Source organism: Corynebacterium sp. ES2715-CONJ3, assembly GCF_024814365.1.
Classification (GTDB): domain Bacteria; phylum Actinomycetota; class Actinomycetes; order Mycobacteriales; family Mycobacteriaceae; genus Corynebacterium.
The window spans coordinates 1-57,671 of record NZ_JANUXS010000008.1; the positions used below are offsets into that span (position 1 = coordinate 1).

Genomic DNA, 57,671 nt, shown 5'->3' on the forward strand with positions numbered 1-57,671 from the left:
GTTCGTCGCTGAACGCTCGGGTGGAAAAGTTTATAGTGCCGTTAGTCGTACTCGTTGCGGCAGTGCACCTGATGTAGAAGCCTGCTTTACCATTGGTTAAGTTTGAGTAGAAGTAGATGCGGGGGTGGCGCCCCTCGAAATCGAAGTCTAAAAGAGTTCCCAAACTGCGCTGCGTCTCGTATGACAGGAGGCCCGTCATGACTTGGTATTCGACGCCTGGGTATTCAGGGATGGGATCGAAGTGACAGACCGATTCTTTGAATTGAGCGTCTCTTTCGGTTTCTGAGCTGTCGTGGGCGCTTAGCCCGATGCCAGCGAGTTCTTCGAGGGTGAAGCGGTCGCAGAAATCATGAACAACAAGCTCACGATCTGAGCGGTCGTATGCTTCTTGGTAACCCTCGAATCTGGGGTCATCAGGGTCCACATCGACCGGCTGCACGGTGGGGGCAGTAGTCTCGGGGGTTTGGGGTGCTTGGGGTGCTTGGGGTGCGGTGTTAGCTGCAGTGCGAGACACCGTTGCCGTTTCAGTTTCCTTTGGTTCGTTTGGCCCAGAAGAATCTGGTGTGCACGCGCTAGCACTAAGGAGTGCTGTGGTGCTGAGGAAGGTGAAGAGTTTGTTCATCAGGGTCGGCGTTTCTGTGATCGTGAGTGCGATTGGATTTAGCTTGCTGTGGCGGTGGGGTTGAAGGTGATCATGGCCATGGGACTCCGCTGAGGTTGATCAGCTCGATGAGTTTGTCGTGTGAGTGTTGGCAGGTGCTAGCGGCATCGTTGAAGCGCGCATCAGGGATAAGTTCGTCGCTGAACGCTTCGGTGGAAAAGTTTATAGTGCCGTTAGTGGTGCTCGTTGCTGCAGTGCAACTGATGTAGAAGCCTGCTTTAGCATTGGTTAAGTTTGAGTAGAAGTAGATGCGGGGGTGACGCCCTTCGAAATCGAAGTTCAAGAGTTGGCCCAGATTGCGCTGCGTCTCGTATGACAGGAGGCCCGTCATGACTTGGTATTCGACGCTTCGGTATTCAGGGATGGGATCGAAGGAACAGACCGATTCTTTGAATTGAGCGTCTCTTTCGGTTTCTGAGCTGTCGTGGGCGCGTAGCCCGATGCCAGCGAGTTCTTCGAAAGTGAAGCGGTCGCAGAAATCATGGACAACAAGGTCACGATCTGAGCGGTCGTATGCTTCTTGGTAGCCTTCGAATTTGGGGTCGTCGGGATCCACATCGACCGGCTGCATGGTGGGGGCCGTGGTGGGGGCAGTAGTCTCGGGGGTTTGGGGTGCGGTGGTGCGAGACACTGTTACTGTTTCGGTCCTATCAGGACCTGGTGGATTTGGTGTGCACGCGCTAGCACTAAGGAGTGCTGTGGTGCTGAGGAGGATGGGTAGTTTGTTCATCAATGCTCGGCGTTTCTGTGATCGTGAGTGCGATTGGGTATGACTGGGCGTGGTGGAGAGGCTATGGCCATGGGACTCCGCTGAGGTTGATCAGCTCGATGAGTTTGTCGTGTGAGTGTTGGCAGGTGCTAGCGGCATCGTTGAAGCGCGCGTCAGGTATAAATTCGTCATTGAATGCTTCGGTGGTGAGGTTTATGGTGCCGTTAGTGGTGCTCGTTGCAGCGATACACTGGAAGAAGACGCTAGACTCACCGTTGGGAAAGTCGGAGTAGAAGTAGATGCGGGGGTAACGCCCCTCGAAATCGAAGTGCAGAACTCTGCCAGCTAAGCGGCGTATTTCGTATGGTACGCGGCCCGTTAACACTTGGTATTCGACGCTTCGGTCTTCAGGGATGGGATCGAAGTAACAGACCGAACTTTTAAGATCTACGTTTCTTTCGGTTTCTGAGCTGTCGTGGGCGCGCAGCCCGATGCCAGCGAGTTCTTCGGAGTTAAAGTGATCGCAGAAATCATGGACAATAAGCTCACGATCTGATGAGTCATATAACTCTCGGTAGCCTTCGAATTTGGGGTCGTCGGGGTCCACATCGACTGGCTGCAAGTCGGGTTTTGTAGTGGGAGCAGTGGTGATAGTGGGGAATAAAGTAGCCGTGGATAGCCCGGTCGAGACAGGCGAGGTTGAAGAGCCGACGTCGATCTGCTGGGTTTGGCCTGTGCACGCAGCTAGGTGGACACAACAGATGCTTAGTATTCCGATAGGGAACAATCTCATATTTTGCGTCCTTTGGTCGATGAATCTTTCGAGAGTTACCGTATGTAGACCGTTAGACTGCGAATAGGCGCTAAAGGTTCCTTGAACTTTGAGGTGGTGCCAGCCGTGCAAGGGAGAGAAGTTTTTTTAAAAACTCTTGATGCGCGGCTTCTCGCACCATTTCTTCCTATACTCATCCCAGTAGTGCCGACAGGTAAAGCTGAAGTAGTGAAAATGTTTAAGAGTTTGAACCATGGGTGCAGTTGGGATAGGTACAGCGTAAAGGCTAAATACGAAACAGATTTCAATTAGACCCAGATAGACCGCCGGAACAAACGTTCAGTGAGCCACTTCAGAACAGCGCAGCAAGGTTAATTTATTTTATGTCGAATCTGTTAGCCACCAAGCCTAAAATTTAGGAATACTAGGTGAGGAAAGCTCGAGAGCCAGGATGCCGCCTCGAGCTAGTGGGAGCACCGCTTTATACGAATAGTCGAGAAAATGATCGGGCAGCTCCGCGAAGTTTAATACAGCTCACTAACTGAGGACCTTTTCAGCAACCTTGGCTTCGCGAATACTTGAGAATAACGGTGTACCAGGAGTTTTCCACAGAACTCTGATAGTCATCGCGTCGTCGGCTGATTTTCGCCTTAAGATAGGTCGGTAGGGAAGCGGAGCCAGTTGGTTACCGATCACTTCACCTGTGTTGTTTTAGTTATTATCTTGATGCAGTTGGACGCGTACCTTATCAGCGAGGTTTAGCTCGACTATGTCGTGAGAGCTTTAAGGTACAACTCCTCGATTCTAATTTTAGGCATAAACGAAAATTTGCCTTCCGAGGTGTTCCGGAGCCCCGTAGGCACGATTGAAATATGAGGCAGCATCCTCGTCTAAAGGCTCTAAGCAGGCTCTAAGCCGCATTGTCTTTTCGCAGTTCACGTTATTGGCTCTCATATCGAGTCCATACCCCAACCGCGGGTGAAGGAGGGGCCTATGGTGAGCGGCAAGACAAAGCTATCTAGGATCCGAAAGCTAAAGGGATAGCTTTACCTCGGCGTTATCGAGTATTACTGGGGCTCCATAATCTTGCCCATCACTGGTGTTATAAACCCGGAATAGGTGTGCATAGAGGTCTTTCAAGCTCCTGACTTTCAATAGCTGATAGGGACTTTCGAAGGCTACTTTCTCAACAAAGAGGTAGCCATTATCAACGGCTACAGCTACTCCCACATGGCCGATGAAAAGCGCCGCAGGTTCGGTGAGAACATCGTGTAGAAAAACGCTGACTATATGAACGTGGGGGTTGGTGAAACTGATCTGGTGCTGGTCAAAGTAGCTACCAATATCCGCGACGTGCTGGTGAGAGTCTTTTGCCGACGTAGTGGGAATTCGCCCAAAGAGAGTGTTATAGACTGCCATTTCATCAGACGTGAATAAGGGTGGCTGGAAAGCATCAATCGATTCCTGATCAAAAAAGAGAAGGCTGGAATCAACCTCAGATGAGCTACGGGCATTAATGAGATCTTTGCTTAAAAGGAAAGTATTAATGCGGCAGTTGGTGAGGGTTGTATTCGTACTAGAGATTGCCGGAAGGTGGTAGGCGTCAGTCAACGGAACAAATCCGTGGTCAACTAAGGAATTGTGCGGAACGTCCACATTGACGCGTTGAACTTCTGACATAAAATCCTGGACGCGCTCTTTTTCAATCCCTGCTGCTAACAGTGCGGTAGATAATTGATCCTGACTAGCTTGATCCACAAGATTAGATACCTCGATGGGGGCACTTATCTTTGCTTGGGAAGCACGAACAGGAGGTTGTGAGTGCTCAGGGGCACAGCTCATGAGCATTGCACCGCTCACTCCAAGGATGAGTGTGCACGTATAGGTACTAAGCGAAGCCTTTTTCATATATCGGATTGTAGTACTCACTTTGATTATGTCTATGACATGGGAATTTGCTGGCTGGGGTGCTTTGGTATAGTGTAATCCCTCGTACCAGCAAGGTCATTCTTGCCCCGTTCGTCTAGGGGCCTAGGACGCCGGCCTCTCACGCCGGTAACACGGGTTCAAATCCCGTACGGGGTACTTTTAAAGCGAGGTAGTCTAGCTACCTCGCTTTTGCTATTCTTCCCTCTTTTGAGCCACGATCCCGATGGCTGCGAGATTGTCTTCATAATCTTTGAAGGTGCTGCGCATGTGCAGGATGCGGGCTCTAAGATCTCTATCCTTAACTATATTCCCCACAATTTTTAAGGTACCGAGTAGCCCTTCGTCGGCAAGTAAGCGAGAGGGAGATAAAAGGGCCATGGGTGCGTGCCCGCACCATATCACTTTAAAGCCCTGCGCTTCGAGGATTTTGGTCCACTCTGGCTGCGTCAGAGGTCGTGCATTGACTCTAATAGCTTGAGCAAGATCACGCTGCAGACTTTGGGCGCGATCAGGGCCGATATCGTCTGGGGTGAGCGATAACTCGTGGATGAGGTAGTGCCCGCCAGGGCGCAGGAGGCGGTGGGCCTCATGGATGATTTCTTGTTTCGCATTGTTCCCTTGCATGGTCAACATGGCTTCACCGATGACAATATCGGCACTCAGATCGGCCAAGCCGGAGGTATCTGCGGAGGCATTGAGAACTTTTTGGGTGTCACTGCCTATGTGCTGGCGAAGTTGGGCGGCTGCGAAGGAATCTTGCTCGACCCCGGTATAAGAGGCTACGGCATAGGCTAAAATAAGCCGAGCAGTGTGCCCCAATCCAGGTGCAAACTCCACGACGTCGCGTCCGTCGAAATCTACTTGTTTCAAGATTCGAGTTGTGAGTTCACGACCCCCTGGGCGCAGAACTTTCTTACCAGCGCGAGCAAGAATCCAGTGACCTGCGGCGGTGGCAGTTGGGCGACGTGAGGGGGAGTTATCAGAGCTCATAGTATGTGAGCTTAGCATGTCCTAACTAACACCACGATGAAAGCCTGAAATTGGAGTCGAATGAAACTTCATCATACAGAGCGTGAGAAGCTTAACCGCGCCATTAGTTTGGCCTGCTACGCCCACGATGGGCAAGTGCGAAAAGGGTCTTCGCTACCGTATATATCGCACCCCGTAGCTGTTATGGCTAGTCTTGCGGGATCACACACCGATATTCTTTGTGCGGCCGTACTCCACGATGCGATCGAGGATGCGCCTGACCGCATAAGTCTTGAGGAAATTAGAGAGCAGCTGGGAGAAACCGTTGCTACCTGGGTTCATGCTCTCACCAAGTCTCGAGCGATTGATGATTGGTATGAGTGCGGTAAAAGCTATCTTTCTCAAATTTCACTAGCTGGTGAAGAAGTCATTGTGATTGCGGTTGCAGATAAATTGCACAATGTGCAATGTACTTTAGATGATTATGCGCTGGTCGGCGACGAGATATGGAAGCGTTTTCGAACTGGCAAAGAGGGGCAAATCTGGTGGCACCGGAAAGTACTGGAACTAGCCTCGTCTCGGTGTGCTGGTCATCCTCTGGTTGAGGAGTATCAAGTACTGGTCGGGCTTTTAGAAACTCTCTAGAGGGCTAGCCCTATCTGTGTGGCGACGATCTTAAGGTCTTGAGCCCATATGGCGGGTGAAGGTTGAAATCTATCTGTAGGTCCGGAGATTGACAGGGCTGCGACAAATATTCCTTCGCGGTTGAATATAGGAGCAGTAATGGAAGCGAGTCCAACTTCGCGCTCGGATATCGATTGCGCCCAACCACGCTCTCGCGCAGCATTGATATCCTCCAAGGTGAAGGTTGAGGGCTGTTCCATAATGCTGTCGCGAAGGGCGGGTGCAGAGTGGGCTAAGAAAATTTTAGCGGCGGAACCAGCGTTCAGCGGGAGCCTAGCCCCCACAGGAACTGAATTATGGAGGCCAACATGGGGTTCCTCGGAGGCAATGCACACTCTCGACGCCCCTGCTAGCTGATAGAGCTGGATCGATTCGCCGGTTTTCTCCATGAGCTTGTGCATGAGAGGGGCGGCAATATCGGTGAGATTTGTGGCATTATTAGTGCCGAAAGTGGAAAGGATGTCACCTATGGTCCAGCGGCCGTCGACGGTGCGGCTAAGAAGGTGGTGCACTTCTAGAGCCGTGGCGAGGCGATGAGTGGTCGCGCGGGGGAGTCCAGTCGCTTCGCAGAGCTGATGGAGGGTACAGGGATGCTCGGCCACGGTGAGCATGATGAGTACCGCTCGGTCGAGGACTTTGATGCCGCTTGTCGTGGCCGCAGCGACGGTGAAATTTCCCATAGGGTGATACTATCATCCCAAAAAATGGGATTATAAACTCCCTGACGATAAAAATGTGGGAGATATTGGGCTCGCACGGGCGCCTATCTTAGGAGGTCACTGGAGCGACAGGGGGTGACTAACGCACCTGGGCTATTGCTGCTGTTAAGCCAGCCTCGACTACTTATCATATGGCTGGCCCGCGGGCAATGGGTGTATGGGGACGATATATTCCTAAATATAAAAGTAGCCCGTGGGCTCAGATTGACCTAGGTGCGGGCTGAGTAAACTGCTTCACCAGCTGAATATCACTGGAGCCCCTGGGTATTCACGAAGGGATTATCGCAGCGAGAGCAGTGTCGGGAAGGCGCTCTCTCCCTACCTAATCACAGCTAGGTTCGCGGCCATTGCTCCGCCATATTTGCTTCTTTGCATTGGTGGGGATGTTGGGAATCTAAAGAGGTATCAAGACTCTAATTGAAAATATATAGGCCGCATATTGGTGCACAGAATTACTTCAAAACAGCAGGCACACTCTCGTGGGACCGTAATCGAAAGGTCGGTTTGGTGAGGGGGTGAGCCGTGGTCCTTGTTCATAATTGATAAAATCAAGTCTCCCATCTTGATTCTTGGTTCGAAGACACAAAGATTCGCAGCATCAGGATAAAAGTTTTGCCAAATGTCCCCCATTGCTTGGGTGGGGATGTTGCCGATTTCACAGGTTAATATATGAGACATATTTGATCCCCTCACGAAGTGGAAGAAGACCCTCCGGGAATAGCGTGGTTTATATTTATTGGGATGTGTGCAGGGAGAAATCCATCTCCTGAAATGTATTCCTAGCCCTCACCATGGGTGATCAACGACCATTCAACACGGTGAATCTGTCCGAACGTGTCTCGGCGGATACTGTATATATAGGGGCACGCTCGGTGTCGGGAGTTCGAGCGGTGTGATTCTTGGCCGGGCTATTATATGCAGGCCAAAAATAAGCCGAGCACTTTATGCGCGGAGACTGTGGTTCGAGCATCGAAGGGAGGCAGTCTCCAAAGGTAGTCACTCGATAGCGAGCCATACTGAAACCGTCAAAGAATGGGGACAATAAGGGGGTATTCTTGGTGGTTAGCGTGTGCAATATGAGGTGACCGAAGACCCGCTCATGGATTTGAGTGAAAAGGGGCTGGCGTGGTGGGAGTCTACTGGTACTCTGCTGCAATCTGCGGAGTGGAAGACACCGGGTTTCAAACTGGCTGCGCTTAGGCGCGCACGAGGCCTCCGAATCGATGGATATCTAGCCTGTGGGCTTGATTGACGAGCTAGGTCGGGAGGGGACTCTAAGAAAATTTGAGAAATGTAGAATGTGACAGGTGTGTTTGGTGTGACTAATGACTACTTGTGTTATTGTGTGTCGCATGACTTCTTTGCAGCGGATTTTTCGCGCAGTAACCGCACTGGCCACCACAGCTGTGCTGGCTCTAAGCGCACAACCTGCCCTAGCCCAACCCTTCGATAGCGTCAGCTCCCTATCCGGGGTCGATGTTGCAAGCCACCAACACCCAGGGGGCGCGCCCATCGCGTGGGATCACGTAAAATCTGATGGTCACTCCTTTGCTTTCGTCAAAGCGAGTGAAGGTGCAGGTTGGACGAATGATTTCTTTGTTGATGATGCCAATGCCGCTCACGCAGCCGGCCTATCTGTGGGCTCGTACCACTACGCTCGCCCCAGCGGTGATCCTATAGCCCAGGCTCGCCACTACGCTGATCAGATCACCCGAATCGCAGCGCATCCGTTGCCCCCGGTCCTCGACCTCGAGGTCGCAGAGGGTAAAAACCCACAAGAGCTTGCCGCCTGGACTCGCGACTTCCTCAACGAGTTCAAGGCACAATCCGGGCGTCAGCCCATGATTTACACCTACCGCTATTTCTGGATGCATGAAATGGCTAATACCTCCGAATTCTCGGAGTATCCGCTGTGGCTGGCCGCCTACCAAAGTAAAGCCCCGGATCCTGTAGGCGGCTGGGACGTCCTCGACTTTTGGCAACGAACGGGCAAGGGGCGTGTCAGCGGAATCGGAACAGATGTTGATTTGAACCTCTATAATGGTCATCAAGGGCAGTTTGAAGCATTCATTAGCGGTAACTACCAAGCATCCGGTGGCGTATTTGGTGATCTCGGTGAGATCCCAGCTCTCGAATCTCTTCCTGATCTTGGAGCTGATGCATCGCAGTTGGCTAACTCGATCATCAATCTTTTGACTGGTGAGTCCGCTCCGGCTGAGGTCCGACACCAGGTAGCTGAGCTAGGCCTGAGCGCTGAAGCCATCGAAGGCGTTATAGGCTTAGTGCTCCAGCTCATCGCAGAGGGCGAGCTCCCAGTGGAACAAATTCGAGGTATCGCGGAAGGTGACTATAGCGTTGGTGATCTGGTGATCTTGCTGGACAACGCTCAGCACCTTGTCAGTGTCGACCCTGAGCGGGGCAACCTCTTAGGATCATCGGATCTCGAAGCTATCCTCGCTAACCTGTAGGTTCCTGTACCTAATTTCCTCGCTAACCTGTAGGTTCCTGTACCTAATTTCGTTGAAAAGTAGTCCAGAAGGCTCTCCCCGGGATGGGGAGAGCCTCTTTCTGTTAGGTGATAGCTAGCGGAGATACGAAATAATCTGCACTAGTTACCAGACCCTTGTGGAAGGAGAACACCCACATTCCAGCCTTTTTTACACGCGCTCGTGGGGGGTGGAAGTGTGGGGAATACTCTAGTTTCTTCATGGTGCCGATGAGTGCCTTTTTATCGAGACAGGATGCAATAGTCTTGTCGCGTTCGGGTAGCTCATGTGGGGATCCGGCGGTCAGTGGCAGGCTTAAAGCCTTGCTTGCAGGCTCGAGCGTCGCTTGACACCGTTTATTTTCAACACTGATCAGACGGTCAGGGTGATAAGCCGCAATCAGGGGGGCTAGCATGGTAGCTTGTTTGAAGCCTGCGGGGCTGAGGGGTCGCGAGATGCTTCCGCCGTACCACGAAGAGGATGAGACGGTGTCGGCGTGCCTGATCAGAATGAGGCGCGAATCCGTTGGTTGTGATAGGTAGGTCAAGGCGGCATCGAGCACCTGATGATCTGCGGAATAACTAAGCAGTTTGCGAGCCGCAGAGTCGGAGACCCAGCGCAGTTCATCGACCTCGTTATTGGCGACGAATGTGCCACCGATTACCTCGGCTAGCCAATAGTAGACAACCTTCGTGCGTTTTTTTAGAGGATAACTAATTCGCCCCAAAAGTTCTCCGAGCTTGATCTCGTAGCCTGTTTCTTCCGCGATTTCACGCACTGCGGTCATCGCGAGGGACTCGCCGGGATCCACTTTTCCTTTAGCGAGAGACCAGTCGTTAAGGTGAGGGCGGTGAATACACGCAAATTCCACACGGCCCTTGCGATCGTGGCGCCATAAAACGGCGCCAGCAGCGAGAACAGGGGAATCGAATTCAGCAGCAGGAGTAGCTGGAATCTTTTGGAACCGTCGCTCCAGGCGGTGCGGATTCGGGTTATGGGCAGGGTTATGTCGCTGTTGCGACGGAAGTTTTGACATAGTTCGTAGACAATCGGTAGATCGGGATTTTTTCACGAAGGCTCGCCTTTAAGCCAAACGCCCAATTCAGCTTAGCTACTTCTACAACAAAGACAGGCATTGACTCAGGCTTTTATCTACTAGACTGACAATGTTGGGGCGCATGGCGCACCGAAGTGGTAGCAGCTGTGGAAAGGACGACATGCTCAAGATAGCCGTAATGGGCGCCGGAAGTTGGGGTACAACCATGGCCAAAATCGCAGCCGACGCTGGAAATGAGGTGGTGCTGTGGGCACGTCGAGAAGAGGTGGCAGAGTATATCAATACTCATCACCACAACCCTGACTATCTCAGCGATATCTACCTGCGCACTATTGTGGCTACTTCAGATGCTCGTGCAGCGATATCCGAGGCTGATATCGTAGTCTTCGCGGTTCCTAGTCAAACGCTGAGAGGCCATGTATTGACGTGGGCCGAGTTTATACCTTCGCATGCGCTGGTGGTTTCTCTGTCCAAGGGCGTGGAAAAGCAGACATTTATGCGCATGTCAGAAGTCATAGCTCAGGTTAGCGGTATTGATTCGCGCCGCATAGCGGTTCTCACCGGCCCTAATCTAGCTCGAGAAATAGCCCTTGAACAGCCCGCTGCTACCGTTATTGCGTGCCCAGATGAGCACCACGCCCAAGTGATCCAAGAGGCTCTAGCTGCGCCTTATTTTCGCCCCTATACCAATACTGACGTCGTTGGATGCGAAATTTCAGGGGCATGTAAGAATGTCATTGCTCTAGCTTGCGGTATGGCGGCGGGGCGGGACCTAGGAGAAAATACACTCGCTACCTTGATTACTCGGGGCCTGGCGGAAATCTCCAGGCTGGGCATCGCCCTCGGAGCTAATCCGCTCACCTTCGCTGGGCTTGCCGGCATGGGGGACCTAGTGGCCACCTGTTCCTCGCCCTTGTCGCGCAATCGCACCTTCGGTGATCGCTTAGGGCGCGGCGCCAGTTTGGAGCAAGCGCGTGCAGCCACGCACGGTCAAGTAGCTGAAGGGGTCACGTCCTCAGCCTCGGTCTATGAATTAGCTCAATCAATGGGGGTTGAGATGCCGATTAGTCAAGCGGTATACGCCGTGTGCCACAAGGGGATGACAGTGGAAGAGATGGTGGGGCAACTCATGGGTCGCTCAAAGAAAAGTGAGCACGAGAATTCGGGGTATAGTAATCAGCTGTGATTGCAACCGATTCCCGAATTAAGATCGCCGTGATTTACGGTGGGCGTAGCTCCGAGCATTCCATCTCCTGTGTTTCCGCTGGAGCGATTATGCAGCATCTCGATCCCAGTCGCTTCGAGATTATTCCCCTGGGGATTACTCAAGACGGCACATGGACCGTGGGGGAGAGTGATCCTCGTAACTTGCTCATTCAAGGTAGAACGCTTCCTAAAGTGAAGCTCAAGGAGGAGATCAGGCTTGCTCATACTCCCGCTAACAAAGGCGAGATTCGCTACCTAGATGGCCGCCTGTATGCGCGTGTAGATGTCATTTTTCCAGTTCTGCACGGTCCCTACGGAGAGGACGGCACAATTCAGGGTTTCTTTGACTTATCGGGAATTCCCTATGTCGGCTGCGGGGTCTTGGCTTCGGCGTGCAGCATGGATAAGGAATACACCAAGCGCATCCTCGGCGCGGCAGGGCTGCCGGTAGGCCGTGAGAAGGTTCTCGGCCCGGGAGAGATCTTGAGCGCCACAGACAGGGACAGTCTTGGCCTGCCTGCTTTCGTTAAACCCGCACGCGGAGGTTCATCGATCGGTATCTCTCGGATTGAGTCATGGGAAGAACTCGATCAAGCCCTCATCGAGGCTCGCCAATACGATGCGAAGGTCGTCATAGAATCGGAGATCATCGGCAGTGAAATCGAATGCGGAGTCCTCGAAAACGCGGAGGGCACCCTGCGCGCCTCTGTGCCTGCTCAGCTTGTGGACACCGATGCCAGCGAGGGCGGATTTTATGATTTTGACACCAAGTATCTCGACAGTGTCGTCAGCGCAGTCATTCCCGCCGCGATCCCACACAACCACACCGCGGAGATCCAACGCCTGGCAATCGAGGCATTTAAAGCGCTTGACTGCACTGGACTTGCTCGAGTCGACTTCTTCCTAACCGATCATGGTCCAGTTATTAATGAAATCAACACCATGCCAGGTTTCACCCCTATTTCCATGTATCCCCAAGTGCTTGCGGCATCGGGTGTCGACTATCCAGAACTCCTCGAAATTCTCATTGACCACGCTCTGAACTGTAATAGACGCTGAACTCCTCACGCCCTCTAAAACCCCATGAATCCACCTCCAAAAACTAGACCAAGAGGTGGCTTCTCCTAGAGGTGTTGCGATACAGCTTGCGATATCGCAACTAGCGCCGCATTCCCGCGCGCTTGAGGGATATGGGCGGCAACTACCTGGCTCTTATTGATCGCATACCAGGTGCTCGCAGTGGTACCGTTGCCCACAATGACGTCTTCAAACCACACGATATCGTTAACCTGCTGCAAGGCAGCGCCCGCCGTATAATTCTGGGGATATTCCACCCCACATCGCACCACGATTGCCTCTTCACCGGGTGCGGACCACGCCACCATTTCTGTCCCCAGATCGGTGGTACTGCGCCTATAACCGCTATCTAAATCATTCGGCAAAGCGGCGAGCACCTCCTGGCATGCCGCTTTTTGTTGCGGCCCTACAGCACTAGAGAGTCCACTCAGGGGGATAGGATTGGGTGGAAATTCTTGGTGGGGAATTATCGCAACAGCGGCTGCAATATCCTCCAGGGGATGAGGGTGATCACCGAGGGATAGATCGTCGGCAGTGATAGCGATTATTTTTGCACGATTGACGCTGTACCACGTTTTAAGGGTTGACGCTGGCGTGGCATCTGATACTTCAAGCCATCGAGTACCGCCGACCTCAACTATATTGCTCAGTGACGTGTATTGACGTGGTAAATTCACCCCACACCGGGCTGTGATCCGCTCGAGGGAAGACGAGCTCCAGGCTGCTGCCCCAGGTGGGATCGGGGCCACTATATCAGCGCGAGGATGTCCTAATACCGAGGTTGGTAGCGCTGCAAGAAATTCTTCACACTCGATCGAGCTAGATTCTGGAGTGTCCAAGGTGGACATGGCCACCGGCTGATGAGCACTGTGGTTATAGACCATCTTGGCTCCCACTAGAACAGCTACCATAAACGACATAGCCAAGATCAAGGCGATGACAATGGGTAGGGGTCGCACTGGCATGGGGGATGATTGCATAGTGAAAAATCATAGTCGGCTCGTACCGGAAAACCTCAAGGTACTTCTCGACATAGCGGGATATAGGCCACACTTCTGCATCAGATGGTGGCGCTTGTCATTGTTATCATCAATAATATTAAAAGATTATTTTAGGTAGATGAACAACAGTACCTTCGGGGTTAACCTCTATAGAGCACCCGATAACAGACTACTAGCCTTTTCAACCAAGAGAGAACAATGGAAGACGGAAAAGACCCTAAAAACCCCACCCTCTCGGAAGTCGGCGAGAAAGCCGTCATCGACACCATTCTGCGCACTGCTCCCAGCACCCGTAATGGGGACGACGCCGCAGTACTTGATTACGGCGCCCCCAACTCGAGGATGGTGGTCACCACCGATATGTTGGTTGAGGAACGGCACTTCACCAAAGAATGGTCCAATCCAGCTGAAATCGGACGCAAGGCTATAACCCAGAATTTTGCCGACGTCGAGGCCATGGGTGCTCGCCCCGTAGCAGCTCTTCTGTCGCTGTCAGCACCCGGGTTTACCCGACTGCAATTCGTTTCCGAATTAGCCCGCGGCATCAACGAACGTATCAGTGATTACGGCGCTGAACTCATCGGCGGAGATATGACCGACGGTGAGTATATCGTGATCTCAGTAACCGCTATCGGTCAACTCGGAGGACCACTCGAACCGCTCCATCTCCGCAACGCCCGCCCTGGACAAATCGTGGTCGCTTCTGGAGGAATCGGTGAATCCGCCACCGGTCATGCCCTGCTTGCTCGTCTCGGACGCGAAGCAGCTCTGCCAGAATTCGAATCCCTGCTCCGTGCCCATTGCTCCACCATCATGCCCCCAGGACGCGGCTACGTTGCTCGCTCGGCGGGGGTGAGCGCCATGACAGATAACTCCGACGGACTCGTGCGCGATATCCACGCCATCGCGGCGAAATCGAAGGTTGCAATCAATCTGGACTCCCAGGCTATTGCCCCCACTGATGATATTATGCGCGCCTGCGAGATTCTCGAGGAAGACCCGTGGAAATTTGTCCTCAGCGGCGGCGAAGACCACACCCTCATTGGCACCACCTTCGGTCCCGCTCCTACTGGCTTCCGCGCCATTGGTACCGTGCTGAGCCATCACCCCCAGGGCCTCGTCACGGTTGATTCAGCACCTCCGCGCTACCAGGAAGGATGGGGAAGCTTTTAACACAAGGGGGAAACGTGACCTATTTTGAAGAAATAAACATCCACCCCAGCTGGCGTGAGCCGCTACGCGAAATAGCTCCGCTCATCAATGCCATGGGGGAGTTCCTGCAGCGCGAAGAGGAAGCAGGAATTCCCATCGCGCCGCCAGCGCATCTACGCTGGCGGGCACTACAAACTCCACTCGCTAGCACCAATGTCCTCATTATTGGTCAAGACCCCTATCCCACTCCAGGGCACGCACAAGGGCTGGCTTTCAGCATAGCCCCAGAGATCTGGCCACCAGCTCGAAGTCTCAGCAATATCTTTCGCGAACTCAGCGACGATCTCTCCATCCCCCAACCAACAACCGGAGACCTCAGTGCCTGGCAGCAGCAGGGCGTTATGCTGCTGAACACGGTGTTGACAGTGCGGGCCGAGGCCAACGGAGCCGGATCCCATCGCAATAAAGGCTGGGAACACATCACTGCGCATATCGTGGATACTCTCATCAACCGCCAGCAGCCACTTGTGGCCATCCTCTGGGGCCGCGAAGCCCAGAAACTTAGCCCCCACTTTGCTGGGCATCCGGATAGTATGGTTATCTCTTCACCACATCCCTCACCGCTATCGGCGCGCCGGGGATTTTTTGGCTCTCGGCCGTTTTCTCGGGCAAATGAATATTTGCGCGACCACAAACTGCCCCCCGTTGAGTGGCAGTTGTAGAATGAAAACTCTATGTCACAATTATTGAGCCTTGATGCCATGGCCCTCACGGGCTGGGTGCGGCGCGCCGCGAGTGAATTGGAAATCCGTCGCGAGGAGATCAACGCACTCAATGTCTTCCCCGTCCCCGATGCAGACACCGGCTCTAATATGGCTCACACCATGCTAGCCGCACTCACCGAGGTGGACCGCCTCGACGGCGAGGACCAACACGATATCGCACTTGTTAGCGCAGCCCTAGCTCGAGGCGCAACACTTGGAGCACGGGGCAACTCGGGCTTGGTCCTCAGTCAAGTTCTCCGTGGAATCGCCCAATACGCTCGAGACGAAGGCGTGTCGGGCCCCCACATAAAAAAGGCACTTGAAGCTGGATATACCTTTGCGATGGGAGCAATCGCTCAACCGGTAGAGGGCACAGTGATTACGGTGTTGCGCGCTGCGTCGGTAGCTGCAAATCAAACCGATGACCACGATCTTATGGCTATTGTCACAGCAGCCACACAAGCTGCGCGCCGCGCTCTTGAACGGACGCCATCGCAACTGCAAGCGCTTCGCGACGCAGGTGTCGTTGATGCAGGGGGGCAGGGATTAATCGTGATCCTCGAGTCGCTATGTTGGATAGTTGCCAGCTCTCGTAAGCCGCGACACAAAGAGACTGAGATTTCCGAATATCAGGTGGGAGTGGACACCCTCGCTCAACTTGCTGGCGCACAGCGCGTGGAGGAAGCGCCCGCGAGAAAACCGGTGCCTCGAGGGAATTTTGGGCAGCCCGAGGGGCTGGCGGAAATTCTTAACCCGCAGCGCATGCCTTCGCACGACCTACCAGCTTCCAGCCCGCACGAAGACATGACTAGTAGTTATTTGGAAGTTATGTTTATGCTTCGGGGCTGTCACCCTCAGGTTATCCGTGACAACCTGGAACCGCTTGGTGATAGCGTGGTCATTGCCAGTCTCGATAACGCAGGGGATGCTCACCGTGTGCACATACATTCGCATCATGCAGGTAAGGTCATCGAGCTCGCTTTTGCGCTGGGCGGGGTCTCGCAGCTGCGTCTGGAGGCCCTGCCGGATATCTCTACCCCTGCGCTAAGCTCGCGCGTCATTCTCGCGATTACTCCGCCAGGTGAATTAGCGAAGCTATACGAGCGTTCGGGGGTACAGGTCGTCGCGGTCGACTCAAGTGCCGATATCGTCTACACCGTAGTGTCAGCTGCACGAGCTACGCAGGCTGATGAGATTATTCTACTGCCCAACGGATTCTTGGAAAAAGCCCAGTTGAGCGCCGTTGAGCGCGCAGGCTACGCTTTCGAGCAAACCCTGCTGATTGTGCCTACCGGCGCCGTGGTGCGAGGGCTTGCGGCAGTTGCCGTCCATGATCCCGCTCAGCCACTCGCGGTCGATGGATACGCCATGGCAGAAGCGATCAACGCCATGGAGTATATGCGGGTCAGACAGGCCGATAAGGCGCGTCTGACATCTGTGGGTGCGTGCGCAAAAGGTGACTATTTAGGCGTAGCTTCCCGCGATATCCGGAGCATCTCCGATACATTCCTTGACGCGATCATATCCTGCTGCCGCATACTCATCCGCGATAACACTGAACAATTGACGGTGCTGATCGATGCCTCCATGGCCGCGCATATAGATCACGAGAGTATTCTCGCCGCCTTACCGAAACGCCCGAAGGCCACCTTGCCCCTGGAATTGACTCTTTATATTGGGAGCGACTTCGGGTCACTCGCCGAAATTGGCGCTGAATAGGACAGTTGCGATGCCCATTAGTTGGACTGACACCCGCCCCTTGAATTCGCTCTTACCCGCGAAAGAGGCTCGCGCCATCAAAAAGCATTTGGGTTATTCCACTGCCAACGAACTCCTCGGACACTTGCCACGCAGCTTTGCAACTCGCCATTCGCCGATGAGTATGGATAGTCTTACCGAGGGCGATATCGTGACCTGTATCGGGGTGATCCAGTCGGTTTCCGTTAATGATACAGGGCGCACCTTTGTCCTTACTGCCACTATTTACGATGGGCAACGACAGATCACGGCCGTGTTTTTTAGGGTGCGATGGTTACAAAAAGTCCTGCACGAAGGCGTGGTAGCACTTTTTACAGGGAAACTGAAATATTTTCGCGGCGAAGCCCAGTTGCAGCACCCCGACTATGTCATCTTGGATAAAGCCGCATTAACCAGCGATCCAGACTCCGATACGGTTTATGATGACGAGGGTGACTGTAGTCGCTATATAGCGCATCTTGAGACCATCCCGATCTATCCAGCAACGAAAAATCTTCCCACGTGGCGCATTGCTGCCGCAATTGCTGAAGTCCTCAGGCGCACTCCACACATATCAGATCCCCTAGCTGCCTATATCCCTCCCGGATTCCCCAGCCTCGACGCAGCTATTAGGGGATTGCACCAGGATCCACAAACGAAACCTAGCTATTATCGTGATCGTCTTGCCTTCGATGAGGCTCTAGCCCTGGCTACCGTCATGGCCACCCGACGCCAAGAATCTCGCGCTCGGCTAGCTCCTCGCCTCGAGCACATTCCCAATGCCTCCGCTGCGCAACTCATCGTTAGCCTTCCGTATGCTCTTACTGACGGACAACGATCAGTCATAGCCGACATAGCCGCTGATCTCACCCTCGAGCACCCGATGCAACGTCTGCTCCAAGGTGAAGTGGGCTCAGGTAAAACCGTGGTGAGCCTGGTTGCCATGCTGCAGGCAATCGACAACGGCAAGCAGTGTGCGCTTTTGGCGCCAACGGAAGTTTTAGCTCACCAACACGCACGCAGCCTTAAGGATCTTCTAGATCTTGCGGGGCTGGATGATATTGCGGTCACCGTATTGAGCTCGGGTATGCCAATCGCACAGCGTCGGCAAGCGTTGCTTGACTGCGTCTCGGGGCAAGCAGATATCGTTGTGGGAACCCACGCCCTCATTCAAGAATCCGTCGAATTCTTTGACCTTGGGTTTTGCGTCGTTGACGAGCAGCACCGGTTCGGTGTGGAACAGCGTGACGCCCTGCGTAGCAAGGGAAAAAACGGCCTAACGCCCCATCTGCTTGTTATGACAGCGACACCCATCCCACGGACCGTGGCGATGACGCACTTCGGCGATCTCAGTAGTTCGGTACTAAGAGAACTACCCCAGGGGAGAAAACCAATCAAGAGCTTTTGCGTACCAACGTGGCTAGAGGCCTGGACCAAGAGGATGTGGGAGGTGGTTCGCGAACAAATAGCATCGGGGCATCAGGTTTATGTGGTGTGTCCCCGAGTGCACAAGGAGGGTGGGGTGCTAGAAACCCACGCCCAACTCAGCTCTCATCAACTGAGCGATTTCACAGTGGAATGTCTCTACGGCTCTCTCGCACCACGCGATAAAGATGACATTATGAAGCGCTTCGCGCAAGGCGATATAGATGCTCTGGTGTCCACAACGGTCATTGAGGTAGGTATCGATGTTGCTAATGCTACCGTTATGATCGTGTTGGAGGCAGACCACTTCGGCGCCTCTCAGTTGCATCAACTGCGAGGGCGGGTTGGGCGTGGTGGCAATGCCTCACACTGTTTTTTCGTCACCGAAGCTGAGCAGGAGAGTGCTAGTTTTATGCGCATTAAACAACTCAGTGAAACGACCGATGGTTTTGAGGTAGCCGACCTAGACCTGAGCATGCGTCGTGAAGGCGATGTTCTGGGCAGCGCCCAGTCGGGGACGAGACGCGCAGTTCGCTACCTCGATCTGTTACACCATGCACATCTCATCGAGCATGCTAACGCTCGCGCGCGTGATCTTGTGGAGGAGAACCCCCGCCTCGCCCAGCTTCTGACATCCCGCTACACAGAGCACGATCGGTACTATCTCGAAAAGAGTTAAAATGCAGCGCAATGATAAACTAAAGCCCATGAAAATCTGCGCCCCATTCCTAGGAATCGTCCGCTACACAGTAGCAGTAGGCGACCGCGTTGAAACCGGCGCGGAATTAGCCATCGTCGAGGCCGTGAAACTCGAGACATCGATCGTGGCACCAGGTCCTGGGATTGTTAGCGAATTGTGCTTCAATGATTTCGAGGACGTCCTAGGCGGAGACCCGCTGCTCGTGATTGCTGAGGAGGGCTAGTAAATGGGCAAAACGCGAATTATTGCTGGACAAGCTCGCGGCCGCAAGATCAAAGTTCCCGAGCAGGGGACCCGGCCTACCTCAGACAGGGCCCGTGAAGGCTTATTCTCTTCTCTTCAAGTACGCTTCGGCTTTCAAGATTCGCGCGTTCTCGACCTCTTTGCAGGTTCAGGAGCGCTCGGCCTAGAAGCGGCCTCTCGGGGGGCTAGCGAGGTGGTATTGGTCGAGTCCCAGGCCAGTGCCTGTGCGATCATCAAAGAGAACGCTGCAGTAGTAGGCCATCCTGGTGTGAGCATTGAACAAAGGGCCGTGTCTAGCTATTTAGCGATGGCGCCTCATCACTATTTTGACATGGTGCTGGCAGATCCCCCCTATGAGCTCGAGGATATTGCCGTCATCGAGATGCTCACGGCGCTTAAACCCCTGCTTGTAGATGGTGCCGCTGTGGTGGTCGAACGCCACCGTGACTCTCCTCAAACTGCATGGCCCGCAGGTTTTACCCCAACCACCCAAAAATTAAAGAAGCGTACCTTCGGTATAGCGCGTATGGATATGGCTGTTTTTGATTCCGAATTAGCGGACGGGTAATGGCGATGAATAAGCATATGCGCAGAGCGGTTGCCCCTGGGTCCTTTGACCCGGTGACGATGGGACATATTGATATCTTCCGTCGCGCTGCGGCCCAATTTGACGAATTAACGGTCCTGGTGACTGCGAATCCGAATAAGCAAAATGGACTGTTTAGCGTGAGGGAACGTATCGATCTCATCGAGCGTAGTCTTAGCGATGTACCCAATATCGTGGTGGATTGGTGGGCAGATCTTTTGGTCGATTACACCAGCGCACACGATATTTCAGTCATCGTCAAGGGCCTACGATCCTCCCTCGACTACGAGTACGAGGTGCCGATGGCGCAGATGAACCGCAATCTCTCCGGGGTGGACACCGTGTTTTTTATGACAGATCCCAAATACGGTCACGTGTCCTCGACTCTGTGCAAAGAAGTGATTCGGTTTGGCGGAGATATCAAAGAAGTGTTACCTCCGCACGTTGAGAAAGCCATCAAGGAAAAGTACAACAAGCCCCTCGACTAGGTCAAGATACTGGAAAGGAATTCCTGGGTACGTGCGTGCTGAGGATTATCCAGGACCTCCTCCGGACGGCCAGATTCAACAACTACGCCACCATCCATGAAAACCACCTGATCGGATACCTCCCGAGCGAAACCCATCTCATGAGTGACAACAAGCATAGTCATTCCCTGTTCAGCCAAATCACGCATTACGCGGAGAACCTCCCCAACCAGTTCAGGGTCGAGAGCAGAGGTAGGCTCATCAAATAGCATCAACTTGGGATCCATCGCCACCGCGCGGGCAATAGCGACCCGCTGCTGTTGGCCACCAGATAGCTGAGCCGGAAAAGCATCCGCTTTGTGCGCTAGTCCCACCTGGGCAAGGAGTTCCCTGGCGCGCTCATTTGCTTTGTCAGAATCCATTTTCTTTACATAAATCGGAGCTTCAGTGATATTCTCCAGCGCGGTGCGATGCGGAAATAGGTTGAAGTTTTGGAAAACCATACCGATATCGGAGCGCTGACGAGCCGCCTCTTTCTCGGAAATTTCGTAGAGTACGCCATTCTTCTCGCGGTAGCCGATTAAAGTTCCGTCGACGTAGAGGCGACCCGCGGTGACTTTCTCCAAGTGGTTGACGCAGCGCAAGAAGGTGGACTTACCGGAACCGCTCGGTCCGATCAAACACGTTACTGAGCCCTTCGGAACTATAAGGTCGATACCTTTGAGGACTTTGAGGCCGGAGAAAGACTTACAGACCTGTTGAGCCTCAATCATGGGTGTATTCATCTTTGAGTACCTTCTCTTATTTCCGCTTAGGGGTCTCGGGAACAATATTGATATTTTTCGGAAGCGTTCCCTCTGCATCGGCTAGGGCGCTGAGTTGGCGAGCTGTCAACTCCTTGGTTGCCCCACGATCGTAGTAAATCTCTAGGTAGTGTTGGCCCACCATCAGCAACGAGGTGATAACGAGGTACCACGTTGCCGCAACAAGAAGCAAAGGAATCGGGTCAAAAAGAGCGTTCGCAATATCCATGGCCCGCCCGTATAACTCCATTGAATAAGGAATCGCGACGACGAGCGACGTGGTCTTGAGCAGGGAAATGAACTCATTGCCTGTGGGAGGCAAGATGATACGGCGTGCCTGCGGCAAGATTGTGCGGCGAATAGTGGTCCACCAACTCATACCGAGGGCCTTTGATGCTTCGATTTGTCCAGGGGGCACAGCCTGAATCCCGGAGCGCACGATTTCTGCCATATAGGCCGCCTCGTTCAGACCGAGTCCTAGGACGGCGAGGAAGAACGTATTTCTCAGTGCGCTTTCGAGGTCGATCTCAGCTATCCCCAGGTTGAGTACTTTGAAAATATTGCCAGCTAGACCCCAGAACACCAGTTGTACATAGACTGGGGTGCCTCTAAAGATCCATAAATAAGACCATGCGATGGCGCTCAACACGGGATTGGGCGACATCCTTAGGATGGCGAGGATCTGACCGAGGACAACGCCAATAAGCATGGCTAGCACTGTGAGCGCAATAGTGTGCAGAGCCGCTTCGGCAATACGAGTATCGAAAAGGTACTGAAAATAAGTGTCCCACCCGAAGGCTTCATTTTGGCTACATGAATAAATAAAAAGAGCGACAATGCTCAGCAAGATGGTGGCCGTAACCCACCGTCCTGGGTGGTGGAGTGATTTAGCCTCAATGGGTTTGGGGCCTCGTGGGGTGCTCATAACAAGAATCTTTCGAATGTTTAGACTCCCTCGGTTGCTCATGCGGTGCCAAGGGAGTGGGTGGGATATCAGAGGATGGTTGGCTAGTTGATGGGCTGACCATTGATAGCAGCGGCTTCAACGAGGCCATTCTTCATGCCCCACTGAGCTAAAATCTCTTCGTAGTCGCCGTTGTCGATGAGGTGCTGGAGGGCGGCTGCGAGAGCGGGGGCTAATTCTGAGCCCTTTTTAACGGGCCAACCATAGTTGGCAACGGCGAAGATATCTCCAACTAGTTCGAGTCTATCCTCAGAGCGTTCAACAGCCCACGCGACCGTGGGGGAGTCGCCCGAGAATGCATCGGCACGCCCAAGGATGGCAGCATTAGCGGCGGCATCGGAGCTGTCGAAAGATAAGGTTTTGATTGCTGGTTTGCCAGCTGCTTCACATGCTGCCGAGCGTTCGGCTACATCTACCGTCTCGGAGACTGAGGCCCGTTGAACGGCCACAGTCAGGCCACACGCCTCATCGGGATCGACGCCTGAGCCGGGAGCTGCGGCCCACTGGATACCGGCATTGAAATAATCGACGAAGTCGAAGTTAGCCCTCCGCTCCTCGTTATCGGTAAAGCCGGAAGCCCCGAATTCTACGGAGCCACCGTCGATTTGGGGCAGGATCAATGAGAAGTCGAGGTCCTTAACTTCCAGTTCCAAGCCCAGCACGGAAGCGGCCGCACGAGCAAGATCGATATCAAAGCCGATGATCTTACCATCGGAATCTTTAAATTCAGCGGGGGCGAAGGGTGGGTTGGTGCCAATGCTGATCTTGCCATCCTCAGCGATGTCTGATGGAACGAGAGCGGCTATAGCGTCAACGGTGTCAGGAGTAATTTCCTTCCAACCAGAGGGAAGACCGTTACTGGCAGCGGAGGACGGGGATTCACCATCAATGGCGGCGGTATTACCTTCCGTGTTTGTAACGCAACCGCTGAGGAGTAAACCGACGGTGACTATGCTCGCTGCCGAGCGGTAGATCGATTGGTGTTTCATCGTTGAAGTCATGGAAATAAATTTATCACACTGAATAAATTTTTCATACCCTTTACGGTGGACGTCTTACCCCCGTAATCGACAGGAGACAATAAAATGTCTCCAAGCAGTGGTTATACCGGAGGTTTGGGGGTGCCTGACCAACCTTTGCGGAGTCAGCCCTGCGAGGCAGTTATCGAATATATGCATACAATTCACAAAATATGCGGAAAGTATGCATTTGATTACGGGAATGATGCTCGCCACCAATACTTCACAAAGGGGGCTGAGAACAGCCTGGTTCAGGTCTCTCCACCCGCACCCAGTTACTTGTGACCTCAAACCGCGCGAAGGTGCAAGCGATAATCGTACCCGCGCTACTAGTCCAACCAGACACACTCGGCACACACGCGGGTAACTACTTCGCTATTCGGAAACCTTGTTAGTTCTTCGATCCCTGGGTATTAAAGCGTTCGAGGATCATCACGGCACCAGCAATGGCGCCACCGAGCGCCATCATGGACAGCAACCAGCCAGTATTGCCACTCGGTGCGAGAAGCTCTCCCGAATCGCCAGTCCACGGCCATAGTGCACGTAACGAACCCAACATCAGCCCCGCCATCGCCATCATGGTGAGAGAGTGATGGTTATTGAGCAGATAATTTAACACTTTGATAAACAACGACAGCCCCGTGAGCGCCCCCGCGACAAAGACCAAGAGGACCGTGAGGTTGCGTTCGCTCACTGCGCCAATAACTGGCTCATATAGACCGATCGCTAGGAGAATGAAGGATCCGGATACTCCAGGTAATACAAGCGCGCAGATAGCAATAGCAGCAGCCCCAAATATGATCAGTAGTGATGGATCAGATTTCTCGGCCGAGGTGAATCCGGTGAGGAAAAACATACCTATAGCGGTTGCAACGAGGAGCGAAAGCGCAGGGATCAACTTGGCTTTTAAGTCCTGCTTGTTGGTCTGCTTGATCGGGACGACCAGTGAGACAGCAACCATACCGAGAAAAAGGGCGTGGGCAGTCTGGGGAGAATTCTCCACAAAGGAATGAACCACTCCAGAAAGCGCAAAGACAGTACCTAGCATTCCCACAGCCACCGCAGCGAGGAAGAGCCACTCGACTTTCCTCACCGCAGCCGCAAGGTTCGAACGATCGCGAACGAGCGATTTCGCCACGTTCAGCAGCGCGTCGGCGTTGTTAATCGCGCGCTCGTAAATACCACTGATGAGCGCAATTGTGCCACCGGAGACGCCCGGAACCATCTCGGCAAGTCCAATGAGAGCACCAATGACAACATGAACAAGATGTGAAACAGGGTTTGAGGAGCGGATCCCCTGAGTTGAGTGGTCCATTGAGCGCCTTACTGTTTATATGAGTATCAGATTTTTTATAATGTGATAGCAAAACCGCCACGTGTAAAAATACTCCGTGGCGGTGACTATCGTGCCCCTGGTGAGACTCGAACTCACACTGGACGGGTTTTGAATCCGTTGCCTCTGCCAATTGGGCTACAGGGGCGCACGGGGAAATATTAACCTATTTTCTAGATTTCTGGAAATCCCAACGTCATCCTACCCATCCCCGACTATTCCCGCGATCGACTAGACTGGTCTTTCGTGACTGAGATGGAGAACAACAAAATCGACGCCCCACGCCGCCTTATGCTCATTGACGGTCATTCTATGGCTTTCCGTGCTTTCTACGCGCTTCCGAGCGATAAATTCTCCACGTCTGGAGGTCAGCACACCAATGCTGTCTACGGTTTCCTTTCTATGCTTGCAGGATTAGTACGCGAAGAAGAACCCTCTCATATCGCGGTGGCCTTTGACCTCGAGGCTCCTACTTTTCGCAGTGAACTGTTCCCAGATTACAAGGCACAGCGTGCGCCCACCCCTGAGGAGTTCAAAGGGCAAATTTCGCTAATCAAGGACGTGCTTGAAGTCCTTGGCCTGAAAACCATCGAAAAAGACCATTATGAGGCCGATGATGTGATTGCCACATTGGCTACCGCCGCTCAACCCCTTGGTTTTACTACTCTTATAGTTACTGGAGATCGCGATTCTTTCCAGTTGGTGAACGATTCCACCACGGTGCTGTATCCCATGAAGGGGGTTTCGGTTATGCACCGCTTTACCCCTGAAGCTGTGCAGGAAAAGTATGGTCTGAGTCCTGAGCAATACCCGGACTTCGCAGCTCTTCGGGGCGACCCATCGGATAATCTCCCCTCGATTCCAAAAGTGGGAGAGAAAACCGCAACCAAGTGGATTACCCACTACGGTAATCTAGACAACTTGCTTGCGCATGCTGAAGAAATTGGGGGAGTAGTAGGCAACAATCTCCGCGAGCGCATTGATCAAGTGCGTATGAATCGCACGCTCACCGAGATGGTCAAAGATCTTCCCTTAGAATTGTCCCCGGAGCAGCTCCAGCGGGGAACGGTCGATATTACGGCGGTTCTGGATAAATTTTCAGATCTCGAATTTGGTAAAAATCTTCGCGAACGCATTTTTGAAGCCCTAGGTTTAGGGGAGCAACCTCAGACTCAGGAATCGGCCCGCGACGAAAGAGAACTCATCGAAGACAGTCAACCTGTCCATCATTGGTTAGAAGATCCTAGCCGTGACCTAGCTGCGGGAACGGCGGTCTATATTCAAGGGAGAGGAACACCGGCGAGCGGCGACGCCTATGCCTATGCACTCCTCGATAGCAAGAACCATGTTATCGTGGGTGACTTTGCAGATCTGAGCCCCGAGGAGGAGAAGGCGCTGGCTAAATTCTTCTCCAGCGACGCCCCCAAGATTATGCATGAGGCCAAAGCGTGCTACCACATGTTAAAGGGACGCGGGTTCACTTTATCGGGGATCCGCCATGATACTGCTGTGGCTGCCTATATATTGCGCCCCGGCCAGCGAACCTACTCTCTCGAGGATGTTTATCAGCGGCATCTTCAGGGACAACTCGGTGCCGATAACGGGGGTCAATTGAGCTTGATCGACGAGGATAACCATCGCATCCTTAAGGACTCTGTTCGGGCAATTATCTCGCTAGCTGAATCCTTGACCAAGGAATTGCAAGAAATGGACTCCTTCGAGCTTTATAGCGACTTAGAGATTCCTCTTATCCAGTCACTCGCTGTGATGGAGGATGCCGGAATTGCGGTGGATCGAGCTGTGTTAGAGGAACAGCTGGCAGACTTCAAAGACCAAGTGGCCAGGGAGGAAGAGGCAGCACGTGAGCTCGCGGGTGACCCGACGCTCCTCCTGACCTCACCGAAACAGCTGCAGGTTGTCCTTTTTGAAACTCTGGGACTTCCCAAAACTAAAAAAACCAAGACAGGCTACTCCACAGCAGCTAAAGAGATTGAAGCGCTTGCTGTCAAATATCCGCATCCCTTCCTTGATCATCTTTTAGCACACCGCGAATATCAGAAAATGAAGACCACTCTAGAGGGTCTGATTAAAGCTATCGGCGAGGATGGGCGTATTCACACCACCTTTAACCAAACTGTGACGTCCACGGGCAGACTATCCTCCACGGAACCTAACCTGCAGAATATCCCAGTGCGAACTGCAGCCGGGCGCAAAATCCGCTCCGCCTTCACTCCTGGGCCAGGGTACGACACGCTCTTGACTGCCGATTATTCCCAGATTGAAATGCGAGTGATGGCGCATCTTTCGCAAGATGTTGGCCTTATTGAGGCGTATCAACGTGGTGAGGATCTTCATAATTACGTGGGATCAAAAGTATTTGATGTCCCCGTTTCTGAAGTGACGGCGGAGTTGCGCCGCCGCGTCAAGGCCATGTCCTACGGGCTGGTCTACGGGCTCTCGGCCTTCGGCCTATCACAACAGCTGGGAATCACCCCAGGTGAGGCCAAGGGAATCATGGAAAACTACTTCGAGCGCTTTGGTGGAGTTAAACGTTATCTTGATGATATCGTCGAACAAGCTCGACGCAGTGGATACACAGCTACCCTCTTCGGGCGCCGGCGTTATTTACCAGAGTTGAGTTCCACAAATCGGGTTGCTCGGGAAAACGCCGAACGTGCGGCTTTGAATGCGCCCATCCAAGGAAGCGCTGCCGATATCATTAAAGTTGCTATGTTGCGCGTCGACCGGCATTTGGAGAAAACGCAATCTCGGGTGCTCCTCCAAGTCCACGACGAGTTGGTGGTAGAGGTAGCTCCCGGGGAACTCGACATGGTTACCAAGATTGTGGAAGCCGAGATGGACCGAGCCATATCGCTCTCGGTTCCCCTGGAAGTATCAGCCGGACATGGAGCTAACTGGGAAGAGGCTGCCCACTAAAGTTTCTAGTGGTGGCCTTATAGAGGGCGGTGAGCCTGAATGATCATAGTACCTGGGAAAATTTTGCCGCGGAGAGGAGACCATTGGCCCCACGTTGTTTCCAAAGAATCCGGCCATTCGGGTTCGACGAAGGCGTCGATGTGAAAACCACTGGTGGCTAAGGCGTTGATGTGGTCGGCCAAGGTGTGCTGAAATTCCACATAGTCAGGGCAAGTATCGTCAGCGGAATATTCCACGTAGTCCTTCTCAAAGTACGATGTGACTGCCATGAGTCCTGCTTCGCCTGGATCGTCGAGAAAAACCCATCGCATGGGATGGTTCGTGGAATAAACAAAACGTCCACCGGGGGTGAGCAAATTATAGATTGAACCAAATAACTCGGTGAGATCTTCCACGAAAGGAATGGCGCCAAAAACCGAGAAGACACAATCGAATGTTTCTTGGGCAAAGGGGAGAGCTGTGGCATCAGCCTGTACTAGAGGCAACGAGGTCGCTGCATACTTGAGCATGGACGATGAAATGTCGAAGCCCACCACGAATGCGTGGGGGAAGCGCACCTTCAACCACTGGGAACAGGGAGCCGAGCCGCAGCCTAGTTCGAGGACAGTATGCTGGGAGAGATCACCCAGCAACTGGGCCTCTTGCTCGTGAAGCATCTCAGGGCACCAGTAAAAGGATGACAGATATTCAGCGTGACTTCTGTGGTACTGCGTGGCATCGAGGTCCCAATATTTTTGATTGGCCAATGAGGCTATTGGGGTTGGAGTTTTATCGGCAAACACAGCGACCCATTCTATTTGCTTTAGCTGGGAAAATGGCGTATCCTTGGCCACGCGTGTCTATGTTCGTATCGCCATCTTGCTTATGTAGGGAAGTAAGACGGGATGCGGCGAGATTGAATCGCTCTCTTTAGATGCAATTCAAGAGACATGAACTGTCCATCATCGATTCCTACATATTTCGGAGCACTTTTAACTTATGACCTCCAAGAACGTACCTCAGGTCGCTGTCAACGACATCGGCTCTCCTGAGGATTTCCTCGCAGCCATCGACGCCACCATCAAATATTTTAACGATGGAGACATCGTCGAAGGTACCGTGGTTAAGGTTGACCACGATGAGGTTTTGCTCGATATCGGATACAAGACCGAAGGTGTCATTCCGGTACGCGAGCTGTCCATCAAGCACGATGTCGACCCCGGCGAAGTAGTCGAGGTTGGCGACGAGATCGACGCCCTAGTTCTCACTAAAGAGGATAAAGAAGGTCGTCTGATCCTGTCCAAGAAGCGCGCTCAGTACGAGCGAGCATGGGGCGCCATCGAAGAACTCAAGGAAAAAGACGAGGCCGTTACCGGTACCGTTATCGAGGTTGTCAAGGGCGGCCTCATCCTTGATATTGGACTGCGCGGCTTCCTGCCAGCTTCTCTCGTTGAAATGCGCCGCGTGCGTGAACTCGACCCTTATATCGGTCAGCAGATCGAAGCAAAGATCATCGAGCTCGATAAGCAGCGTAATAACGTTGTTCTTTCCCGCCGTGCATGGCTTGAGCAGACCCAGTCTGAGGTTCGCTCGGAGTTCCTGCACCAGCTGCAAAAGGGCCAGGTACGCAAGGGTCACGTGTCTTCCATCGTCAACTTCGGCGCTTTCGTCGATCTCGGCGGTGTTGACGGCCTCGTTCACGTATCCGAGCTCTCCTGGAAGCATATCGATCACCCATCCGAGGTCGTCACCGTTGGTGACGAAGTAACCGTAGAGGTGCTCGACGTTGATCTTGACCGCGAGCGCGTATCGCTCTCGCTCAAGGCAACCCAGGAAGATCCATGGCGCGTCTTCGCACGCACCCACGCTGTCGGCCAGATTGTTCCCGGCAAGGTTACCAAGCTCGTTCCATTCGGTGCTTTCGTCCGCGTCGAAGAGGGTATCGAGGGTCTCGTACATATCTCCGAGCTGGCTCAGCGTCACGTCGAGGTACCAGACCAGGTTGTCAACGTCAACGAAGAGGCAATGGTTAAGGTCATCGACATCGATCTCGAGCGTCGTCGCATCTCCCTCTCCCTCAAGCAGGCTGATGAGGACTACACCGAGGAATTCGATCCCTCGAAGTACGGTATGGCCGACTCCTATGACGAGCAGGGCAATTATATCTTCCCTGAAGGCTTCGATCCTGAGACTAATGAATGGCTCGAGGGCTTCGATGCTCAGCGTCAGGAGTGGGAGGCTCGTTACGCCGAGTCTGAGCGTCGCTTCCAGCTTCACACCCAGCAAATCGAGCGGAACCGTGCCGCAGCCGCTGAGGCTGCCGCAGCGGGTGAGTCCGAAGGTGGAAACTACTCTTCCCAGTCTGACCAGGCAGCTCCGGCCGAAGCAGCGGAAGTAGCAGCGGAAACCGGTGGCTCACTTGCTTCTGATGAGCAACTTGCCGCTTTGCGCGAGAAGCTCGCTGGCAGCTAAAGCTCGCTGTGCGTAATCCCCATTCACCTGAATGATCAGGTGAATGGGGTTTTCTTTATTTTCCGCTATGAACTTAAGTCGGCTGCTCAGGTATTCGCCCTCCTAGACAATTCAACGGATAGTCACTTGCGCGTTAATTAGGCTGCTGTCGAGCTGCTAAAGCGACGTTCATATCTGGTTTAGGTAAAGCACCCCATCAGTCACTTAATGGGCCAATTTATTCTGTTGGTGGTTGCTTTCGCCGTTTCGTCGACCATGCCGATGGGGAAGGTAACTTAATTTTCCTTTTTCCCATTGCTAAGAATTGTAGAGTCACCTGTGAGAGGATTACTCGAGTTTGTTGATACGTTGATGAGGTCAAAGTTGAGTATCTTACAAAATTTCAACCCCTCGGCGCGCTGCAGGTTCCGGCCCGAGGAGCTGATCTCATCGCGGGCACCGTGAATACCGTGGCGCTTTGAGACCTAGGGTTTTAGTAGTGGACTCTAGTCGTTCATACGTTACCCTTTCACCAAAGCCAAGATACCGGTAAAGAGCTACAGTATAGATCTATAGTTATGGCAGCAAGGGGCCATCTAGAGGATGGTCGGGCTCTCTGCGATTGGGGGTTCAAACTCAAAAAAAGCTCGCCTCCTGTTAAGGTGAAGCGAGCTTTTCCGTCTTGGATCAGGCGTTAAGTGAGGACAAGAGCAAACGCGAGTAGCTGGGCACAGAGGATCTTCGTGACCATAGCCATCGGGTATACCGTCGTGTAGCCAATAGAGGGCAACTCGTTGCGGGTATGGTCCGAAACATAGGATAAAATTGCAGGGTGGGTCTGCATACCTGCGAGGATGCCAGCTACTTGACCGAATGGAATTTTGAGTAATTTATAGCCCACAATCAGGGTGCACAAACTCATGGCAATCGTGCCTATAGCGCCAACAAAAATAATCTTTAGAGATTCTGGATCTTTCAGGGCTTCTCCGAAACCAGCACCGGCGGTGGTACCAATTCCAGCAAGGAAGAGTGTGATACCGAATTGACGCAAGGCCAAATTAGCGCCATAAGGTACTTGCCACACTACAGGACCGGTGCGCTCGATATAGCCGAGAAGTAATGCCACGATGAGGGGGCCGCCCGCGGAGCCGAGCTTAAGTTCAGCGCCACCAACAAGAGGAAGTGCCACCATGCCTAGCAGTACACCGAATCCGAGGCCCGTAACCAGGGGAAGAAGGTTAATATCGGACAGGGATTTGTAGGAATCGCCGAAGATCCTTGTGGCTTGATCGATTCGACCTCGAGGAGCCACAACGCGAACTCGATCGCCTAACTGCAGGACGGTATCTGGGGTGGCCACCGTGTCCATATCCCCTCGGCGCACCTGTGTCACCAACATATCGTGGAGACGAGAACGTAGCTTGCGGAGAGGGATACCAACAATATCTGGGGACGACACAAAGATTCTGCGGTAGTCAATAGTCTCGCCGTGAGTGGGAGAGCCAGGGACGTGCTCACCGACGAAGGCGCCCACCTTGTCGAGCTCCATGGCTGTGCCAACTATCGAGACCGTGTCGCCGAGTTCGGCTTCATCGCCTGGTTCTGGCAGGTAGAACTTACCGTTATGCTCGATTCGGGATACTATAATCTCCAATTCGAAGGCATGGGGCCATTGATTGATGGGGGGTAGGTTCTCTTCGGTGACCTTGAATCGACGAGTCTCTAGAGGGGTGACAGCTACGCCTGCGTCTTTTGCTTCCTGCTCGTGATTGATTTTAAAAACTTTGGACATGAGTGCGATCGAGAGAATGACACCGAGCACACCAATGGGATAGGCAAGCGAGTACGCAACGACAGGAAGCTCTGCTACGTCACTATTTTCGTTACCTAGAAGCTGTGGCATGGTATCCACAATGGCAGCCATAGCAGGAGTATTCGTGCCAGCACCGGTAAATAGTCCCGCTCCGGAAGCGGCATCGATTCCAGCAAGCTTGATAGCTATATATGAAATCCCGGTCAGCACAATGATCATGCTAAAGCCCAGCATATTGTTTTTGAGCCCGATGGTTTTCATCGATGCGAAAAATGTTGGGCCGGCTTCGAGCCCGATGGTATAGACGAATAGGCTCAAACCCACAATGAACAAAATGGGGGGTAGGGTGATGCGCGGTTCAATGGTAGCGAAGGCCAGACCAACGAAAAGCACAGCAGCTACGCCGAGTCGAAAATTTCCGATCCGAATCTTCCCTACGAGTAATCCGACGGCCATGATGGTGATCAAAGCGAGGAGCTGATTTTCAACAAGTAATTGCACGTTACCTATGGTGGCACGCAAAAAAACATAATTCAACCTGCGGTTTAGTGATCTTGATGGGGGTAGGCGCACAACTCTTTCGCCTAAACTCTCATCTTCTCGTCAACGCTATTGGGAATTTGTGTCCAAATAGGGCTAAGTCTGTTTATCGCTCGTGCACTAAGCTCTGCGAATCGAGGGGAAGGGTGTTTTTTCTCCAATCCAATGGGGGTAACCTCCCATGCTTTTACAGTGACATTATACGAGGATGTGTGATCAAAACTTCATCCTTATTGAAAGTAGACGAGCGTGACATAGTTTAGCTATTGCAGACGATTGAGGCGACCAGTCGATCAATATCGGCTTCGGTGTGCAAAGCAGAAAGGCACAACCGGAGTAATGCTTTCCCGCGGGCAACAGTGGGATATCGAATGGCGGGGGCATATATCCCGGCATCTTCGAGATTGCGAGCGATGGTTATAGCTAGGCGTTCATCGCCAATGGGAACCGGGATAATGGGATGGGGGACCGAGGGCGATTGCATTCTCATCGATGCATAAAAATATCCGATGACCTCGTGCAGACGAGCGATGAGTTGATGATCGGTATCGAGAATTCGGAGAGCCTCGCTACAGCTTCCAACTGTGGCTGGAGTTGGAGCGGTGGAATAAACAAAGCTACGAGAGTGGTTGTAAAGGAATTCCCGCACCGGAGTGCTGCAGAGAGCAAAGCCCCCCTCCACACCCAAAGCTTTAGATGCAGTTCCGATTAATATATCGGGCTTTATACCGGCCCACTCGCTGACGCCCCGTCCAGTCCGTCCCACGGTGCCTACCCCATGTGCATCGTCGATGAGCAACCACGCATCGTAGTCGGCGGCTAGCTGCGCCAGTCTGGGCAGATCCACCACCGAACCCGACATAGAGAAGACACCATCGGAGATGATAAGAGCGTGTGGAGTCGTGCGGTGGCTCAACGCGCGGGCGAGGTATTCGAAATCCTGGTGGGGGTAGATTGTGAGCTGAGAGCTTTTAGCGAGCTTAATACCATCAATGAGCGAGGCGTGGTTGAAGGCGTCGGAAAACACTGTCACCTCGGGACCAGCTAGTGCTGAAATGACGCCCAAGTTGCACAGATAGCCGGTAGCGAAAAAAATACAGTCGGAGTAACCGAAGAACTCCGCTAGTTGGTTCTCTAGCATTCGATGAATCGTTTCGCCGGATGTTAGCCGAGACCCACCAGAACCTGCACCGTATAAATTGGAGGCTTTTTGTCCAGCCGCAATGACGCGGGGATCGCACGCGAGCCCCAAGTAATCGCTGCTTGCAAAACTAAGTGTGGGATGCCCATTGAGGACTGTGCGCGGTTGTGGGGCGGTGTCGAACCGACGGGGACTTCGCTGTAACTCAGCTGCCTCCCATTGGTGGTTCCAGGATGTGGTGACGCTGTTCAGACTAGTCATCGTGACCACCGTGGAAGTGTCCCGTGACAAGGACGGGTTGGTCTTCGAGATAAGCGATCGTACGCCCGAGGTCGAAATTATATTGGGTACTATCCACGATGATCACTCGACCACCACTACCGTTTTTCTTCATATTAGGAATTCGGTAATAGGTTCCTGCTAATGCTATATAACCTGTTGTGTAGTCGGGATCGTCACTCATGCAAAGTTCAGCCACAACCCCAGGTGCACTAAGGGTTTTCGTTGCCAAAATGCGAGCCTCGACGTGGTGATTCTTTGATCCTCGGTGGATAGTGTGCTCATAGTCAAAGGTGCTAACTCGAATACCGCGATGCCGATCGGGCTCTATGCGGCGGAGTCGGCGAGCATCTAACAAGGCGGCCCCACGCATGTCTTTAATTGAGAAAATCAAGTCTTGCGCCAGTTCTGCCGCGGAGGTGCTAAGCCCATTTTTGGTTAATAGTTCTGCGATACTGGTGCCGGCGGGAAGCTCTACGCAGGGAAGTAGAGGGACACGCAGTGGGTCTTGGTCTAGTCTCTCGACGCGCAAGGAGATGCTATCCGGCTCTGCCTTAGGATGAGTGAGGGCGCGCTCTATTAAATCTGCTGCAATCTGGGTAATATCGCTAGGTTTGTCTCTAGCGGAAGCGTTCGTGAGACGTTCGGCGCCGGAGATGTGGGTTCCTTGGTTGGAGGCATGCATGCGGATTGAGTAGTAGGCCATGGGCTAACAGAGTAACAGGATAGCTGGGCATGAGGGGGAAAGGGATGTGGGAAACGGGGTGAATCTCGCGGTCAAAATTGTGGGTTTGCTGTGGTTTTGCTGTGGGTTTATTTTTGAGTCATGTGAGAAAATCCGCTTGCTTTCTTGAATGTGAGCTGGGCTATGCAATATACTGGGAGGGATTGTTCTGTGAACCAAATTTTTGGTCGGAACAAACCAAGAAAGGTTCAGCCAGATCATTGAGTGGCAGCATCGTTGCTGACTCAGGCGGTTGGATCGAAGAGAGTGAGTCCTAGGTGCTTACTCTTTTACGTTTTTAATGTAAATCTCTAGCGAAAGGCCTGAAAATGGCTGAAAAAACTACCCTGGGGACCGCCTCAGAGTTTATCCTCGATAAGATCGGGGGTGCGGAAAACGTCGCCTCGATGACGCACTGTGCCACCCGACTCCGCTTCCAGCTCAATGATCAGTCCAAAGCTGATCAGAAGGCTCTCGATTCTCACCCTAAGGTCCTCGGTGTTGTACCGCAGGGCTCCAATGGCCTCCAGGTCGTCATGGGTGGCGATGTTGCCAATTATTACCAGGAGCTTACGAAACTTCCAGGTATGGGAGCCAAAGACAGTGCCGCCGAGTCTTCGAAGAAGCAATACGACGGTGTCAGAGGCAAATATAGCTGGGTGGACTACTGCTTCGAGTTCCTCTCTGATACATTCCGCCCGATTCTCTGGGCTCTTCTTGGCGCCTCGCTGATTATCACCATGCTCGTGCTGGCTGACACCTTCGGCTGGCAAGATTTCCGCCAAGATGTCGCAGAGCAGCCTCCGGTCTATCAGCTACTCCACGCCATGTGGACTTCCGTCTTCTACTTCCTCCCCGTCATGATCGGTGCTACCGCAGCGCGTAAGCTGGGAGCAAACGAGTGGGTGGGCGCCGCCATTCCCGCCGCTTTGCTCACTCCCGCTTTCATGGCGATGGGTAGCAAGGGTGACGTCGTAGATCTTGCTGGTCTACCACTAGTTATTAACGAGTACTCCGGTCAGGTTTTCCCTCCGATTATGGCTGCAATTGGCCTGTTCTGGGTGGAGAAGGGTCTTAAGAAAATCATCCCGAGTGCGGTGCAAATGGTCTTTGTACCATTTATCTCCCTGCTCATCATGATCCCAGCTACCGCCTTCTTGCTCGGCCCCTTCGGTATTTTCATCGGTAACGGAATTACCAGCGTTTTGACAGCGGTAAACGGTTTCAGCCCATTCATCTTGGCTATTTTGGTTCCTTGCCTCTACCCATTCCTCGTTCCATTGGGTCTGCACTGGCCGCTCAACGCCATTATGATCCAAAATATTGCAACCCTCGGTTACGACTTCATCCAGGGCCCCATGGGTGCATGGAACTTCGCCTGCTTCGGAGTTGTTACCGGCGTTATGGTCATCTCCATCCGTGAAAAGAACAACGGCATGCGCCAGGTTTCCCTTGGCGCAATGATGGCCGGTCTTCTTGGCGGTATCTCTGAGCCTTCGCTCTACGGCGTGCTGTTGCGCTTCCGTAAGACCTATTTCCGCCTCATTCCGGGTTGTATCGCCGGTGGTGTCGTTATGGGTATCTTCAATGTCAAGGCTCAGGCTTTCGTCTTCACCTCGCTGCTCACAATCGGCGCTATGGACCCCGCTGGTGGATACGCAATCGGTATTGCCGTCGCTTTCTTCACCTCCATGTTCTTAGTCATTTTCCTCGATTACCGCACCAAAGAAGAGCGTGACGAAGTGCTTGCTAGCCTGGCTAGTCAGCGTGAGACCGAGATTGAAGCAGCTCCGACTGTCGCGACTCCTGCTCCTGCTGCTACTCCAGCCGCTGCACCTGCTGCAGCCGCTACTTCCGGTGGCGCAGTCGCTGTTGCCACTCCGGTTAAGACCGCACTCGAAGAGGGCGCTTTGACTGAGCTGGTTTCGCCCCTCGCCGGCGCAGCTATCACCCTCAGTGAAGTTCCAGATCCCATCTTTGCTGCTGAAAAGCTTGGCAAAGGCGTAGCGATTGTTCCCACGGGTACAACCGTTTACGCTCCAGCTGACGCAACTGTCATTTCCGTTCCTAAGTCAGGCCATGCCGTAGGCCTGCGTCTGGACAACGGTATTGAGCTGCTTGTTCACGTTGGTATCGACACCGTTCAACTCGGTGGCGAGGGATTCGAGATTCATGTGGAGCGTAAACAGCATGTAACTGCTGGAACCCCGCTGATTTCCTTCGATCCTGAATTCATCAGCTCAAAGGGCTATAACTTGGTGACGCCAGTACTGGTTACCAACCACGCGAAATTCTCAGACGTGAGCGGTTTGGCCCCACAAAACGTGGATACCAATACCGTAGTAATTCGCACTCAGAAGTAGTATCTTCTTTTCCTCAAATCCCCAGCACTCTCCACGGGCGCTGGGGATTTAACATGCACTAGTATAAATTTCATGAAGATCATTGGGCTCACTGGTGGCATCGGTTCCGGTAAATCGACTGTTGCAAAAGAATTCGCATCTCTTGGAGTTACGGTGATAGACGCCGATCACATTGCCCGCGACATCGTCGAGCCAGGAATGCCAGCCCTCAACGAACTAGCTGACGCATTCGGCGGGGATATCATCAAAGATGACGGTCATCTCAATAGAGGATTACTCGCGGAGCGCGCTTTTAGCAGCCCGGAGAAGACCGCCCAACTGAGCTCGATTACCCACCCTCGCATCCGAGAGCGCACCGAGGCCCTCTTTGAGTCCTACCGTAAGGCAGGGCATCCTATAGTCATTTGGGATGTACCGCTCCTCGTCGATAAGGGGTACCACCGTCACTGCGATGCCGTTATCGTGGTTGATACCTGTGCTACCGAGCGGCTCAGGCGGTTAGTACACTTGCGCGGGCTGAGCGAGAAGGATGCTAACGCTCGCATTGCTGCTCAGATCAGCGACACCGAGAGACTACAGGTCGCCGACTTTGTCATCGATAATAACGGCTCACTCGACGCCATTCCCGCGCACGTCTCTCGGATTCTCCAAAGACTTCGGGATCAGTGAAAGCTCTGTAAGCCCTGTAACCCTAGTAGTCTCAAGGGCAGGGGATAGATCCACAACCTTTTCTACGGTGAGATTATCCTCGGTGTCGTGGTTGCTTTTAACGCTGGCGTTTAGAGATATTTCATCAAGTTTCGTGCGCATGACCAGTACGTTATATGCTCCCCACGTAGACGCCACCCATTCGAGTGTCCCTGAATTCTGATGGGGCAGGATAAAACCACCATAGATATCGGGGATTGTTGCGCGACTAATAAGCATGCGCTTCGAACTCCACGGGCCGGTTATCTTTTCTGCGGTACGAAGCACCATTCCGTTCTCGTCCAGGTAGAGTACTACCCATCGGCCTAAACCTTCGTGGAAGGTCACCGAAAGTTCAGAAACCCTTCCATCCAGTAGTGGAAGCTCCACCGCCGGATCGTCAGTCCACGTCGAGCCGTCGAAGTATTCGAAAGCGTTTTCGGCGGGGAACTCCGACTTAGCCGCACGAGATAGATAAGCTGACCCATCGCGACCGGATTTAGTGCTTATCCGGTAGATATAGTTGTCATCGTGAGTGAAGGCGCTCATCTGAAGGTGCGAATTCCCGTGTCTGTAGGCGCTAAACCCTGGGATACTCGGTAGGTTCTCTGCATCTGCATTGACACGAATGGATTCGGGAACGAGTGACCAATTTACTCCATCGACACTCATCACTGTAGCCGCATAATTGGTATCCCAATACCCTGGAGCACCCCAGCGACGCACCGACATATAGTCAATATAGTGCGCACCATTGACATATATCCCCGCGGTGGGGATGGTGGTGTGCTCTATTCCCGGAACCTTCAGCGAGCCGATAATTTCCCGGGCGAATCCCGACGACGACCATCCACCCGCAGTCAAAGCCTCATCGAGGGTTAACCCATCCGAGTAGTCCTTATCTACAGTGCGTAGCAGGACATTCGAGCGCCAGCCATTATCAGCTCCATCGCAGCTCATGGTGTCGCCAAATGCCATATAGGTGTAATTTTCAGGTCCGGACCACGCGATACCTAAGTCGGTGCCCGAAATACCAAAACGAGAATGAGTACGCTGCGGGGAACCTGGACCAGTCAGTAGATGAAGGGATTGAGTTGCACCCTGGAGGATGGGCATTTGGCCAGGATGCCGCCCCTGATCAAGCGAACTACTTCCATGACTGGAACTAAATAAGGACGAGCCCGACAAGAAGGGTAAGGAAGAACTCCCCTGGGGTTGAAAGTGTTCACCTTCTTGCGGCACGCGAGTGTAGTCACATGGCGCTGCGGTGACCGCGGGGGCGGTGAATAATTGGCCGAGTACGGTGGCAGCACACACACTGAACGCCAGTCTTCTCATTTGCATAACTACCACTATATTATTGGTGGTTATGAATTCCCTCCCTGCCGATCAACAGCCGGACCATCGCCCCGTTACAGAAATAGCTCGCTCCCAGGGCACCTTCGAGGTGGTATCGGAATTCCAGCCCAGCGGGGACCAACCCACCGCGATCAAAGAATTGGACGAACGTCTGCGCCGCGGTGAGGATGATATTGTTTTACTCGGTGCTACGGGTACCGGTAAATCTGCCACCGCCGCGTGGCTCATCGAAAAGCAGCAGCGACCCACATTGGTCATGGCTCCCAACAAAACTCTTGCTGCCCAACTCGCGAATGAATTGCGCTCCTTACTTCCGAATAATGCGGTTGAGTATTTTGTTTCCTACTACGATTACTACCAACCCGAGGCCTATATCGCCCAGACCGATACCTATATCGAAAAGGATTCCTCCATCAACGATGATGTGGAACGACTGCGTCACCGGGCTACCTCGTCCTTGCTAACGCGACGCGACGTGGTGGTGGTCTCCTCAGTGTCATGTATTTATGGTTTGGGAACGCCGCAGGGCTATATCGATCGCTCCGTGTGGTTGGAGGTAGGAGAAGAAATAGAGCGAGATCGTTTCCTCCGATTGCTGGTTGACATACAATACGGCCGCAACGATATCGGTTTCACACGCGGCACATTCCGAGTTAAGGGCGATACCGTCGATATCATTCCAGCCTATGAAGAGACCGCAGTGCGTGTGGAGTTTTTTGGCGATGAAATTGATGCACTCTACTATATCCATCCCCTGACCGGCGAGATTATCCGCCAGGTGCAAGACGTTCGCATCTTTCCGGGCACCCACTACGTAGCGGGACCGGATCGTATGGCGCGAGCTATCGAAGATATCAAAGAAGAATTAGCTGACCGGCTCGCTGATTTGGAAAATCGTGGAAAACTGCTGGAAGCACAGCGCCTGCGAATGCGCACGGAGTACGATCTCGAGATGATTGAACAAGTCGGTTTTTGCTCTGGTATTGAGAACTACTCCAGACACCTTGATGGGCGCGCTGCGGGTACCGCGCCAGCGACCTTACTCGACTACTTCCCCGATGATTTCCTCACCATTATTGACGAGTCGCATGTGACGGTGCCCCAGATTGGAGGCATGTTTGAAGGCGATATGTCGCGAAAACGCAATCTAGTGGAATTTGGTTTCCGTCTGCCTTCGGCTCTTGATAACCGCCCTCTCACGTGGGAGGAGTTCTCGCAGCGGGTGGGGCAGACGGTTTATCTGTCGGCCACCCCTGGCAATTACGAGTTGGCCGCCTCTGGTGGAGAATATGTCGAGCAGGTTATCCGCCCAACTGGTCTGGTCGATCCAGAGATCACTGTCAAACCTACGCGGGGTCAGATCGATGATCTCATTCACGAGATCAGGGAGCGGACTGCGAAGGATGAGCGCGTGCTCGTTACTACTTTGACTAAGAAGATGGCCGAAGATCTCACTGACTATTTATTAGAAAACGGAGTGAAGGTTCGCTATCTACACTCCGATATCGATACTCTCCAGCGGGTTGAATTGCTGCGACAGCTGCGCCTCGGGGAGTTCGATGTGCTGGTGGGCATCAACCTGCTTCGCGAGGGCTTGGATCTTCCTGAGGTATCCTTGGTGGCCATTCTCGACGCAGATAAGGAAGGTTTCCTCAGATCCACAACGTCCCTCATTCAAACTATCGGACGCGCCGCAAGGAATGTCTCTGGCGAGGTAATCATGTATGCAGACAAGATGACGGACTCCATGACATTCGCCATCGAAGAAACCGATAGGCGCAGAGAGAAGCAATTGGCCTACAACAAAGAACATGGGATCGATCCGCAGCCGTTGCGCAAGAAGATAGCCGATATTCTTGACCAAGTTCAAGACGCTCATTCCGATAGTGGCGACGAGGGACGAGCCGATGCCGCGCTCGTCGCGCGCAAAGATACCTCCACTATGGCCTCCAGCGAGGTGGAATCTCTGATCAAAGAGTTGACCACTCAAATGGGGCAGGCGGCTCGCGAACTCAAATTCGAGTTGGCAGGCCGCCTCCGGGACGAGATTGCGGACCTCAAGAAAGAATTGCGTGGTTTAAAGGAAGCCGGGATCTAGGTGAGATCGGTGCTGTCTCCAATGATGGTCAACGATTGTGTAGCCCGGGTGAGAGCCACGTAGAGATCTTGGTACCCTTGCGGGGAGGACTCGACAATCTCATTCGGTTCCACTACCACGATGTGATCGAATTCAAGTCCTTTGATTGAACTGACCCCTCGAATGGCCGAATTCTCGCGATGATCAGCTGCGATAATCGCCACGGAGCGGTGAGGGTCTTTCTCTTTCAGTTCCCGAGCAATGCACATTGGATCGGTATCTGAAGGGTAGAACCGTACTGGATACCCCGAGGATCTGAGAGACGTCGCGGGTCGTCGGTCATGACCAATGCGGGCGAGTATTTTGTGCGCGTACTCCATGATCTCTAACGGAGTGCGGTAGTTAACGGTGAGCTCGTGCTTCGTGAAGCGCTGCGAGACAAAGGGAGCGAGGGTTTCCGCCCACGAGTCGACCCCGGCGGGTGACCCGGTTTGAGCCGTATCGCCCACAACAGTCATCCATCGAGCGGGTATTCGTCGCATGACCATCCGCCACTCCATCGGACTCAGCTCCTGGGCTTCGTCGATAATGACGTGGCCATAGGTCCATTCTCTATCATTGCGGGCGCGGTCGGCTGTGGTGCGAATATCTTTTTCTACCTGCCAGTCCGCCAACTCCTCGGCGTCGATAATATCGAAAGCGGAGAGAATCTCAGCGTCTGATTCATCGTCGAGATCTGAGTTTGCCGAGGAGCTGAGGCCTTCAAGCGTTGACTCAGCAGCTTCCCGTTCCAAGTCCCATTTTTGCTCGCGAGTCGCGGCAGGATGGGGGCCTATGAGTTGAGCTAATTCGTCGAGAAGCGCTGCGTCGCTGGCGGAGAAGCCCTCGACATCATCGCGCAAGAGAGCATCGAAAGTGTCCTCATCGTAGTCGAAGAGAATCTCGCTTAAAATTTTGGCATCGCAGAGCATTTCGGCGAGCACATCTTGAGGCCGCAGAATCGGCCAGAATTCTGCGACGAGTTCATGGAGTTCAGGGCTAGCCAAAATATCGTCATGTATCTGCGCTTGGTCTCCCTGGGATAGCAAATTCTGCCGCCCCAAAGGATCAGCGCCGACGATTGACACCAGAGCTTTGGTTAACTGCGCGGAGAGAGCATCGGCGAAAAGAGGTTGGGCGAGATTATGCGGCCGCCGTCCCCGTCGTGCCCTGGTGCGGGCGGATTTGACCATAGCAGGGGTTAATGTGATATCGATGCCCTCGATGCGGATAATTCTATTCTCCTGGAGCTCCGATTGGTGGCGTGCAACAGCTCGCTTGAGAATGGTGATCATCTCTAGTGAGCCTTTTACTTCTTTCCCCGCGAGGCTTTCTGGCTTCGAGGGGACCATTTGCGGGTACAGCTCACCAATAGTGCTTAGAACGACGCCAGTCTCTCCGAGCTCGGGTAAAACTCGCGAAATATACTCAAGGAACGTTGGATTGGGCCCGATGATTAATACGCCTTGGCGGTCCAATTGCTCTCGCCACGTATAGAGCAGATAGGCGATCCGATGGAGGGCTACAGCTGTTTTTCCGGTGCCGGGACCACCCTCAACAACCATCACTCCGCGGGTTTTGTCACGAATGATCGTATCTTGTTCGCTCTGTATGGTCTCTACGATGGAGTGCATATGCGACCCACGGGCTTGTTGTAAAGCTAGGTGGAGAGCAGATTCATGGGCCACAGAGTGGGGCGCGTATTCGATTCCGCTCAGATCTCCACCGAGAATTTCGTCATCAACTCTGACCACCGTGCGACCCTTAGTGCGAATATGCCGACGAATTTCGACTCCCCCCGGTTGCGCAGTTGTGGCTAAATAAAAAGGTCTAGCCATGGGGGCTCGCCAGTCGAGAAGCAGGGTACGGTAATCGTCGTTTCGATCATCGAGGCCCATCCGCCCGATATAGCGGCGCTCAAGGTTATCCCTGCCCGGTACTGGGTTCTCGACGAGGCCGCTCGAAGCTATATCTATTCTTCCGAATACTAAACCGAGAGAGGCTAGGTTGAGGCGGTCTATGCGCTGATTAAGTGCGTGGAATTCAGTATCGCGTTCGAGCAGATCTCCTGCATCGGGATCGCTATGGTCAACGCGCATCTGAACAGCGCTTAGTTTCCGGCGTGCTTGCTCCACCTCGGCATCGAGCTTGGTAAAGAGCATATCCACATAGCTCTGCTCATCGCTTAAATCGGTGGACTTTTTCAACGGCAATCTCCTTGCTTGCTTAGAAACCAAAACTCCACTCTACTAGCACCATCTATTTTGGTGCCGACGCGAAAGGGCCACCCCACGATCTGGGGCGGCCCTCACAATGCTGTTTAAGTGATGATTAGTTCAGCTTCTTGCCCACCTTCTTTTGAGCCCGAGCAATGGCCTTCTCGGCGTTTTTCTGCAGCTTAGTAGCCTTCTTTGAGGCCTTCTTGGCACGTCGGCCAGTTGCCTCTTGAGCGTGATCATAAGCCTCCTGGGCGCGCTCTTGAGCCTGGGCCGCAGCCTTCACTACCTTTTTGCGCGCTACCTTCGAGTTAGCTTGCGCTTCATTGAGGAATGAACGGGCGGCCTGGCTCCAATCGTCGCGGTTATCCTCGACGTATTCCGTAGCCTTATGAGCGGTATCGCCAATCCACGAGGAAGCCTGGCTGAGGAACTTCTCAGACTCGTGGCGGGCTTCGTCAAACCAATCACTTGCGGAATCTGCGAACTTTTGAGTTTCACTTTGGGTAGGCAGCGCCTGCTGAACGCGCTTATTCGCTACCCGTGCAGCTTTCTTGGCGCGCCAGCTAAGACCTGGTTTTCCGGCGGTATCAGCGCTCGTGATGAAGAGCCCCCCAAGCAGAGCCATGGAGGTGAGGAAGCCCTGGCGGCGCTGTGTCTTCTCAGCTGGATCTTGGGTTTCCCAGAAAGCGTGGCGAGCTAAAACCGTCGGCACGCTCACGAGTGCGAGAATACCAGCCGACAACCGTGGGAACTTACCCAAAAATAGTGTAGTACCAGCGGCAATCTTCGTTCCACCAACAATCTTGGTTAGCTGAGCTGGGTCTTGAGGCAGCTGTTTATAATACTGGCGAGGGAGGACCATACGAAGGTTACGCATAATCATCGCGGTCCCTTGGGCATGTTCGTCAACGTGTTGGACCATGTCGACGCCGTCGGAAATATAGAATGAAGCCACCATAGGGCGGGCGAGTTTGCGGAGCATGTAAAACCTTTCACTGAAATCTGTCTATTTTTGGAGCTTTAGCAAGCACCTTTAAATGATGGTAGTCGAATTTGGCGCGCGAGGTAGCTACCAACCTCTTTTTTCCCATTCCCCTAGTGCTGGTCGTTCCGCACCTATAGTCGTAGGTTTCCCATGTCCTGGCCACACGATGGCATCATCGGAAAACCTATCAAAGAGTCGGGCGCTCACGTCGGAAAAGAGTTGCTTGAATTCGGCTGGTGAATCAGTTTTACCCAAGCCGCCAGGGAAAAGAGAATCTCCAACGAATAGGTGTGTGGTGCCGTCGTTGTGGAGGGCTAAGCACGCTCCGCCCCGAGTATGTCCGCGCAAAATAATCACCTGAAGATATTGGCCATAAAATTCGAGGGTATCTCCGTGCGACAGTTTCGTATCGACTGGGGCGGGGAGATCAGGGGCATCGAGCGCTGAAGCATAGTGGTGTGCCCCAGTAGCACTAAGCACTTGAACCAAGGCGCCCACATGATCTGCGTGACTGTGGGTGGTGAGCACAGCGTCGATCGATCGCTCGTTCCTACTGGCCCATTGCAGAATAGTTTCGGCTTGTGCAGGAGCATCGATCAGGAGAGTGCGGTCGCCCCAACTGAGAGCATAACTTTTATTATCCATGGTGCCCAAGGTCAAAATATCTAAGTCCATGGATCCCACAGTAGCGAAAGGGTTTATTCGTTGCTATGTTCGATAGGGCGCATAATGCCTAAGAATGAATCGAAGGGAAAATCATCCAGTGGCTGATCAGCTAGTTGTTAAAGGCGCTCGCGAGCACAATCTCAAAGGCGTAGATATTAGTATCCCTCGCGATTCAATGGTGGTCTTTACCGGCTTATCTGGTTCAGGAAAATCCTCTCTGGCCTTTGATACGATCTTCGCCGAGGGGCAGCGTCGCTATGTTGAAAGCTTGAGTGCTTATGCGCGCCAATTCCTTGGTCAGATGGACAAGCCAGATGTCGATTTCATTGAGGGCCTATCGCCTGCAGTATCGATTGATCAAAAATCAACCAACCGTAATCCTCGCTCGACTGTGGGAACGATTACGGAAGTGTACGATTACCTGAGACTTTTGTATTCGCGTGCGGGTATCGCACACTGCCCGGTGTGCGATGCAACGATTGAGCGGCAGACTCCGCAACAAATTGTCGATCAAGTTCTGGATATGGAGGAGGGCCTGAAATTTCAGGTGCTCGCACCAGTCGTTCGTGCTCGCAAGGGCGAGTTTGTTGATCTCTTCTTAGAACTCGCGCAGCAGGGTTTTGCTCGCGTACGTGTCGACGGGGAGGTCCATCCGCTCTCCAATCCGCCAGAGCTAAAGAAGCAAGTAAAACACACCATAGAGGTAGTGGTCGATCGCTTGCAGGTGAAGCCCGCTCAAAAGCAACGGCTCACCGATTCAATAGAGCAGGCCCTCAAACTAGCTGATGGGATTGTGGAACTCGATTTCCTCACCCTCCCTGACGATCATCCGCAGCGCAGTCGCCGTTTTAGCGAAAAATTGGCGTGCCCTAATAACCACGATATCGGGGTGGACGAATTAGAACCCCGCGCCTTTTCCTTCAACTCTCCCTTCGGCGCTTGTCCGACATGCGACGGTTTGGGAACTCGCCTGGAAGTTGATATCGACCTCGTTATACCGGATAAATCTGCGCCCCTCATTCGGGCTATCCACCCCTTCAGCACCTCAGGTTCCGCTGACGGCTATTACCAAAAGCTGATCAAGGGGTTATGCAATACTGTGGGCATTGACCCTGCCACGCCATACGAGGAATTGACGAAGAAACAGCAGGATATTGTCCTCAATGGAGCCCCCGATAAAGTCACAGTGCGGTATAAAAATCGCTTCGGTCGTACCCGCACATGGACCTCTTCTTTCGAGGGGGTTCTCCCGAATCTACAGCGACGCTTAGAGGGGACCGATTCCGATGCCCAAAAAGATCGCCTGCTGGCCTATATGCGGGAGATACCATGTCCTGCCTGCGAGGGAACCAGATTGAAGCCCGAAATCCTGGCGGTTAGGTTGGGATCTGCCGAGTTCGGGGAGTTATCAATTGCCGGTGTCACGGCGCTGAGTATTCAGGAGGCCAGTGAATTTCTGAACTCCTTAGAGCTAAATAAACGCCAGGCGATGATCGCCGGGGCCGTACTAAAGGAAATTCAAGCTCGTCTTAAATTCCTTGTTGATGTGGGGTTAACGTACTTAACCCTCAACCGTGCTGCAGGCACGTTGTCAGGTGGAGAAGCTCAGCGCATCCGACTTGCTACTCAAATCGGATCAGGTTTAGCAGGTGTGCTCTATGTGCTCGACGAGCCTTCAATCGGTCTGCACCAGCGGGACAATCAGCGGCTCATTGGTACTCTCGAAAGACTGCGCGATATTGGTAATACCCTCATCGTTGTGGAGCACGATGAAGACACCATTAAGGCAGCGGACTGGCTGGTAGATATTGGGCCGCTAGCGGGAGAGTATGGGGGAGAGATTGTTTATCAAGGCCCACCCCAAGGTATTAAAGATTGTTCCGAATCCTTGACTGGAGCTTATCTGTCGGGTGCGAAAACATTGGGGGTGCCTGCCCAGCGGCGTGAGGTCGATAAAGAGCGCGCGCTTACAATTGTGGGTGCGCGCGAGAATAATCTCCGCGATATCACCATCACGCTTCCGCTAGGAGTGCTGGCCTGTGTCACGGGTGTTTCCGGATCGGGTAAATCAACCGTGATTAACCAAATCCTAGCCAAAACACTCGCCAACGAGCTCAACCGAGCACGACAGGTACCAGGTCGAGTAACCCGTGTCGAAGGCATGGAGCATCTCGATAAACTAGTCCAAGTGGACCAAAGCCCCATTGGTCGCACCCCGCGATCAAATCCAGCAACGTATACAGGTGTTTTCGATAAAGTTCGTACGCTCTTCGCCGAGACAACAGAGGCAAAGGTGCGAGGATATAAGCCAGGACGCTTCTCCTTCAACGTTAAAGGTGGGCGATGCGAGGCTTGCCGAGGCGATGGCACTCTCAAGATCGAAATGAATTTCCTGCCAGACGTCTATGTACCATGCGAAGTCTGCCACGGTGCTCGATATAATCGCGAAACTCTTGAAGTGCGATACAAGGGTAAAAATATCGCAGAGGTTCTCGATATGCCCATATCCGAGGCAGCTGAGTTCTTCCGACCTATTACCTCGATCCATCGCTACCTTCACACTCTTACTGAGGTAGGTCTTGGCTATGTTCGACTAGGGCAGTCTGCTACCACTCTTTCTGGAGGCGAAGCTCAACGCGTGAAGCTCGCCGCGGAATTGCAAAAACGCTCGAACGGACGCACCATTTATATTCTGGATGAACCGACCACCGGCTTGCACTTTGAGGATATACGTAAGCTTATGCTGGTGATTCAAGGTTTGGTTGACAAAGGCAATTCGGTAGTCATCATCGAACATAACCTCGATGTGATCAAAGCCGCTGACTGGATTGTGGACATGGGGCCTGAAGGAGGTTCTGGGGGAGGGCTGGTGGTGGCCGAGGGGACTCCCGAGGATGTTGCTCGAGTAAGTGGCTCGTACACTGGCCAGTTCCTAGCGAATATCTTGACCTAACTGGGTTCGAACTTGCTTGCTTGATTCGTGCTGTGCTACCTTTGGGAAGCTACCACCTGGACTGAATGTTTTTTACTGAAGAATATGCAGTTGGGGTCGCAAGAGGAGATCTTCCCACCTGAGGCTGCTTGCTTAAAAAGTAAGTTGGCACAAGGTATAAGAGTACGTCAGTAATATCACTGAAAGAGTTACTGCTGTATGAGTGCAAGGGTCTCCCGTTTGTGTGGATAACGCAAACGGGTTTTCGTTGTGTGTTGGGATAGAAGCCAATGCGATAACCGGTAGATCACATATTGTTTATTTTGCTACTTTGAGGAGACCCCCATCAGCGCTGAAGCTCGCATTAATGATCGAATTCGAGTCCCTGAGGTTCGTTTAGTCGGACCAAACGGGGAGCAGGTTGGAATCGTACGAATCGATGATGCCCGCAAGCTCGCATACGACGCTGACCTGGATTTAGTCGAGGTCGCGCCAAACGCGAAGCCGCCCGTGTGCAAAATCATGGATTACGGCAAGTTCAAATACGAACAAGCTCAAAAGGCCCGCGAATCGCGGAAAAATCAGCAGCAGACAGTTGTCAAAGAGCAAAAATTCCGGCCGAAAATCGACGACCACGATTATGAGACCAAGAAAAGCAACGTGATCCGCTTCCTCCAGAAGGGTTCCAAAGTTAAGGTCACCATCATGTTCCGCGGTCGCGAACAATCGCGACCTGAACTGGGTTATCGACTTCTGGAGCGCCTAGCCGAGGATATCGCAGAATACGGCGCAGTCGAGGCAAGACCCAAACAAGACGGTCGCAATATGACCATGGTTCTTGGCCCATTGCGCAAGGGTAAAAAGTAAACACTACAAGTTATAAGGACGTTGAATCCCATGAAGCAGAAGACCCACAAGGGTACCGCTAAGCGAATCAAAACGACCGGTTCCGGTAAGTTGCGCCGCGAGCAGGCTAACCGCCGTCACCTGTTGGAGGGCAAGCCTTCCAAGCGTACGCGCCGTCTGAAGGGTACGAAGGATGTTGCCCCTGCCGACGTCAAGCGCGTGAAGCGTCTGTTGGGCAAGGCTTAAAACCCCCGCTTTCTTCATCCTCGTCAACCTATACAGTAAGAACTTAATTAAGTAAGGAAGTTTTAAAAGTGGCACGTGTCAAGCGCTCACTCAACGCCAAGAAGAAGCGTCGCGAGATTTTAAAGTCCGCTAAGGGCTACCGTGGCCAGCGTTCTCGCCTGTACCGCAAGGCAAAGGAACAATGGCTGCACTCAATGACTTACGCCTACCGCGATCGTCGCGCCCGTAAGTCCGAGTTCCGTAAACTGTGGATTACTCGCATCAATGCCGCCGCACGGATGAATGACATCACCTATAACCGTCTCATCCAAGGTCTTAAGATCGCAGGCATCGAGGTAGACCGTAAGATTCTCGCTGAGCTCGCGGTTAACGACTTTGCCGCCTTCTCTGCAATCTGCGAGGCTGCCAAGGCCGCGCTGCCAGCGGACGTTAACGCCCCAAAGGCTGCCTAAAATTCTAAAGCAAAGAACCCTGCGCAAGCAGGGTTCTTTGCTTATATACAACTAACTGAGCGAAAGACCTAGAAAAAAACTTATGACTAATCCACATTCGGACCCTCAATGGCACGGCCCTTTTGATCCTGAAGCCCCCCGATCCTTCCAGCAGGAGGACTTTCCGTATCCCGCACCGGCATCTTCGAGTGGGCAGCAATTTCCCGACTATCGGCAAGCACCAGTAGGGCCGACCTATGCCAGCCCTTCTCCTATGAGCCTGCCTGCAAAATCATGGGCGATAGCTGCGATACTTGCCTTCTTCCTCGGCGGCTTCGGCGCCCATAATTTTTACTTGGGCTATAATACGCGGGCTGCCTGGCAATTAGGTCTTTATATAGCTGGAATAGTCACCTCGTTCATACTAATCGGCATTCCAATCGTTTTTGGCGTGGCCGTATGGGCCTTTGTGGAGTTCATACTCATCCTCGTGGGTGCGTCCACCTTCTCCCATGATGCCGACGGAATTTCTTTGGCTAAATAGCCCCTCCTACGCAGAACTTAGAGTTCCAAACCCCCTGAAAAATTCAGGGGGTTTGGAACTAATAAAACCTTGGAGACGGTTTTATGAATCTGCTATGACCCATTGCCTCATATGCACTGTGAGTTAATGTAAAAGGCTGCAGCGCATGCTGGTTCGATGATGGTGGTTGAGTTCGTTCATCACATCAATTTAATGAGAGGCTGTCAGATATACATGGCTAAGAATCCTCCGCTCAACTATCACACTATATTTGACGCGTACGTGACCTCAATAATGTGCTTAGGTTGCTGAGCCAGATGCACCGTTTAATCCGTACTTGAATAAGGAATCTCCGGGTGGTTGAGCGTAGTAGGATTTATTCGGAAAAGAGGCGGAGCCTCCCAGATCAAGATTTCCCTGCGCATTTGAGGATAGTAGGGCGCCGCTTTCCACGGCGACCTGCAACCACGAATTCGAATCCCTGAGAGGTCCGAAAAGATGCGTTTACCTCATTGCATGGCGTCCCGCCTTCGTTTTGTTTCGATCCTGCGTGGGAACCACGCCAGCGGAGCGATTGTACTGTCTGGTCAACAGTTACTCGCGTGATAATATTCGAACAATGAGTCTGAACTTCGAGGATCCCTATACTGAGCGCACGCCGCGGGTTGTCAACGCTGCAAAATTGCATCGAAGCGCCGCCCGCAAAAAAACTGGCTTGTTTCTGGTTGAAGGGGAAAATTCCGTTGAGGCGGCCGTAGCAACAGGAGCCGCTCGGGACCTATTTATTACCGAGGAAGCGGCAGCACGCTATGCAGATATCGTTCAAACTGCGCAGCATCTCGGACTTTATCTACATCCGATCACGGCGCGTGCGGCAAAATCGCTGTCGGATACGGTCACGAGCCCAGGAATTTACGCCGTGTGTGAACCCGTCTTATGGTCTACAGCCCAGGCTCTTCGCGGGAAACCCCGTCTAGTTAGCGTACCGGTTGAAACAAGTGACCCGGGCAATGCAGGAACCTTGATCCGAATTGCTGATGCAGTTGGCGCAGATGCCGTTATTTTTCTCGGTCATAGTGTGGACCCGCAGTCTTCAAAAGCAGTGCGGTCTTCAGCGGGCTCACTCTTTCACCTTCCCGTCGCTCGCGAAGTAAATATAGCGAGCGGTATAGCTCGACTAAAAGCGAGTGGTCTTAATATTGTGGCGACTGCAGCCGATGGTGAGATCGACCTCGATAATGCCGGTGAGATCCTTTCGCAGCCAACAGCCTGGCTGTTTGGAAATGAAGCACATGGTTTGAGTGAGGAAATTCTAGCTCTAGCAGATTCGAGGGTGCGTATTCCTATTAGGGGGCGGGCTGAGTCTCTAAATCTCGCTACCGCGGCGGCCATCTGCTTATATGAATCTTCGAAGGCTCTTTATAGTCAGAATTAGTCGACGAGGTCTTCTTGGGCTCTGCTGATACCGTCGGCTACGCTAATTGAGTAACAAGCGCGCTATCTGGCGCGAAAAATCCAAAGGAGACTAAAAGACGTGTCTGAGCTCAGTCAAGCAAGCTTACAAGCGGCCGCCGAACAAGCGGAAAAGGCCTTCAAAGCGGCCCGAAACCTCGATGAATTGGCTACTGCGCGGCGAGATCATCTCGGTGATGATGCGCCTATACCGCAGGCTCGGCGGGCTCTGGGAACATTGCCTAAGGAGAACCGTAAAGAGGCAGGTCGTTTGGTTAATATGGCTCGTGGACGTATCGAAAAGTACTTCGCTGAGCGAAAGTTGGTGCTCGAAGAGGAGCGAAATGCCGCAGTCCTGCGCGCAGAGCGGGTCGATGTCACAGTTCCCACGACTCGAACCAAGCCTGGTGCCCTGCACCCCATCACAGCGCTCAGCGAGCGCATCGCAGATATCTTTGTGGCGATGGGCTACGAAGTCGCAGAGGGCCCCGAGATTGAGGCAGAGTATTTCAACTTCGACTCGCTCAACTTTATCCCCGACCATCCAGCCCGTACGTTACAAGACACCTTCCATGTCTCAGTAGCTGATTCCTCACAAGTCTTGCGTACCCACACATCCCCTGTTCAAATGCGTACCATGCTCTCGCGTGACCTCCCAATTCACGTGGTATGTCCGGGCCGGGTATTTAGGACCGACGAGCTCGATGCTACCCACACACCGGTATTTCATCAGGTTGAAGGCCTAGCAGTAGATAAAGGGCTGACCATGGCTCACCTGCGTGGTACTTTAGATCACCTAGCACGGACCCTTTTCGGGCCCGAGACCCGAACTCGAATGCGCGTGAACTATTTCCCGTTTACGGAGCCATCTGCAGAGGTTGATGTATGGTTCCCTCACAAAAAGGGTGGCGCCGGATGGATTGAATGGGGTGGCTGCGGCATGGTTAACCCTAATGTGCTGCGCGCTGCTGGTATCGATCCGGATATCTATAGCGGCTTTGCCTTTGGAATGGGACTCGAGCGTACGCTGCAGTTCAGCAACGGGCTCAATGATATGCGCGATATGGTCGAAGGCGATGTCCGATTCACGCGACCATTCGGCATTCAAGCCTAAATTTAGCTGTGGACTCCTAATATTTTACTTTTGAGAGAAGAATGACATTATGCTGATTTCGCAAAACTGGTTGAGCGCGCTGTTGAAACGGTCCAATCCGCAATGGCCAGGGGTAAGCGCCGAAGAACTCGATGCCGCTTTCGTCCGGGTTGGATTCGAGACCGAAGGGTATCGAGAGTTACCGAAGATCTCAGGCCCCCTCGTTATTGGCCGTGTGGCGGATATTGAGGAACTGGAAGGATTCAAAAAGCCCATTCGACACTGCCATGTCGACGTAGGACAATCGAACGGGACAGGCGACTTGCAATCGATCGTCTGCGGAGCTCGCAACTTTTCCGTTGGCTCTACAGTAGTTGTATCGCTGCCCGGTGCAGTGTTACCCGGAAACTTCGCAATCGCGACTCGAGAAACCTATGGTCGCATATCCGCCGGGATGATTTGTTCAGCTGCCGAATTGGGTTTGACCGAAAAATCTGAAGGCATCATTGTGCTCAGCGATTATGAGGGTGAACTCGGTGCAGACGCTCGCTCCGTTTTAGGGCTCGATGACACAGTCTTCGACGTTAATATCACCCCAGATCGCGGCTATGCTCTCTCGGTACGCGGCCTCGTTCGTGAACTGGCGGCAGCTTTTGGATTGCACTACGACGACCCCGCCTTGGAAGAAATCTCTGGAGTCCCTACCGCCTCAGAATCATTAATACAGATCCATATTGCAGAGGACACGCGGGCGCAGCGATTCGGTATACGCCACGTCAGTGGTTGTGATCCCGAGGCAATCACCCCACTGTGGATGCAGCGTGAGCTCCTGCTCTCCGGCCAGCGTCTTATCAATTTGCCAACCGATATCACCAACTATGTGATGCTGTATCTAGGACAACCCATGCACGCTTTCGACGCGCATAAAATCGAGGGGGATCTTCGCATCAGGCGTGCTGCAGCGGGGGAGAAGCTGGAGCTCATTGACCACCAGGTTAAAGCACTCGACCTCGAAGATGTCGTCATTGCCGACGATTCTCACGTGCTCTCTCTTGCTGGAGTAATGGGAGGATCGCATTCGGAAATCAGCGAATCGACCACTGATATATACCTCGAGGCCGCCCACTGGGACCCCATTTCGATCGCTAGAACCTCCCGTCGCCATAAAATATCGAGCGAATCCTCGAGGCGTTTCGAGCGTGGAGTAGATCCAGCATTAGTTGAGGTTGCCTTAGATCTGGCCGCTGATCTCCTGGCTCGCTATGGCGGTGGCTCCATCGAGCCTAATTCGACAATCGTGGGGGAAATTCCGGACATGCCAGAGATCCTCATGCGTGCCTCCCGCCCTAGTGAGCTGGTGGGCGTCGACTACGGTCTCGACACCGTAGTCGCCCGGTTAAAAGAGGTCGGATGCCAGGTCACAGTGGATCCCGCAGCTGAGAACCTCACGGTGAAGCCAGCGACGTGGCGTCCGGATCTAGAGGAGCCGTGTGACTTGGTGGAAGAAATTCTACGCCTCGAGGGCTTAGAGGCAATCCCATCAATCGTTCCACAGGCTCCCGTGGGTCATGGTCTCAGTCCAGCACAGAAACGACGCCGTGCGGTTGGTCATGCGCTAGCATATAACGGCTACGTGGAGATTTTACCCACCCCCTTTATCAAAAACGATACATTCGACACGTGGGGTCTGAGTGCTGATGATCCCCGTCGCGCGGTAGTGAGCGTGCAAAATCCACTCGATGCCGACTACGCCATCATCGGAACAACTCTCCTTCCCTCTATGCTGGAGGCTTTGAGTCGTAATATAGCTCGCGGTACGAACGATATAGCGCTATTTGGGCAGCAGCAGGTGGCTTTCGCTCACGGTGGAGGACGTTCACCAATGCTTGATGTGCGCACGCGTCCGAGTGCTCGTGATATCGAGGCTGTGATGAACTCCCTGCCGTATCAGCCCGTTCATGTTGCTGCAGTTGGCTCGGGCTTGATTGCTGTAGATGGGCCGCTTTCCCAAGCACGGACCTATAGCTATGCTGATGCGATCGAAGCTGCTCGGATCGTAGCTCGGGCTGCTGGAGTGACTCTGACAGTGCGCAATGCCGACGAGCTTCCTTGGCATCCCGGTCGATGCGCTGCGTTGCTGGTAGACGATACCGTGGTGGGGTATGCCGGAGAACTCCACCCGCAAATAGTGGAGAAATTAGGATTGCCACATCGAACGTGCGCCATGGAAATGGATATGACAGCCCTACCTATTCGGGAAACTCTACCTGCACCAGTCCTTTCCGCTTATCCCACGCTCAAACAGGACCTGGCGCTGGTAGTCGACGAAGATGTGCCGAGTGAGCACGTGCGAGCAGCCATCGTTGAGGCCGCCGGCCCGCTTCTAGAAAGTGCAGAACTATTCGATATCTACCGTGCTGAGACCCTAGGGGATCATAAGAAGTCACTCACCTTTGCCCTGACTTTCCGGGCTCAAGATCGTACTCTGACCGATGACGAATGCTCTGAAGGACGTTTAGCTGCTGTTAAGCGTGCTGGTGACCTCTTCGGTGCGACGATGCGCTCATAAAGTTCGGCCGAATAACGTGGGGCGAGCGATATCGCTCGCCCCACAAAAGCCGCCATAAAATTAATATGACTGCATTTATGTTATCGTGAGGTAACTGGAAAGAGAGGCAGTCCGTTATGTCCATATTCGAGCAATCGCCGATAATCAATGGAGTGCGCCATTTTCTTGCCGATGACCACGTCACACACCAAGAACAGGCCGATATTCTCAAGCTAGCGCTCGAGATGAAAAAACACCCGTGGGATCTCAAGCCGCTCAGTGGACCGCAAAGCGTGGCAGTTCTCCTCGATAAGACATCCACACGAACCCGGTTTTCTTTCGACGTCGGAATTAGCCAGCTTGGCGGCCGCGCGATCGTGGTAGATGCCTCGGTCACTCAAATAGGTAAGGGAGAAAGCTACGCTGATACAGCCGCGACGCTCTCACGCATGGTGTCCGCAATCGTGTGGCGGACTTCAGCGCACAAAAACCTGTGGGATATGGCGAGCCGCTCTACGGTTCCTGTCATAAATGGTCTCTGCGATGATTTCCACCCGTGTCAGATTATTGCTGATTTGCTGACTATCATGGAAAAGCTTTGTCCCGATCCAAGGTCATTGGGGCAGCTGCGAGCTTGTTATATCGGGGATGGCGCCAATAATATGGCTCACTCGTATATGCTTGGCTTCGCCACAGCAGGATTGAACCTAACGGTTATATCTCCTGAAAACCATCAACCTTCGAAAATTTATGTTGACAGAGCTCGCACACGGGCCGAGATGACTGGTGCTGATATTAGCATTACCAGTGACCTCGAATCTGCTGTGGGCGCCGATATTGTCATCACTGATACATGGGTATCTATGGGCATGGAAGAGCAGGCGGAGCAGCGACGTGTGGACTTCATGCCTTATCAGGTAACCCCACAAATTATGCAGAAGGCTAATAAAAATGCTATCTTTATGCATTGTTTGCCTGCCTACCGAGGGTACGAGGTAGCCGCTGACGTAATCGACGGACCGCAGTCCGTCGTCTTCGATCAGGCCGAGAACCGTCTCCACGCGCAAAAAGCTTTATTGACGTGGTTACTGGCAGCAAATTCCGACACTTAATACTTCTGGAATTGGAAAACCAATGGCACATTCGCAGATCACCCGTACGGTCCGCCAAGCGCTGATCGTGGAATTGCTCGAGCAAAACCTCGTGTCCAGCCAGAATCAACTGTCCTCCTTGCTCAAACAGCGCAATGTTCATATCACTCAAGGAACGCTGTCACGGGATCTAGACGAGCTGGGGGCGAAGAAGGTTCGACCCGATAATGGCCGCGCATTTTATGCAATCGGAGCTCTCGAGGAAGAATCCACTGTCGCTGCCGGCGCTGGAACCCGAGAGAAGCTTCGCAAGATGCTGGATAACTTGCTGGTATCAGCAGATAATTCGGGTCAGATCGCGGTATTGAGAACACCACCAGGAGCGGCCGCTTTTCTCGCAAGTTTCATCGATAGAGTCAGTATGGACGAGGTCGTGGGTACCATCGCCGGTGATGACACCGTGTTTGTGCTAGCTCGCGATCCTATGAGTGGCAAGGAGCTCGCCGAGATTTTAATACGTCAAGAGAAGACACGTCTTCCTGGAACATCACCTAAAAACTAAGGAGAAAACATGAACAATCGCGTTGTACTTGCATATTCTGGCGGACTCGATACCTCGGTCGCTATCCCATATCTGGCCAAAATGACCGGTGGCGAGGTCGTGGCAGTTTCGATCGATCTGGGCCAAGGTGGTGAAGATATGGAATCAGTACGGCAGCGCGCTCTCGACTGCGGTGCGGTTGAGTCGGTCATAATCGACGCTCGAGACGAATTTGCTGAACACTATTGCCTTCCCACCATCAAAGCTAACGGTGCTTATATGAAGCAGTACCCATTGGTGTCGGCTATTTCGCGCCCCCTCATTGTTCAGCACTTGGTGAAAGCCGCGCACCAGCATGGTGGTACGCACGTTGCGCACGGTTGTACTGGGAAAGGCAACGACCAGGTGCGTTTCGAGGTTGGGTTTAGGGCTTTAGCTCCAGAACTCGATATTATTGCGCCAGCCCGCGATTATGCATGGACGAGGGATAAAGCAATCCAGTTCGCGGAGGAGATCGGTCTACCAATCGAGCAGTCCAAGAAATCTCCATTTTCCATTGACCAAAACGTGTGGGGCCGCGCGGTGGAGACCGGCTTCCTTGAGGATCTCTGGAATCCACCGACCAAGGACCTTTACGCCTATACCGAGGACCCAGCTCTCGGAAATGCTCCTGATGAGGTGACCATTTCCTTTGAGCATGGAACGCCGGTGGCCGTGGACGGACGTCAACTCAGCGTATTGCAGATCATCGAGGAACTTAATCGCCGGGCAGGAGCTCAAGGAATTGGTCGGCTCGATATGGTCGAGGACCGTCTGGTGGGTATCAAATCTCGTGAAGTCTATGAGGCTCCAGGGGCCGTTGCGTTGATCACTGCGCATGAGGCTCTCGAAGACGTGACCATTGAGCGTGAATTAGCCCGTTATAAGAGGCTGATCGACGCCCGCTGGTCAGAGGAAGTCTATGATGGTCTGTGGTTCGGCCCTCTCAAGCGCTCGCTCGAGGCCTTCATAGACTCCACTCAGGAGCATGTCACTGGCGATATTCGCATGGTGCTGCATGCCGGTAAATGTACGGTCAATGGTCGTAAATCGGATCATTCGCTTTATGATTTCAACCTTGCCACGTACGATACCGGCGACACTTTCGACCAAACCTTTGCCAAGGGTTTTGTGGAGTTGCACGGGCTGTCGTCGAAAATCTCCAATAAGCGAGATCGCGAAGCCTAAATAAGAAGACGTGGGCCTG

46 protein-coding genes, 2 tRNA genes and 1 pseudogene are annotated in these 57,671 nt (G+C 53.1%); 28 read left to right on the forward strand and 21 right to left on the reverse strand.

Annotation, left to right across the window (positions count from 1 at the left end; translation table 11 throughout):
• From NXT00_RS08975 to NXT00_RS08990, 4 genes and pseudogenes are all read right to left on the reverse strand, one after another.
• A pseudogene (locus tag NXT00_RS08975) lies at positions 1-622 on the reverse strand (hypothetical protein); the annotation flags it as partial.
• A 70-nt stretch (positions 623-692) separates the two neighbouring features.
• On the reverse strand, positions 693-1,391 hold the full coding sequence (locus tag NXT00_RS08980) for a hypothetical protein (protein WP_259158773.1): 699 nt from the start codon (positions 1,389-1,391) through the stop codon (positions 693-695).
• Between the two features lie 61 nt (positions 1,392-1,452).
• Positions 1,453-2,163 (reverse strand): hypothetical protein, encoded by a 711-nt coding sequence (locus NXT00_RS08985; protein ID WP_259158774.1) that lies wholly within the window; start codon positions 2,161-2,163, stop codon positions 1,453-1,455.
• A 1,011-nt stretch (positions 2,164-3,174) separates the two neighbouring features.
• A complete protein-coding gene (locus NXT00_RS08990) occupies positions 3,175-4,050 on the reverse strand; it encodes a DUF4300 family protein (RefSeq protein WP_259080266.1) in 876 nt (291 codons plus the stop codon).
• Positions 4,051-4,154: 104 nt separating this feature from the next.
• On the opposite strand from NXT00_RS08990, the gene NXT00_RS08995 reads away from it, so the two are divergent.
• A tRNA-Glu gene (locus tag NXT00_RS08995) sits at positions 4,155-4,227 on the forward strand.
• 36 nt (positions 4,228-4,263) lie between these two features.
• On the opposite strand, the gene NXT00_RS09000 is transcribed toward NXT00_RS08995, so the two are convergent.
• Positions 4,264-5,061, reverse strand: a complete 798-nt coding sequence (locus tag NXT00_RS09000) for a class I SAM-dependent methyltransferase (RefSeq protein ID WP_259080267.1) — start codon at positions 5,059-5,061, stop codon at positions 4,264-4,266.
• Between the two features lie 60 nt (positions 5,062-5,121).
• Between NXT00_RS09000 and NXT00_RS09005 the strand changes: the two genes are divergently transcribed.
• Entirely contained in the window at positions 5,122-5,685 is a 564-nt protein-coding gene (locus NXT00_RS09005; protein ID WP_259158776.1) for an HD domain-containing protein, read from the forward strand.
• On the opposite strand, the gene NXT00_RS09010 is transcribed toward NXT00_RS09005, so the two are convergent.
• A complete protein-coding gene (locus tag NXT00_RS09010) occupies positions 5,682-6,404 on the reverse strand; it encodes an IclR family transcriptional regulator (RefSeq protein ID WP_259080271.1) in 723 nt (240 codons plus the stop codon). The genes NXT00_RS09005 and NXT00_RS09010 overlap by 4 nt on opposite strands.
• Positions 6,405-7,795: 1,391 nt before the next feature.
• Here NXT00_RS09010 and NXT00_RS09015 point away from each other — a divergent pair.
• A complete protein-coding gene (locus NXT00_RS09015; protein WP_259080272.1) occupies positions 7,796-8,911 on the forward strand; it encodes a glycoside hydrolase family 25 protein in 1,116 nt (371 codons plus the stop codon).
• A gap of 103 nt (positions 8,912-9,014) precedes the next feature.
• On the opposite strand, the gene NXT00_RS09020 is transcribed toward NXT00_RS09015, so the two are convergent.
• On the reverse strand, positions 9,015-9,965 hold the full coding sequence (locus NXT00_RS09020) for an NUDIX hydrolase (RefSeq protein ID WP_259080273.1): 951 nt from the start codon (positions 9,963-9,965) through the stop codon (positions 9,015-9,017).
• A 181-nt stretch (positions 9,966-10,146) separates the two neighbouring features.
• On the opposite strand from NXT00_RS09020, the gene NXT00_RS09025 reads away from it, so the two are divergent.
• On the forward strand, positions 10,147-11,172 hold the full coding sequence (locus NXT00_RS09025; RefSeq protein WP_259158777.1) for an NAD(P)H-dependent glycerol-3-phosphate dehydrogenase: 1,026 nt from the start codon (positions 10,147-10,149) through the stop codon (positions 11,170-11,172).
• The gene (locus tag NXT00_RS09030) at positions 11,169-12,251 is read left to right on the forward strand and encodes a D-alanine--D-alanine ligase family protein (protein WP_259080277.1); all 1,083 of its coding nucleotides are present in this window, start codon (positions 11,169-11,171) and stop codon (positions 12,249-12,251) included. Before NXT00_RS09025 ends, NXT00_RS09030 begins: the two co-directional genes overlap by 4 nt.
• A 65-nt stretch (positions 12,252-12,316) precedes the next feature.
• Here NXT00_RS09030 and NXT00_RS09035 read toward each other — a convergent pair whose 3' ends face one another.
• Positions 12,317-13,249: a DUF3515 domain-containing protein gene (locus tag NXT00_RS09035; RefSeq protein WP_259158778.1), complete on the reverse strand. Its 933-nt coding sequence runs from the start codon at positions 13,247-13,249 to the stop codon at positions 12,317-12,319.
• 219 nt (positions 13,250-13,468) lie between these two features.
• Between NXT00_RS09035 and NXT00_RS09040 the strand changes: the two genes are divergently transcribed.
• The 7 genes from NXT00_RS09040 to coaD are packed head-to-tail and all read left to right on the forward strand — an operon-like array spanning position 13,469 to position 20,365.
• Complete coding sequence (locus NXT00_RS09040; RefSeq protein ID WP_259158779.1) at positions 13,469-14,443, forward strand: thiamine-phosphate kinase; 975 nt, start codon at positions 13,469-13,471, stop codon at positions 14,441-14,443.
• Positions 14,428-15,144, forward strand: coding sequence for a uracil-DNA glycosylase (locus tag NXT00_RS09045; RefSeq protein ID WP_259080280.1), 717 nt, complete (start codon positions 14,428-14,430; stop codon positions 15,142-15,144). The genes NXT00_RS09040 and NXT00_RS09045 overlap by 16 nt, the downstream gene beginning before the upstream one ends.
• A 12-nt stretch (positions 15,145-15,156) precedes the next feature.
• On the forward strand, positions 15,157-16,905 hold the full coding sequence (locus tag NXT00_RS09050) for a DAK2 domain-containing protein (RefSeq protein WP_259080284.1): 1,749 nt from the start codon (positions 15,157-15,159) through the stop codon (positions 16,903-16,905).
• A 10-nt stretch (positions 16,906-16,915) separates the two neighbouring features.
• The gene (locus tag NXT00_RS09055) at positions 16,916-19,027 is read left to right on the forward strand and encodes an ATP-dependent DNA helicase RecG (protein WP_396124969.1); all 2,112 of its coding nucleotides are present in this window, start codon (positions 16,916-16,918) and stop codon (positions 19,025-19,027) included.
• Positions 19,028-19,055: 28 nt separating this feature from the next.
• Positions 19,056-19,271 (forward strand): acetyl-CoA carboxylase biotin carboxyl carrier protein subunit, encoded by a 216-nt coding sequence (locus tag NXT00_RS09060; RefSeq protein WP_259080291.1) that lies wholly within the window; start codon positions 19,056-19,058, stop codon positions 19,269-19,271.
• A gap of 3 nt (positions 19,272-19,274) precedes the next feature.
• Positions 19,275-19,859 (forward strand): 16S rRNA (guanine(966)-N(2))-methyltransferase RsmD, encoded by a 585-nt coding sequence (gene rsmD, locus NXT00_RS09065; protein WP_259158781.1) that lies wholly within the window; start codon positions 19,275-19,277, stop codon positions 19,857-19,859.
• A gap of 17 nt (positions 19,860-19,876) precedes the next feature.
• Entirely contained in the window at positions 19,877-20,365 is a 489-nt protein-coding gene (gene coaD, locus NXT00_RS09070; protein WP_259080326.1) for a pantetheine-phosphate adenylyltransferase, read from the forward strand.
• On the opposite strand, the gene NXT00_RS09075 is transcribed toward coaD, so the two are convergent.
• The 5 genes from NXT00_RS09075 to NXT00_RS09095 form a co-directional block, all read right to left on the reverse strand.
• On the reverse strand, positions 20,362-21,129 hold the full coding sequence (locus NXT00_RS09075; RefSeq protein WP_310470506.1) for an amino acid ABC transporter ATP-binding protein: 768 nt from the start codon (positions 21,127-21,129) through the stop codon (positions 20,362-20,364). The genes coaD and NXT00_RS09075 overlap by 4 nt on opposite strands.
• Before the next feature lie 16 nt (positions 21,130-21,145).
• Positions 21,146-22,072, reverse strand: coding sequence for an amino acid ABC transporter permease (locus NXT00_RS09080; protein ID WP_259080293.1), 927 nt, complete (start codon positions 22,070-22,072; stop codon positions 21,146-21,148).
• An 83-nt stretch (positions 22,073-22,155) separates the two neighbouring features.
• Positions 22,156-23,112: an ABC transporter substrate-binding protein gene (locus NXT00_RS09085; protein ID WP_259080294.1), complete on the reverse strand. Its 957-nt coding sequence runs from the start codon at positions 23,110-23,112 to the stop codon at positions 22,156-22,158.
• Positions 23,113-23,521: 409 nt separating this feature from the next.
• Positions 23,522-24,445: a DUF368 domain-containing protein gene (locus tag NXT00_RS09090; RefSeq protein ID WP_259080296.1), complete on the reverse strand. Its 924-nt coding sequence runs from the start codon at positions 24,443-24,445 to the stop codon at positions 23,522-23,524.
• A gap of 92 nt (positions 24,446-24,537) precedes the next feature.
• A tRNA-Leu gene (locus NXT00_RS09095) sits at positions 24,538-24,611 on the reverse strand.
• A gap of 107 nt (positions 24,612-24,718) precedes the next feature.
• On the opposite strand from NXT00_RS09095, the gene polA reads away from it, so the two are divergent.
• Positions 24,719-27,400 (forward strand): DNA polymerase I, encoded by a 2,682-nt coding sequence (gene polA / locus NXT00_RS09100; protein WP_396124775.1) that lies wholly within the window; start codon positions 24,719-24,721, stop codon positions 27,398-27,400.
• A gap of 17 nt (positions 27,401-27,417) precedes the next feature.
• On the opposite strand, the gene NXT00_RS09105 is transcribed toward polA, so the two are convergent.
• On the reverse strand, positions 27,418-28,182 hold the full coding sequence (locus NXT00_RS09105; protein WP_259080298.1) for a class I SAM-dependent methyltransferase: 765 nt from the start codon (positions 28,180-28,182) through the stop codon (positions 27,418-27,420).
• Between the two features lie 196 nt (positions 28,183-28,378).
• Here NXT00_RS09105 and rpsA point away from each other — a divergent pair, with 196 nt between their 5' ends.
• Positions 28,379-29,851: a 30S ribosomal protein S1 gene (gene rpsA / locus NXT00_RS09110; RefSeq protein WP_259080299.1), complete on the forward strand. Its 1,473-nt coding sequence runs from the start codon at positions 28,379-28,381 to the stop codon at positions 29,849-29,851.
• A gap of 673 nt (positions 29,852-30,524) precedes the next feature.
• Here the strand turns inward: rpsA and NXT00_RS09115 are convergent.
• From NXT00_RS09115 to NXT00_RS09125, 3 genes are all read right to left on the reverse strand, one after another.
• On the reverse strand, positions 30,525-32,144 hold the full coding sequence (locus NXT00_RS09115) for an aspartate:alanine exchanger family transporter (protein WP_259080300.1): 1,620 nt from the start codon (positions 32,142-32,144) through the stop codon (positions 30,525-30,527).
• Positions 32,145-32,442: 298 nt separating this feature from the next.
• Positions 32,443-33,585 (reverse strand): 8-amino-7-oxononanoate synthase, encoded by a 1,143-nt coding sequence (locus NXT00_RS09120; protein WP_259080301.1) that lies wholly within the window; start codon positions 33,583-33,585, stop codon positions 32,443-32,445.
• On the reverse strand, positions 33,578-34,309 hold the full coding sequence (locus tag NXT00_RS09125) for a 6-carboxyhexanoate--CoA ligase (RefSeq protein WP_259080302.1): 732 nt from the start codon (positions 34,307-34,309) through the stop codon (positions 33,578-33,580). The genes NXT00_RS09120 and NXT00_RS09125 overlap by 8 nt, the downstream gene beginning before the upstream one ends.
• Before the next feature lie 347 nt (positions 34,310-34,656).
• On the opposite strand from NXT00_RS09125, the gene NXT00_RS09130 reads away from it, so the two are divergent.
• Together NXT00_RS09130 and coaE are read left to right on the forward strand one after the other, a co-directional pair.
• A complete protein-coding gene (locus tag NXT00_RS09130) occupies positions 34,657-36,690 on the forward strand; it encodes a glucose PTS transporter subunit IIA (RefSeq protein ID WP_259158782.1) in 2,034 nt (677 codons plus the stop codon).
• A 72-nt stretch (positions 36,691-36,762) separates the two neighbouring features.
• Positions 36,763-37,359, forward strand: a complete 597-nt coding sequence (gene coaE / locus NXT00_RS09135; RefSeq protein ID WP_259080305.1) for a dephospho-CoA kinase — start codon at positions 36,763-36,765, stop codon at positions 37,357-37,359.
• On the opposite strand, the gene NXT00_RS09140 is transcribed toward coaE, so the two are convergent.
• Entirely contained in the window at positions 37,300-38,721 is a 1,422-nt protein-coding gene (locus tag NXT00_RS09140; protein WP_259080306.1) for a DUF4185 domain-containing protein, read from the reverse strand. The two genes, coaE and NXT00_RS09140, sit on opposite strands and share 60 nt — an antisense overlap.
• Before the next feature lie 25 nt (positions 38,722-38,746).
• Here NXT00_RS09140 and uvrB point away from each other — a divergent pair, with 25 nt between their 5' ends.
• Positions 38,747-40,834 (forward strand): excinuclease ABC subunit UvrB, encoded by a 2,088-nt coding sequence (gene uvrB / locus NXT00_RS09145; RefSeq protein ID WP_259080307.1) that lies wholly within the window; start codon positions 38,747-38,749, stop codon positions 40,832-40,834.
• On the opposite strand, the gene NXT00_RS09150 is transcribed toward uvrB, so the two are convergent.
• The 3 genes from NXT00_RS09150 to NXT00_RS09160 all read right to left on the reverse strand — a co-directional run bounded on the left by NXT00_RS09150 (position 40,831) and on the right by NXT00_RS09160 (position 44,731).
• Complete coding sequence (locus NXT00_RS09150; RefSeq protein WP_259080334.1) at positions 40,831-43,014, reverse strand: UvrD-helicase domain-containing protein; 2,184 nt, start codon at positions 43,012-43,014, stop codon at positions 40,831-40,833. The two genes, uvrB and NXT00_RS09150, sit on opposite strands and share 4 nt — an antisense overlap.
• Before the next feature lie 169 nt (positions 43,015-43,183).
• Positions 43,184-44,053, reverse strand: a complete 870-nt coding sequence (locus NXT00_RS09155) for a DoxX family membrane protein (RefSeq protein WP_259080309.1) — start codon at positions 44,051-44,053, stop codon at positions 43,184-43,186.
• 87 nt (positions 44,054-44,140) lie between these two features.
• Positions 44,141-44,731, reverse strand: coding sequence for an MBL fold metallo-hydrolase (locus NXT00_RS09160; RefSeq protein WP_259080310.1), 591 nt, complete (start codon positions 44,729-44,731; stop codon positions 44,141-44,143).
• A gap of 88 nt (positions 44,732-44,819) precedes the next feature.
• Between NXT00_RS09160 and uvrA the strand changes: the two genes are divergently transcribed.
• From uvrA to NXT00_RS09215, 11 genes are all read left to right on the forward strand, one after another.
• Positions 44,820-47,675, forward strand: coding sequence for an excinuclease ABC subunit UvrA (gene uvrA, locus NXT00_RS09165; protein WP_259080311.1), 2,856 nt, complete (start codon positions 44,820-44,822; stop codon positions 47,673-47,675).
• 285 nt (positions 47,676-47,960) lie between these two features.
• The gene (gene infC / locus NXT00_RS09170) at positions 47,961-48,521 is read left to right on the forward strand and encodes a translation initiation factor IF-3 (protein ID WP_259080337.1); all 561 of its coding nucleotides are present in this window, start codon (positions 47,961-47,963) and stop codon (positions 48,519-48,521) included.
• Between the two features lie 30 nt (positions 48,522-48,551).
• Positions 48,552-48,746, forward strand: coding sequence for a 50S ribosomal protein L35 (gene rpmI, locus NXT00_RS09175; protein WP_259080312.1), 195 nt, complete (start codon positions 48,552-48,554; stop codon positions 48,744-48,746).
• A 68-nt stretch (positions 48,747-48,814) separates the two neighbouring features.
• Complete coding sequence (gene rplT, locus NXT00_RS09180) at positions 48,815-49,198, forward strand: 50S ribosomal protein L20 (RefSeq protein WP_259080313.1); 384 nt, start codon at positions 48,815-48,817, stop codon at positions 49,196-49,198.
• Between the two features lie 82 nt (positions 49,199-49,280).
• Positions 49,281-49,721, forward strand: a complete 441-nt coding sequence (locus NXT00_RS09185) for a TM2 domain-containing protein (RefSeq protein WP_259080314.1) — start codon at positions 49,281-49,283, stop codon at positions 49,719-49,721.
• A gap of 598 nt (positions 49,722-50,319) precedes the next feature.
• Positions 50,320-51,135, forward strand: a complete 816-nt coding sequence (locus NXT00_RS09190) for an RNA methyltransferase (protein ID WP_259080316.1) — start codon at positions 50,320-50,322, stop codon at positions 51,133-51,135.
• Between the two features lie 99 nt (positions 51,136-51,234).
• Positions 51,235-52,266 carry a phenylalanine--tRNA ligase subunit alpha gene (pheS, locus tag NXT00_RS09195; protein ID WP_259080317.1) on the forward strand — a complete coding sequence of 344 codons (1,032 nt, stop codon included), beginning with the start codon at positions 51,235-51,237 and terminating at the stop codon, positions 52,264-52,266.
• Between the two features lie 49 nt (positions 52,267-52,315).
• The gene (gene pheT / locus NXT00_RS09200) at positions 52,316-54,814 is read left to right on the forward strand and encodes a phenylalanine--tRNA ligase subunit beta (protein ID WP_259080318.1); all 2,499 of its coding nucleotides are present in this window, start codon (positions 52,316-52,318) and stop codon (positions 54,812-54,814) included.
• A 116-nt stretch (positions 54,815-54,930) separates the two neighbouring features.
• The gene (gene argF, locus NXT00_RS09205) at positions 54,931-55,905 is read left to right on the forward strand and encodes an ornithine carbamoyltransferase (RefSeq protein ID WP_259158784.1); all 975 of its coding nucleotides are present in this window, start codon (positions 54,931-54,933) and stop codon (positions 55,903-55,905) included.
• 22 nt (positions 55,906-55,927) lie between these two features.
• Positions 55,928-56,446 (forward strand): arginine repressor, encoded by a 519-nt coding sequence (locus tag NXT00_RS09210; protein ID WP_259158785.1) that lies wholly within the window; start codon positions 55,928-55,930, stop codon positions 56,444-56,446.
• Positions 56,447-56,455: 9 nt separating this feature from the next.
• The gene (locus tag NXT00_RS09215) at positions 56,456-57,652 is read left to right on the forward strand and encodes an argininosuccinate synthase (RefSeq protein ID WP_259080321.1); all 1,197 of its coding nucleotides are present in this window, start codon (positions 56,456-56,458) and stop codon (positions 57,650-57,652) included.
• Positions 57,653-57,671 lie beyond the last annotated feature (19 nt).

Bases quoted from the DNA above. Each gene is read 5' to 3' on its own strand.
- NXT00_RS08980 (WP_259158773.1), bottom strand. From the start codon at position 1,391: ATGAACAAACTACCCATCCTCCTCAGCACCACAGCACTCCTTAGTGCT.
- NXT00_RS08985 (WP_259158774.1), bottom strand. From the start codon at position 2,163: ATGAGATTGTTCCCTATCGGAATACTAAGCATCTGTTGTGTCCACCTA.
- NXT00_RS08990 (WP_259080266.1), bottom strand. From the start codon at position 4,050: ATGAAAAAGGCTTCGCTTAGTACCTATACGTGCACACTCATCCTTGGA.
- NXT00_RS09000 (WP_259080267.1), bottom strand. From the start codon at position 5,061: ATGAGCTCTGATAACTCCCCCTCACGTCGCCCAACTGCCACCGCCGCA.
- NXT00_RS09005 (WP_259158776.1), top strand. From the start codon at position 5,122: ATGAAACTTCATCATACAGAGCGTGAGAAGCTTAACCGCGCCATTAGT.
- NXT00_RS09010 (WP_259080271.1), bottom strand. From the start codon at position 6,404: ATGGGAAATTTCACCGTCGCTGCGGCCACGACAAGCGGCATCAAAGTC.
- NXT00_RS09015 (WP_259080272.1), top strand. From the start codon at position 7,796: ATGACTTCTTTGCAGCGGATTTTTCGCGCAGTAACCGCACTGGCCACC.
- NXT00_RS09020 (WP_259080273.1), bottom strand. From the start codon at position 9,965: ATGTCAAAACTTCCGTCGCAACAGCGACATAACCCTGCCCATAACCCG.
- NXT00_RS09025 (WP_259158777.1), top strand. From the start codon at position 10,147: ATGCTCAAGATAGCCGTAATGGGCGCCGGAAGTTGGGGTACAACCATG.
- NXT00_RS09035 (WP_259158778.1), bottom strand. From the start codon at position 13,249: ATGCAATCATCCCCCATGCCAGTGCGACCCCTACCCATTGTCATCGCC.
- NXT00_RS09040 (WP_259158779.1), top strand. From the start codon at position 13,469: ATGGAAGACGGAAAAGACCCTAAAAACCCCACCCTCTCGGAAGTCGGC.
- NXT00_RS09045 (WP_259080280.1), top strand. From the start codon at position 14,428: ATGGGGAAGCTTTTAACACAAGGGGGAAACGTGACCTATTTTGAAGAA.
- NXT00_RS09050 (WP_259080284.1), top strand. From the start codon at position 15,157: ATGTCACAATTATTGAGCCTTGATGCCATGGCCCTCACGGGCTGGGTG.
- NXT00_RS09055 (WP_396124969.1), top strand. From the start codon at position 16,916: ATGCCCATTAGTTGGACTGACACCCGCCCCTTGAATTCGCTCTTACCC.
- NXT00_RS09060 (WP_259080291.1), top strand. From the start codon at position 19,056: ATGAAAATCTGCGCCCCATTCCTAGGAATCGTCCGCTACACAGTAGCA.
- rsmD (WP_259158781.1), top strand. From the start codon at position 19,275: ATGGGCAAAACGCGAATTATTGCTGGACAAGCTCGCGGCCGCAAGATC.
- coaD (WP_259080326.1), top strand. From the start codon at position 19,877: ATGCGCAGAGCGGTTGCCCCTGGGTCCTTTGACCCGGTGACGATGGGA.
- NXT00_RS09075 (WP_310470506.1), bottom strand. From the start codon at position 21,129: ATGAATACACCCATGATTGAGGCTCAACAGGTCTGTAAGTCTTTCTCC.
- NXT00_RS09080 (WP_259080293.1), bottom strand. From the start codon at position 22,072: ATGAGCACCCCACGAGGCCCCAAACCCATTGAGGCTAAATCACTCCAC.
- NXT00_RS09085 (WP_259080294.1), bottom strand. From the start codon at position 23,112: ATGACTTCAACGATGAAACACCAATCGATCTACCGCTCGGCAGCGAGC.
- NXT00_RS09090 (WP_259080296.1), bottom strand. From the start codon at position 24,445: ATGGACCACTCAACTCAGGGGATCCGCTCCTCAAACCCTGTTTCACAT.
- polA (WP_396124775.1), top strand. From the start codon at position 24,719: ATGGAGAACAACAAAATCGACGCCCCACGCCGCCTTATGCTCATTGAC.
- rpsA (WP_259080299.1), top strand. From the start codon at position 28,379: ATGACCTCCAAGAACGTACCTCAGGTCGCTGTCAACGACATCGGCTCT.
- NXT00_RS09120 (WP_259080301.1), bottom strand. From the start codon at position 33,585: ATGACTAGTCTGAACAGCGTCACCACATCCTGGAACCACCAATGGGAG.
- NXT00_RS09125 (WP_259080302.1), bottom strand. From the start codon at position 34,309: ATGGCCTACTACTCAATCCGCATGCATGCCTCCAACCAAGGAACCCAC.
- NXT00_RS09130 (WP_259158782.1), top strand. From the start codon at position 34,657: ATGGCTGAAAAAACTACCCTGGGGACCGCCTCAGAGTTTATCCTCGAT.
- coaE (WP_259080305.1), top strand. From the start codon at position 36,763: ATGAAGATCATTGGGCTCACTGGTGGCATCGGTTCCGGTAAATCGACT.
- NXT00_RS09140 (WP_259080306.1), bottom strand. From the start codon at position 38,721: ATGCAAATGAGAAGACTGGCGTTCAGTGTGTGTGCTGCCACCGTACTC.
- uvrB (WP_259080307.1), top strand. From the start codon at position 38,747: ATGAATTCCCTCCCTGCCGATCAACAGCCGGACCATCGCCCCGTTACA.
- NXT00_RS09150 (WP_259080334.1), bottom strand. From the start codon at position 43,014: ATGCTCTTTACCAAGCTCGATGCCGAGGTGGAGCAAGCACGCCGGAAA.
- NXT00_RS09155 (WP_259080309.1), bottom strand. From the start codon at position 44,053: ATGCTCCGCAAACTCGCCCGCCCTATGGTGGCTTCATTCTATATTTCC.
- NXT00_RS09160 (WP_259080310.1), bottom strand. From the start codon at position 44,731: ATGGACTTAGATATTTTGACCTTGGGCACCATGGATAATAAAAGTTAT.
- rpmI (WP_259080312.1), top strand. From the start codon at position 48,552: ATGAAGCAGAAGACCCACAAGGGTACCGCTAAGCGAATCAAAACGACC.
- NXT00_RS09185 (WP_259080314.1), top strand. From the start codon at position 49,281: ATGACTAATCCACATTCGGACCCTCAATGGCACGGCCCTTTTGATCCT.
- NXT00_RS09190 (WP_259080316.1), top strand. From the start codon at position 50,320: ATGAGTCTGAACTTCGAGGATCCCTATACTGAGCGCACGCCGCGGGTT.
- pheT (WP_259080318.1), top strand. From the start codon at position 52,316: ATGCTGATTTCGCAAAACTGGTTGAGCGCGCTGTTGAAACGGTCCAAT.
- argF (WP_259158784.1), top strand. From the start codon at position 54,931: ATGTCCATATTCGAGCAATCGCCGATAATCAATGGAGTGCGCCATTTT.
- NXT00_RS09210 (WP_259158785.1), top strand. From the start codon at position 55,928: ATGGCACATTCGCAGATCACCCGTACGGTCCGCCAAGCGCTGATCGTG.
- NXT00_RS09215 (WP_259080321.1), top strand. From the start codon at position 56,456: ATGAACAATCGCGTTGTACTTGCATATTCTGGCGGACTCGATACCTCG.